Raw genomic sequence first — 55492 nt, forward strand, 5'->3', positions numbered from 1 at the left:
TATGATGGATGAAACTATGATGGATGAAACTATGATGGATGAAACTATGATGGATGAAACTATTAAACACGTCACTTCTGTTGTATATTCTGGAACCTTTGTTGGTGTAGGTGATGGAATTCATGATGCCCAAGGTATTGCATACACAATCCCACTTGATGATGGAAGCAATGTCCTGCGACTAGAAAACTTTCAATCAACTAATGGCCCTGATTTGTACGTGTATTTGGCAACTGATGATAATGCATCAGAGTTTCTTAATCTAGGTGAGCTCAAGGCAAACAGAGGTAATCAAAATTATGAGATACCTGATGATGCTGATCTGACCAAATTCAACAAGGTATTGATTTGGTGCAAGGCATTTAGTGTATTGTTTGGCAGCGCAGAATTATCCTGACTAGAAAAGAAAAATACTATATTTGCCCCTCCATTACAATCGAACCCCAAACTATTGCTAATTTGGCATATGCTCCATTAGAGATGGAATTTGTAGTACTTGGAATGAATCATGTTTTTGGCTAAATCCTGACATAAACTGATTCTACTTTCTTTCTAGTTTCTCAATAATTTCTGTAAATTTCCATGGACCGCATTGTGCATCCATGTCTTCACTAGAAACCAGACCTGATGTGTGCAAGTGATTTACAATGTGTGCAGAAAATGGCAGTGCCCCAGTAGCTCCTGGTGAATTATAATTTAGAATGTGAAATGATGATTCCTCATCAATTAAAATTACATCTGGTGAAAACTTGCCGTTCTCATCAATTACAGATGAACGAATACCTGCTGTGCCTTTTTCTGTAATTTTGTCTGCCTCAATTTTTGGCAAGAATCTTCTTACTCGCTCAACCATTGCAGATTTTGACATTGATGACTGTATTTCATTTATTGCAAGTTCCTGGAATTGTTTATCAAAGATTGCCTTTCTTGCACCAGAACCTAGCATCTCTAACATCTTTGGAATAAACTCCTTGATGTTTTCTGCCTTGTTATACCCATATGGACTAAAGACAGGAACCGCATTGGGTCCAATCTCACAACTCCCATCAACGCGAATTATCCAGTGAGGATCCAAAAATGGATAGTCTGGAAATTCTGGAACAGAATAGATGCTAGTCTTTGTCAGTGTGTTGTATTCAGATGGGGCCTTCCAGTATTCGCCTCTAAAATGAACATCAGTTAACTCCTTTGCAACCCCCACACCGTGTGCAATGTCTACTGCCTCCCCACCTGCAGCATTGATTAGAAATTTTGCAAAAATTTCATGTTCTTCATCTAGTGTAATCTTCCACTTTGAGTTTTCTTTTTTTACATCTGTTACTCTTGTGTCCAAAAGAAATGTCATTCCATTCTTTTCACTGTCTTTCATTAGTGATTTAGTGTATGCCGAATAGTCTGCTGAGCCATCCCTGTGAACATAAATTGCAGCTTCACATTTTATCTCTGGCTCTATTTTTGCCAGTTGTGATTTATCCATCAACTCTATGTCTTTTTCTTCTAGTCCGTTTTGTTTTCCCCATTTGAGATATTTCTCTAAGACCTTGATTCCTTTCTTGTCTAGGGCAACTTCGATTACTCCATCTTTTTTAAATGGCAAGTCATGCAATCTAGAATATCTCTCCCACATCTCAAATCCATGAAATGCAGCGTTTGCAAACAGCTTTTTCTTTTCAGGATTGTATAGATATGGAGCATGAACCTTTCCTGTATTTCTGCCACTGGTATGAAAAGCAACATTTTGAGCTTGCTCAATTACTGCTATTTTTTTTGATTTGTTTAGAAATGACAGAAAATATGAGATAGATGTCCCAAGTATGCCCCCACCAATAATTACTACATCAAAATCATGTGCCAACTGTTTTCACTTTAATTTCGTTTTAGTTGATAATAAATGGAATCTGTGGCAATCAAGGTTAATATCTGATAAAATTTCAAATTAAATTGTGTTACCTGACAAGTGTTCTGTTACTGAAGAAGGAAAACAATGTGCAAACCCCCCTGAGTTTATTGTATCCATAGTTGATAGAAAAGACGAATATATGGTAGGCGTAACATGTGGGAAACACAAACAAATTGTCTCAGGAAAGATAGGAATTTTACAAAAAGAGGGCAAAATTCATGATGGAACAATTAATTTTGCACCTGTAAAGGCTGTTGGAACTGATTGTATTCATGGCGATGAAGAAGATTTTGTCCAAATTGACATGAAAAATCCCAAAAGTCTAAATTAATTTCAATTCCTAGACTATCTAATGTTACTTGAATTACTCTCTGATATTGTAAAGATTCAAGATATCTTGTTTATTGTAAAAAGTAACAGTGCCACAAGTGAGGTCAGGAGTCCGCTTAGCATTAGACAGAAGGAAAAGTGGATTACTATGGGTGAAAATGACGGACCTGCACACATACATGTTGATTCAGAATTGATAAGTTCAGCAGAGTTTATCCAAGAAGAAAAGCCTGAGCGCACAAGTTTTAGTGTAAGATTCTTTGATAAAGATGGCCAAAGAGTTTTGGCAGCATTTTTTACAAAAATGTATGATGACTCTAAAACACTAATTCCTCAAAGAAAAAAAATCTATGATGATCTAATCCAAAAGTTTTCTTCTAAAATTAAATTTTAAAAAAAACCTTGTCTGAAAAAGACAAGGAGAAAAAATATTATTCTTGAGATTTCTTCTTCTTTTCTTTTTCAGATTGTAGTTTAGCTAATTCTAATTCTTCGTTTGTATGTTTGAATTTTTTCAATCTACTTTTTATCTACAGTTTAGATATAAAAACTCCACATTTTCGTTTAGAGTATCTGGGCGTCAATCTAGTATCCAACTGAGTAGATCGGTTTTTTTTCATTCATTCCTAGATTGAGATTTTTTACAGTAATTTCAGCCATTTTGGCTCTAGTCTCTTCAGTAGAACTTCCTATGTGTGGTGCCAAGACCACGTTTTCTAATTTTACAAGCGAATTGTTTTTACCAACTGGCTCTTCTTCAAACACATCTAATCCCGCCCCTGCAATGATCTTTTTCTTTAGTGCTGTGGCCAGTTCTTTTTGGTTAATCACTTTGCCCCTTGATGTGTTGATTAAAAACGCAGTTTTTTTCATCTTTCTAAAAATTTTCATACCAAACATCTTGTCTGTTTCCTTTGTGTGCGGAACATGGATTGATATCACATCGCTTTGGGAGATTAGCTTCTCTAGCGGCACGTATTTTGCCCCTAGTGACTTTTCTTTAGACTTTGATATGCGATTTCTGTTGTGATAGATTATCTTCATATCAAATGCCTTTGCTCTTTTTGCAAGTGTCCCTCCGATTCTACCAAGCCCCAAAATTCCTAGAGTCTTTCCCTGAAGATCTAGTCCTACATAATCATATGCTCCATAGATCTCTTTCCACTTTCCGTCTCGAATGATTCTATCTCCTTCTGAAACTCTTCTTAGAACATCAAGTAATAATGCAAAAGCCAAATCTGCTGTAGCATCAGTTAGTACTTCGGGAGTGTATCCTACTCTGATCTTTTTTTCTTTTGCATGCTTTGTATCAATGTGATCAAAACCTACACTATAGGTGCTGATAACTTTGAGATTTTCTGCCAAATCAATTGTCTCTTTGTTGATTTTGTCATATGGGAAGCAGATCAATCCATCAATGTCTTTAATTTTTGATCGTAACTTTTTTTGAGGAACTGGAATCTTTCCTAGATGAACTTCAATCTGATATTTTTTCCTCAACTCCTTTAAAGCAAAGTCATGAAGTGTCCTTGTTAGAAACACTTTCTTTCTCATAGACATGAGATTTATCTCAAACCATTTATACGATTTCCTTGTAAATTCTACATGTCTTCTGAAGCAAAAGAAGAAGAGGAATTTGCAATTTGTGTAGAATGTGGCAATTCTATTGAAAAATGTGTTTGTGTTTGCCCCTATTGTGGCGAACGTGATGAATGCAAATGTGCATTATTTGATGCAGCAACAGGAGGATAAGAATTTGGTAAAACTGATTATTACTATTCATTTTGTAGGTGATTTGCTGTGAGTTCTGTTGATTTTACTTGGCTAATTGGCGGTCCTCAAGGCAGCGGTGTAGAATCTGGTGCAAACATATTCTCAAGAGTATGCGCTGAGATGGGCTACCAAGTATTTGGGAAAAGAGAATTTTACTCTAACATCAAAGGTGAGCACAGCTACTTTGCAGTAAGAATATCTGCTGAAAAAATTCACTCAAACATCAATGATGTAACATTAATGGCATCCTTTGATGCTGAAACAATTTTCCGTCATTATGATGAAGTGGTTTCAGGTGGTGGGATAATTTATGATGCAGACCTTGATGATGTTACTACTGATAAGGTCCATACACTTGATGCGCCATTCAAGGAAAGACTACACAAAAAATTAGAATCAAAGAACAAACCATTCTCAATTGCAGGTGTTTTGGAGATTGCAAAAGAAAATGGAGTATTGCTGTATCCAGTTTCCTTCAAATCTATTCTTGAAACCCTAGCTGAAGAGACTGAAAATCCCCGTCTCAAAGGATTGATTAGAATGTTCAACGTTATTGGAGTCTCTTTGTCACTGGGGCTAGTAAATATGCCTCCTGACTCGCTACAAAAAACAGTTGGAATGATATTTTCAAAGAAAGAAGAGATTGCAAAAATAAATCAGCAAGCTGCAAACTATTCTTACAATTATGCCACTGCAAAGTTTGAGAATTTCAATCATACCTTAACTGGAATTCAAAAAGAACCTGGAACACTTTTGGTTCAAGGATTCCAAGGAACTGCATTAGGAAAGATGGCATGTGGTTGTAGAATGCAACCTTACTATCCAATTACTCCAGCTTCAGACGAATCTGTATTCTTAGAATCAAATGAAATTTTAGAAATCATTGATGCACGTCCTGGCTCTACTGCAGTAATTCAGACTGAAGATGAGATTTGTGCAATGGGAATGACTATTGGAAGTGCCCTGACTGGAACGCGTTCTGCAACATGTACTTCTGGCCCTGGATTTGCACTTATGGCAGAAATGCTAGGCTGGGCGGGGATAAATGAGGTGCCTGTTGTAATTACAAATTACCAGCGAAGTGGCCCATCTACTGGACTACCAACCCGACATGGACAAGATGACTTGCTTTTCTCAGTTTATGCAGGACATGGAGACTTTCCAAAAATTGTTTATGCATCAGGCGATGTAGAGGAGAGCTTCTATGATACTGGAAATGTCTTCAATTACGCTGATGTCTTTCAGGTTCCAGTCATTCACCTAATGGATAAATTCATTGCAAGTTCAGTTGTTACTTGCAAAAGATTTGATACATCTAAAATTTCAATTAACCGAGGAAAACTCTTAGACAAAGTAGAATCTGGATACCAGAGATTTGCATTTACTGATGACGGTGTATCTCCACGTTCTAGATTAGGAATGGATAACGGAATATTTTGGGATACTGGAGATGAGTCTGATGAGACAGGACACATTACAGAGGATCCAGTACTGCGTGCAAAGATGATGGATAAGAGAATGTCACGTCTTGACTTGATACTCAAAGAAATTCCTGATACAGAAAAGGTAGTCTCCTTTGGTGTTGAGGATTACACAATAATTTCATGGGGTTCTGCAAAGGGTCCAATTCTTGATGCAATAAAGATGCTCAAAAAAGAAGGAATCCCTATTGGATTTATACAACTAAAACTCTTGCATCCATTTCCAAGTGAGTATGTCTCATCTCTGCTAAAAGACGCAAAGACAATCATTGATGTTGAGGCAAATCACTCTGCACAACTATCAAAATTGTTCAAACAAAATGTAGAACGAGACGTTGATTATTTTATCTTAAAATACACTGGCAGAGCAATGACTAGTACTGAAGTTTATGATTCACTTAAGAGAATTGTTGAAAACAAGGCAGACAAAAGGGAGGTTCTAATGCATGGCGCTTAAGATGGCAGACTACAAGACAGATGTCCATAACGACTGGTGTCCTGGTTGTGGTGATTTTGGAATTGTAAATGCTATCCAGATGGCTCTAGCTGAAATGGGTGTTCAAAGAGACAAGACTACAATATTTTCTGGAATTGGATGCTCTGGAAAGACATCTCATTATATCAACACCTACGGAATTCATACTCTGCACGGCAGAGTTTTGACATTTGCACAGGGTGCCAAAATCGCAAATCCCGAAATGACTGTTGTGGCAGTTGGCGGTGACGGTGATGGCCTGGGAATTGGTGCAGGACATTTTGTTGCAGCAGGTAGACGTAATGTGGATATGACATACATTATCTTTGATAATGGCGTTTATGGATTAACAAAGGGACAGGCATCTCCAACACTAAAACTTGGAGAAAAGACAAAATCACTTCCTTCCCCTAACACAAATTATAACGTCAATCCAATTGGACTGGCTGTTGCAAGTGGATTTACATTTGTTGCACGTGGATACTCTTATGATGTAAGACATCTCAAGGACTTGATAGTTCAGGCAGTCAATCACAAAGGTCTTTCATTTTTAGATGTTTTACAACCATGTCCAACTTACAATGATCTTAACACAAGGGATTGGTATGCTGGAGTTGACCTAGTTGATGAAGCTCAAAAAAGACATTCAAGAATTTACAAGCTAGAAGAACACGGATATGAACCTGTAGTCCACTACAATGATGAGGCAGAAATTAATGAAAAGCTTTCACAATCACTAATCAAATCGCTAGAGTGGGGAAACAAGATTCCAATTGGAGTGTTTTACAAAAATGAAACAATCTCTCCATATGCTACAAGACTACGTGATAAAATTCCAAATTATATGGAAAATCCACCTGCAAAACAAAGCATCTCAAAGAATGGATTCTCCAATACTGATATCTCGCAAATCCTAGATTCACTTGAAGTGTAATTATAACTCTAAACCAAACAGGTTATAGGCAAGTTTTGTAGAAGTGTATCTTGCATTTGAATATTAATGAGGCAAACACCATCTTTCGAAAATCAATAATCAAAGGTTTTTTTGAACCGCAACTACTAAACTTGGATTTTCAAAAATCATCTGTAAGGCATCCAGCAATAAGTGATGATGGCCTTATGCAGTCTGACTTGCTTCACATATTTTTTGATGTGGATACTGGCGCTGACTATCCTGATGGCGATGAGTGGTTTATCGTAGATATGCTATTTCCACATGACGTCAAGTTACCTGATAACCTAAAGGGAACTGATTACTTTACAACACTCTCAGTTGATGATGGGAAAACGTTTTGGCATCATCGTGAACTGATTCGCTACAAGTATGGAAAATCAAAAAAATTAGATCATGCCTTGGAGTTTTTGGAATCAAAATACAAAGAACTACACGAATTATTGGAACCGTTGCAAAAAGATCTTATTTGATCTCTTTCCACGAGTCGCCCTTGAACATAAATTGTTTTTCAGGTGATGAGGCTGTGTTTAGTCGCCATCTGATTGATTTTGAATCAAACTTGTAATCTACTTTAGTTATTTCAGATGGAATCTTTTGAGGATCAAGATGGTATGGCAACAACTCCAAAACAGAGTCAATCTTTTCAATGGCATTATCAAACCACTGCTTCTCTTCAGTATCAACTGTAAATCCTATCTTTGGATTGCCAGAAAAGTTGATGACAATTTTTAGTGCATTGCCGCTGCCCCTTCTCCTCTTCATCTCTTTGAATACTGCCTTGACTTTCTCCCAGCGTTTGAAATCAAACCACTCAAAAAATGCGTCATTAAATGTCAGAGGAATATCCATATCTAAGAAACTAACAAAATTCTCATCATCTGCCTCTATCTCGTCTTGAATTATTGTAAAATGAGAATTCAAAAATCCATACAACACCTCGATCTCCCATGGAGAAATGCCATAGTATCGCAGTGTTGTCTTTAGACTTTCAGTCAATACCTTCTAGTCTCAAAAATTGTAATTAAAGCTTCAATATACTAGGATAAATTGACCTCAAAATTAAAATTAGATGGGGAGCATGTCACCATATAATGAAAAAAGAATATGTAGTACGAAGTATTGATGCTGCCCCTGATGGCGCACCATATGTAGTTGTATCATTATCTTCTGTAAAAGATCTAAAAGAAGGAAATCAAAACCCACAGACTCCTTTTGGCGGTCCCAAGGTCATGAATTTCTCAAACATGAATGATATGATGAAAGACCTCAACAAGATGCTTTCAGGTATGAGTGGAGGTATGGGAATGCAAGGTGGCGTTACTCAATTAAAACTAGAGATGCATGAATACAAGGACATGGGTCTCTCAGTTGGAGATAAGGTCTTTTTGGAACTAAGCAAAGCAGAATCTCTTGGTGTATAATCTAAAGTATTGTATTGAAATACTTCCAAGCATAAAATGCAGCAACAGTTCCAATGACAAATAGCATTGGCTTCCATGCAAATACAGGAATACTCGGAGTTGAAAGTTTTACCTTATAGTTATCTACAATTGCATGAACGTTTTTCTTAATTTTGTCATGCCATATGCTGTATTCTATTTGATATTTTTTTAGAATCTCTTCTACTTCATATACAACTGGGGTTCTCTGGGAAAACAAGTGCTGAAGATAATCTCTAGAGACTTCGACTTCTGCATGAATTCCAATAAGTCCTTTTTTGAGGTCTACCATCCTTACGTGCATCTCCCATGGCTTTTTTAGTTTAAGATTAAGACCACTTCCTATTTGGTCTGGCTGCTTGTGTTCGAATTTTACCTTGGTGAATCCCTCTTCAGTAAAGATCTTCATCAATTCATCAAAACTCTTCTTTACAACAACATGAAGTTGTTCAACTCCTTCCCTACTGTCAACATCAATCTTGTGTTTTAGTCCATCAAGAAATGAAACAGTCTTTGGATATGTTGTAAGGTATTCCAATATTTTGTTGCAGAAAATACCTCTATTTAAAGCAGAACAACAATTTTACTGGTTTTTTGGAGGATTTGAAAGACCCCTGACGTAAACACACTGATCAGGATCTATTGCCATCTCTGAGGAATCAATTTTCCTATCAGTTAGAGTTGCACCAGAATTTCTAATGATTGCAAATGGCTTTGATTCGGCACCCTCGCCCATCTTGTGATTTGCAATTGTTGCCAAATTATCTACTACTGCCTGAAATGTAACCTTGAGAGGATTGCCGTCAAGATCTTTTTTGGATCTCATATCTAATACTGGCTCAATTCCTGCACATGCAATTGCAACACCTGATGTCCCAATTCTTGCGGGCATCAACCTACTATCAACTAGAATCACCCCAATGTGGATTGCCATCTTTAGGAAAATCTTTCTTCGAAGTTGCTCTGCTACCAAGTATGGGTTCTCTGGATAAAGAATGACTTTGCCTTTTTTTGCATTAGACTTGTCAATTCCTGCATTTGGTGCCATGATATTATCTGATGATGTAATGACAAATCCCCCAATGCCGCCAAAAATTTTATCTGACTCTCTAATTACTACTTCTGCAATCTCTGGTCTTAGTTGATATTTTTTTGAGATGCCGTATCCTTTTTCTGAAATTTTAATTTTATCAAGATCCACAATTCTTCCTTGTGAGTTTGAGATGTATTTTGTTGAAATTACTAAAACATCGCCGTCTTGCAGTTTAATGTCGTTTTTTTCTAGTGTCTTCAAAAAAACTTCAAAAACATCAAATTTCTCACTCATTCTATCTGCCAAAAGTGGTAAAACTGTTAATTGCACAATGTTATGAGTGTCCTTTTTCTTTTTTATTGTTCTGAAAAGCTTTTAATCTGTAGAACAGGCCTTTGGGATTATGAATATAGTTGAAAAGATTCTTGCACGTGCATCAGGAAAATCCCAAGTAGCACCTGATGATGTAATCTTTGCCAATGTAGACAAGGTAATGGTTCATGATGTGTCTGGACCTGGAGTGCTTAAGGTATTTGATAAATTAAAGAAGCAAGGAATTGCAGTTGACAAGTTATGGGATCCAACCAAGGTCTGGGTTGCCGAAGATCACTTTGTTCCTTCTGCAGAAAAAGTATCTGCTGAAAATATTGTAAAACTAACTAATTTCACAAAAAATTATGGAATTGAAAAGCATTTCAAGTATGGAATGGGTCAGTATGGAATTTGCCATACATTATCTCATGAAGAGGCAATGGTAATGCCTGGTGATGTCTATGTCGGTGGTGATTCTCATACCAATACAACTGGAGCACTAGGTGCATTTGCATGTGGATTGGGCCACACTGATGTTGCATATGTTTTATTGAATGGAAGGATATGGTTCAAGGTTCCAGAGACTTACTACTTTAAGCTAAACGGAAAGTTACCAGACCACGTCATGGCAAAAGACCTAATCCTCAAAATTATTGGAGAGATTGGAACTGATGGTGGTGCATACAGAACTATGCAGTTTGGTGGAAGCGGCATTGATGAGATGTCTGTGGAAAGCAGATTGACTTTGTGTAACATGACTACAGAGGCAGGTGCAAAAAACGGAATTGTTGAACCAGATCAAAAAGTAGTTGATTATCTTTCAAGTAGAGGTGCAACAAACATCAATTTGATTAACGGTGATACTGATGCCGAATATGCAAAAACCTTTGAATATGAAGCATCAGAGATGGAACCAATTATTGCAAAACCATTTTCACCTGAAAACATTTGTGTAGTTGGCGAAGCTCCTTCTGTGGAATTAGACAAGTCTTACATTGGCTCTTGTACTGGTGCAAAATACGAGGATTTGGAGGCAGCTGCCAAAATTCTAAAGGGCAGAAAGGTAAAGATTAGAACTGAAATTTTACCTGCAGCAATATCGATTTATCAGCGTGCGATGGAAAACGGTTTGCTTAAAATTTTCTTAGATGCTGGTGTGACAGTTGGTCCACCTACATGTGGTGCATGTTGTGGCGCTCATATGGGCGTCTTGGCAAAAGATGAAATCTGTATCAGTACCACAAACAGAAACTTCCCAGGAAGAATGGGTCATGTAGAGTCACAAACTTATCTTGCATCTCCATTAGTTGCTGCAGCTTCTGCTGTAACTGGAAAAATAACTGATCCGAGGGACTTGAAATGAAGGGAAATATCATAAAATACGCACAAGACAACATCGATACTGACGTAATTATTCCTGGCCAGTATCTCAAGGTTCATGATTATGCAGAACTTGCAACACATGCAATGGAGGGACTTGATCCTGACTTTCATTCAAAAGTAAAGGAGGGTGATTTTATTTTGTCAGGAAAAAATTTTGGATGCGGTTCATCTCGTGAACATGCACCAATTGCATTATCTCATTCCGGAGTAAAAGCAGTACTTGCATTATCTTTTGCAAGAATATTTTACAGAAATGCAGTAGATGGTGCATTTTTGCTACCTATTGAAATTGATGAAGATGCATACAATGGAATCTCTGAAGGCGATGAGGTTGATATTGACATTTCTACTAATCAAATCACAAACATTACAAAAAACCAGACATACAAGATGAAACCATTTTCAGAAATTATTGGAAAGATAATTGCAGCAGGCGGTCTTTTCAAGTACAAACCAGATCAGGATTAAAATGGGAAAAACTCTTTTTGAAAAGATCTGGGATTCTCACATTGTTGTTGGAAAAGAAAGTGGACCTTCTTTAGTTTACATTGACAGACATTTAGTACATGAAGTAACATCTCCCCAAGCATTTGATGGATTAAGAATTAATAGCAGAAAGGTCAGACGTCCTGATCTTACCATTGCTACCATGGATCATAACGTCCCAACAAATGACAGGACACTGCCAATCTTAGATCAAACATCTGCAGTACAAATTCAGACCTTGGAAAAAAACTGCAAAGACTTTGGAATCAAGCTATTTGATATTAACAGCCCCAATCAGGGAATTGTCCATGTTATTGGCCCTCAGCTAGGAATCACTTTGCCTGGCTCTACAATTGTCTGCGGTGATAGCCATACTTCAACTCACGGGGCATTTGGTGCACTTGCATTTGGAATTGGAACAAGCGAGGTTGAGCATGTCTTGGCATCCCAAACTTTGTGGCTAGAAAAGCCAAAACCATTTGAGATTAGGGTTGAGGGAAAGCGAAAGAATCCTCACGCAGTAACTGCCAAAGACATCATATTATCTATCATTAAGCACATTGGAACAGGAGGTGGAACTGGAACCGTAATAGAGTATCGAGGCCAGGGAATCGAGGATCTCTCAATGGAGCAGAGAATGACTATCTGTAATATGTCAATTGAGGCAGGGGCCCGTGCAGGATTGATTGCCCCTGATGAGAAGACCTATGAGTATCTTAGAGGCAGGCAATACACTCCAAAAAACTATGAATCTCTTGTTGACTATTGGAGAGAAAATCTAAAGACAGACGATGATGCAAAATTTGAAAAACAGTTCACACTGCACATTGATGACATTGCACCTCAGGTAAGTTGGGGAACAAATCCTGGCATGACTTGCGATGTAACTGAATCCGTTCCAAGTCCTGATGAGTTTTCTAAAGGCGATTCTAATCAAAAGAAGGGGGCACAAAAAGCACTTGATTACATGGACTTGAAACCTGGAACGCCAATTGAAGAAATAAAAATTGATAGAGTCTTTATTGGCTCTTGTACTAATGCAAGACTAGAAGATCTTATTGAGGCATCTAAAATAGTCAAAGGACAAAAAGTTTCTCCAGATGTTCGTGCAATGGTAGTTCCTGGTTCACAAATGGTAAAAAAACAAGCTGAAGAGATGGGTCTTGATAAAATTTTCATTGATGCTAATTTTGAATGGAGAGAAGCTGGATGTAGCATGTGTCTTGGAATGAATCCTGACATTTTAGCTCCTGGTGAGAGATGTGCAAGTACTTCTAATAGAAATTTTGAAGGAAGACAAGGCAATGGCGGACGAACTCACTTGGTTAGTCCGGTCATGGCAGCAGCTGCTGCAATAAATGGACATTTTGTTGATGTAAGAAAGATGGACTTGAGTTAGAATGGAGCCATTTAAGAAAACAAAAAGCATTGTGACTCCACTTGATAAGGTAAATGTTGATACTGATCAAATTGTTCCAAAGCAATTCTTAAAACTAGTTCAAAAGTCCGGCTTTGGAAAGTTTCTATTCTTTAACTGGAGATATGATGAAAATGAGAATCCAAAGTCTGATTTTGTATTAAATGACTCTAAATATGAAAATTCCAAAATTCTAGTTGCAGGAGACAATTTTGGGTGTGGCTCAAGCAGGGAGCACGCAGTATGGGCGCTGCAAGACTATGGATTTGCAGTAATAATTGCACCTTCTTTTGCTGATATCTTTTTTAGCAATTGCTTCAAAAACGGAATTTTGCCAATCTCATTGGACCAAAAAATTGTGGAAAAACTACAACAAGAAACACAGCCAGTTGAAGTTGATTTAGAAAACCAAACAATCAAGACTTTTTCTGAAGAAATACCCTTTGAGATTGATCCTCACAAAAAGAAGATTCTCTTAGAGGGACTAGATGACATTGCACAGACCTACCAATACGAAGACAAAATTTCTGAGTTTGAAAAAAAGTCTACAGTCCCATCTGTTTTATGATCTTTTTTACAGTCTTTTCGTTTCTTTCCAAATAAGAAGGAGATTCTGCATCAATCCATTCATTATCTCCAATATCAAATGTACTAATCTTTCCTTCCTTTGATAATTGCTGCAAGATATCATATGATAGATTGATATTTTTTTGTTTTTTCTTTGCCTTTATTTTTTTGATTACGTCTTTTCCAAGCATGTAAATACCAAGACACTCTGATAATTGCAATTTCATTATTGGCTTTTCTTTGAACTCTTTGATTATTCCATCTTCTACTACTGCAAATCCTGTCTCTTCTTTTCTTTTTGTTCTAGTTGCAATACATGCAGAACTTTTCTTTGTAACAAATACGTCTATCATCTTTTTGAGATCTATTGCACACAAATTATCTACAAACCATAACACAAATTCAGATTCTCCTTTGAGTTTATTTTCAATGTGCAAAAGGTCTCCACCCGTTCCGCTTTGCGAGTCTTGGACAAAGGAGATGTCTTTTTGATTTCCATAATAGTTTTTGATTTGGCCCCCTAGTCCATTAAAATCAGAAATTATGATAATTTCTTTTATGAAACTAAATTTCTGAAGATATCTTATCACATAATCTATGACTGGCTTTCCATTAATTGGAGTCATTGCCTTTGGGAAAAATTCTGTATATGGCTTGCCACGTGTGCCTTTGCCACCGGCTAAAATTATTGCCTTCACAGTCTAACGGTATGATTTTTGCTTTCTTCTTCTTGCACCAGGTCCGCCAAACTTCTTTGGTTCTTTTCTTCTGGCATCCCCGCTGATTAGGTATTTGTCATAATCTGTGATTCTCTTTCTAAGGTCTTCTCTAGTTGATTTTGGGAATGGATGATCTTTTGGATCCTTCTTTGACTTTGTCCATCCAGTTAGTGCCCTTGAGATTGCAGTTGCAACAGCACTTGCTTGTCCCATAAAGCCTCCTCCTCTAACTCTAACTGAGATGTCGATTTTGTCTCTCAAATCACCTGTGATTTCAAGTGGTGCTAAAATTACTTCGCGAGCAGTCTCTTGTGGAATCATCTCAACTGGTACGTTATTAATTCTAACTTTACCTTGTCCTTTAGTGATGTAAACGTGTGCACTAGATGTTTTCCTAGTTGCAAAATAAATTTCAGTTTTTGGTGTTGTCATTCAGTCCACCCTATAACCCTACACAATTCTCCCATTGTGGTATAGTTTGATGCAGATTTTTTAATTTTTGCTTTCTCAAATTGAATCTTATCAAATGATTTTAGTTCTTTTGGAGAACCAATGTATGCTCTTAGTCTTTTGTGTGCTACAATTCCTGATGGCTTTTTCTCATATGGTAGCATTCCACGAATCATTTTTGTAATTATTGTGTCTGGCCTTCTATAATGGACTGGTCCATGTTTTGGATTAATGATACTGTTAATCTCTAAAAATGCTCTGTACTCTTTGATTAGGTTTGATCTTGTTCCGCTGTACATAATTTTCTCACAGTTTACAAGTGAAACTCTGTGACCTTGTTTTAGTAATTTTGCAACATTTGATGATAACCTGCCTGCAATATGATCAGTTGCATCTACTACAATTGGTCTGTCAGTTCTGACGACTGTCTCTTGGCTAGCCAAGTAATACGACTCCTTTTCCAGTAGGGTTTTGCTCGATTAGTTGGGAATAACTGATTAGTTTTCCGCCACTTTCAAGAATTTTGCTAGCTGCAGAATTTGAAATTGAAAATGAACATAGTGTGATTTTGTGAGGTACATTGCCTGTTCCAAGAACTTTACCTGGGAATACTACAGTATCGTTTTCTTTGGTTAGCTTGGCAATCTTGTTCAAGTTGATATCTCTTCTGGCAATAGATGGTTTTAGTGCATATTCAGCTAGTTTTGCCCATATTGGAGCATCGTTTTTAGCTGATGCTGACTTTAGATCTTTTGCCATGCGTATAACTACTTGATTAGTCATGTGAATAATGCGGTTTAAAACCCAAATATAACGTATATGCTTCCTATTCACTAATTTGACTGATTGTGTCTTTGAATTCGGTCAATCTGTTACCTACTTCTTCTACTCCTGATAAAATGATCTGTTCAGGATTAAGGGCGCCAGTTGATTCAACAGTGAGAATTCTTTCGTCATCTTTGTCTGTCTCAGTTAGCATTGAAATGTTTGCAGAGTTCCATTTTGCATGTTCTGTGCCACGTCCAAGTCTTGCATAACATTCAATTTTGATCTTTTGACCTGGTGCAAGTTCTACTATTGGAATTTTGTCAGAAATTGGAGCAATTGAATCATCTTCAGATGATAATTCATTTGACAGAACTGTTCTTGTGACATCTGTGTCCCCAGAATCTAAAACTAACATTACTTTACAATTTGAACATCCTGTCTCACTTTGGCAGTCACATTTTGATGGCTCATTGAATCTACTCAAGTCTGTCTTGAGTGGAATAAGGCCCAATCTGTGTGCCAGACCTTCATCTGGTAAAACAGAGGTGTTTTCAATAATGTCTACTGTATCAATTGCAAAGACTGGTACTCCATTAAGGCAAACACGTCTGAGGGCATTTGCATACTGTAATGGTACGCCCTTAAGCTTTAAAGCTATTTTTTGATTATCTTTGCTAATTACTTCTAAGGATGACAAATCTTGAAGAAAATCTTTAAAATCCACATAAAAATCTAGCTAGTTTTGAGTCTGAAACAAGTCTATTTTGAATTCTAGAAGATATGCTTAAGTCCATATTTTTTCTAGAAAATCTGTGGATTTTGAAAAACTCTATTCTGATACTATGAATTTGAATTCTTCCATTAGATATGCTGCGATTCAAAATAGTGCTGGTGTAAAAATTGCAGGTGGTTTTAGAGCTGGGATTAGTCCGATTCTCAGCGATGAAGAACTTGAGATGATGCATTACCATGCATCCCAAAGATGGCAAACTCGGAAAAATATTGAGCATAAGATTGGTCCTGCAAAGTATGCATTGGCAGAATATGACAAAATTAAACGAATAACATTTCCAGTTGATGAAACCCATCTCTTAATGATTACAACTGAGATTGATGCTGATCACACAAGTATCATTAAAAAAATACTTGATCTAATTCACAATTAGACAATTAATTTCTAAATATGATGTATAGTGCAACTATTCAAATCAATATGATGTAGTTTTGTGTGTAGAGATAAATACCAAATTATCATACATTACTTAGAAATGGCCGATGTAACAGTTGCAAGATTCTCTTTTGAAGGAGAGAAGTTTGAGATATTGGTAAAACCAGACCCTGCACTAGAGTACAAGCTTGGGAAGAAGAAAGATATTTCTGCAATTTTGGTTTCAGATGAAATCTACACTGATTCAGGAAAGGGAACAAAGCCTTCAACTGAAAAACTACTCAAAGCTTTCAAGACTGAAGATCAGGCAGAGATTGCTCAGATAATTATGCAGAAAGGTGATCTTAACCTTACAACTGATCAAAGACGAAAAATGATTGAAGACAAGAAAAAACAGATTGTATCATACATTGCAAAGACCTATGTCGATCCTAAAACTCACTTGCCTCATCCTCCTCTGAGAGTTGAGCAAGCAATGAAAGATGGACGAGTTTCAGTTGATCCACAAAAAAGCGTTGATGAACAAGTAAAAGATATTGTAGAAAAACTCCGTTCAATAATTGCACTAAAATCTGAAAATTTGCAATTAGAGATTATCATCCCAGCACAATATGCTTCGCAATCATATGCCGTTCTAAAATCAGTAGGTTCTCTGAAAAAAGAAGAATGGCAAAATAATGGTTCTCTAAAAGCAATACTTGAAATACCCGCTGCAGCAAGGCCAAACGTGATAGACAGATTAGGTTCTATAACCAAAGGCTCTGCTTCAGTTGAGGTAATGCAGTAATGGCAGATAGGAGAAAATACGTTATTCCAGGCGATGTTGTAACTACTGGTCCCTTTAGACCTGAACAAAATGTAATACTTGATGGCAACAAAATAATTTCTACTACTATTGGAATCTCTGAAATTTATGATGATTCAGTTCGTGTAATTCCATTAACAGGAAAATATATTCCAAAAATCAATGATCTAGTAATTGGCAAAGTAAACTCACATACATCATTGTCATGGGAGTTGGATATCAATTCATGCTATGTTGGATTTTTACCCGCACAAGATGTCTTTGGCCGTGACTTTTCAGCACATGCTGATGAACTTGCCACTAAACTAAAGACAGGAGATCTTGTAGCTGCAAGGATTGCAAACTTTGATAGAACTAGAGATCCACTGGTTTCCATCTCTGATAGAGACTTGGGAAAGATTGACTCTGGAGACTTGGTAGAAATCTCTCCAAGCAAAGTCCCCCGCCTAATTGGAAAGAAAGGAAGTATGATTCAGATGATAGAGGAGGCAACTGATGCTGCAATCACAATAGGCCAAAATGGCTGGGTTGTGGTTTCATGTGAATCCCCAGAGGGATTATTAAAGGCTAAAAAAGCAATTCAGATGGTAAATGAGCAAGCACACGTTGCAAATTTGACTGATCAAGTGAAAGAAATGTTAGATAAAAAAGGTGAATCATAATGGGTGGAAGAGAAGCAACAATGGTCCTTATGGACGAAAACGGAAAACGTTGTGATGGACGTACCGTAGATGAGCCAAGAAGAATTATGATTAAAGCAGGTGGACTAAAAAACGCAGACGGTTCTGCCTATATTGAATTTGGAGACAACAAAATTCTAGTTGGTGTCTTTGGTCCAAGAGATGTTCATCCAAAACACATGTCAAACACTGACACTGGTATTTTGAGAGTTAGATATCACATGGAGCCATTCTCTGTCGGTGAGCGAAAGAATCCTGCCCCTTCAAGAAGAGAGATTGAAATCTCCAAAGTAATCAAAGAGGCACTAGAGCCTGCAGTAATGTTGGACAAATTTCCAAGAACTGCAGTTGATGTATTTATCGAAGTATTGCAAGCAGATGGTGGAACCCGTTGTGCTGCACTTACTGCTGCATCTGTTGCATTAGCTGATGCAGGAATTCCAATGAGAGATATGGTTGCAGCAATTGCCGCAGGCAAAGTTGCAGATACTGTAATTCTTGATGTAAATAATGAAGAAGACCAAGCAGGTCAAGCAGACATGCCAATTGGTTACATGCCAAACCTTGAAAAAATTACTCTATTACAATTAGACGGCGTACTTACTCCTGAAGAATACAAAAAATGTGTTCAAGTTGGAGTAGACGGTTGTAAACTTGTTTATGAATTACAAAAGAAGGCACTCAACGACAAATACTTTGGAAATAGTGGGGACTAGGAAATGACATCACATACAGTTATCGATGAATTAAAGAAAAATCAAATTATTGAACTATTAGAACAAGGAAAAAGAGTAGATGGCAGAGCACTAGATGAGCCAAGAGAAGTCACCATTCAAATAAATGCAATTCCAAAAGCAAATGGTTCTGCAAGAGTTAGACTAGGTGATACCGAAGTTGTATGTGGTGTTAAAATTCAACCAGACAGACCATTTCCTGATACTGGTGACAAAGGTCTCTTCATTTGTACTGCTGAACTATTACCACTGTCTCATCCTACAGTTGAGACAGGACCTCCAGGACCTGAGGTAATTGAATTAGCAAGAGTTGTGGATAGAGGAATTAGAGAAAGTCACATGATTGATGTATCACAATTAGTTATCGAAAAAGACAAGTCAGTCATTGGTGTTTTTGCAGACAATGTTGTTGTTGATTATGACGGAAATCTCTTTGATGCATGCTCTTATGCTGCAACTGCTGCATTACTATCATCTAAAAGCCCAAAATGGAATTGGGTTGATGACGCCCCTGCACTAGTTGAAGGAGAAGACGTACCGGTCCCAATTACTACAATTCCTGTATCAGTAACTATGGCCAAAATTGGAAAGCACATCATAGTTGATCCTAATGGTGATGAATGGGAGAGCATGGATGCAAGAATTACAATTACAAGCGACTCTGATGGAAACATTTGTGCCTTACAAAAAGGAGGTGAAGATGGATTTACAGTAGATGAAATAGTTCAATGTGGAGAAATTTCAGTTAGAGTAGGTGCAAAAATAAGAGAAAAATTAAAAGCAGCTCAGCAGGCAGGTCAATAGAATGGCAAAAGGAAAGAAATCTCTCAAAGGTCTTGGCGCAAGATACGGAATTAAGATTAGAAAAGAATACACCAAAATTCATCTTAAATTAAAAGAAAAGAGAGCATGCCCTGAATGTGGTTCAACAACATTTGGAAGAGATGCAGTTGGAATCTGGTCTTGTAAAAAATGCAGCTTTAAAGTAGCTGGAACAGCATATGATGTTAAAATTTAGTGCAAAAATCACAGTTGATGCAAAAGACAAAACAAAGGCAATTTTTGATTCTGTAAATACTGATAATGAGTTTTATCCTGAAAATCCAGTCAAAACCAAAATTAAACTAGACAAAAAAATAATAATTTCTGTAGAGTCTGAACACCTTCCTCATTTGAGGGCAAATCTCAACTCTACTCTAAGACTGATTCAGGTAAGCAACGATTCTATTGAATCGGTAAAGATATAATGAAACAAAAATTGTGATAAATCATGTCAGCAGGACAAATGCCACCATGGCTTCAAGAACAATTGATGAAACTACAACAATCTCAACAAAACCTCCAGTCAATCATGACTCAAAAACAACACCTTGAAATGGAAAAGGCAGAGACTGAAAAAGCACTTGAGGAACTCAAGAAAGTTGGTGATGCTGATGCAGTATTCAAACAAGCAGGAACTGTCTTGCTAAAATCTACAAAAAAAGAACTAATTGATGAGTTGGAAGAAAAACAAGAGATGGCAAAAACACGTGCCACAGTACTAGAAAAACAAGAGACACGTGTCAAAGAAACCCTCAAAGAACAAGAAGCAAAGATCACTGAAATGATGAAGAGTGGTTCTGCAGAATCTCCAAAACCTGAAGATAATCCTAGAAAATAATCTCTGAGATATTTTTCATATAAGATATTAACAATTCTTTTCAACTATAATCTGTGAAACTAGAAAATCTTCGAATTATTGTAGATGAGAGAGAGAAAAAAAGTGGCATCCCTGAACTACTAAAATCAGTTGGCCTAAACCTTGAGATGAAGACTCTTCCAATAGGTGACTATATTGTAGCTCCTGAAACAGTTGTAGAGCGAAAAAGTATTCGTGATCTGATGGCATCAGTCTTTGATGGGAGGCTGTTTGATCAATGTACTAGACTCAAGGAGCATTTTGAAAACCCTGTTGTTCTAATGGAGGGAAATGTTGATGAGATTGAAGAGATTGCAGAAAACCCCTTGATATTTTATGGTGCAATCTCAACTGTGGTACTTGATTTTAAAATTCCAGTAATCCCTACACCTAGTGCAACACATACTGCAAAATTGTTGGTATCAATGTGTTCAAGAAAGGATGCTCCAAAAGGGCCGTATCTCAAAAAAATAAAAAAATCATCTGATCTGGAACGACAACAACTATCCGTTCTTTGTAGCTTGCCTGGTGTTGGTGAGAAATTTGCTGTAAGAATGCTTGAAAAGTTTGGAACGCCATTGAAGGTTTTTGCAGCAACTACTGCTGAACTTGCTAAAGTAGAGGGACTAGGAGAATCACGAGCAAAGAAAATCAAGAAAACCCTTGACTCTAAAAGCAAACATCTAAAAAAATCAAATCAAAAAACTCTAGACTCTTAAATTATTCCAACAATAATTGGACTAAAATTGAATCTAGAGAATCAGAAGAATATATAGAAAATCAAATTAATACATTATCTAATGTCTGAAACAATTGAATCTCTGATAAAAAGCGGTCAGACATTGATGAATCTAGGAAATCCAAAAGATGCATTGATAATTTATGATAAAATTCTTGCACAAGATCCAAAACATATTCAGGCTTTGCTAAAAAAAGGACATATTCTAGGACAATTGGCTAGATACGAGCAAGCAATCATTGCATATGATGCTGTTCTTTCTCAAGAAAAAAATCTCTTAGCATTACTTAACAAAGGATTGGCACACCACTATCTAGGACAAGTTGATATTGCTATAGGTTGCTATGATAAAGTCTTGAAAGAAAAACCTAACAACCCTACTACTCTTTACAACAAAGCATCATCTTTAATAAAATCTGGAAAAATTCAAGAAGGAATAAAGATCTTATCTAATGTTATCAAATTAGATTTTTCATTCAAAGAAAAAGCTAAATTTGATATTGAATTTGAAGGGATACGAAAACTTAATGAATTTAAAGAAATTACAGTTTAACACTTTAAGTTATTATTTTTACAATTTTCTGTGACTATTTTTAATGACAACACCTAATTCAATAGATAAAGACTACAAGAATAAAACTAGAGCCTTGTTCTAATTTAATATTCTTTGTTGGCTCACATCTTTCATAATTCTAATTTGTAAAGTGAATTCAAATGAAGGCAGACCTGTTTTTGAAAATGAGATAGGATACTAATATAGAACAGCTGTCTTATCACGAATTCACTAAGGCAATATTGTATCTATCCTAATTAACTACAGATTACAGTTGATTTCATTCAGATTAGAGTCATCTATCTCTTTCCTTAATAATCTCTGACCTCATACTATTACCATGAGTCACCTCATACAAATTGCAAAGAAAACAACAGACAGTTTGTCTGTGCTAAAAACTGGTGATACCAAAAACGCTCCAAGTTTTAGCCAGGAGATTTCTACTATTGACATGCTAGGTTTGTCGTGGATATTCAAAGATGAAGACGTGCTTGAGGATCTCAAGTAATCACACTTAATCAAATAGGAGGAGGTGCAAAAATATGAGTAAAATTGAAAATATAAGCAATCACAAAGATCTCTATTCTGTATGGAAAGACGGCATGGAAACATTCTATTCAAACATAGAAAAATCAGTTCCACAACTGCATCAAGCAACTACCAATCTGTTTCAGGAATATGTAAGATCATTGAGTAATGCAGCATCATCTACACTTGAAATTCAGAGAGAATTTGCAACTAAAGCAGGAATTAAATCAAATCTCCCAGAAGCATCAATTAGTTTTGTACATGATTCAGCAGAAAAGGTGAATCGTTCACTGGATGTTCAAAGCAAGATGTCTGTTGTATCAATTGATGCAATGAAGCAAAACATCAAGACATGGAATGAGAATTCAAGTACTTTTGTCAACATTCACAAAGGCATGGTTGATTCTTTAATTTCCCCATTTAATCACAAAGTATAGTGGAGTATTTTCTCCATTTTTTTTATTTTTAAATTAATTTGAAACTCTATTCTTTGAGTAGTTTTCTTTTTAGTGGGGTTGCACACATTGGACATTCTTTTCCTGTAGTGTGATTAGTTTTGCATCCAGGGCAGTAGTGTACCCACTTTCCAACATCTCTAATTCCCTGAGTCATGATAGGTGATATTTTCAACCCTAAATTTTTTGCAACATTAGATATGGCAAAGTCATCGCTGATTATCTCGCCATTCAAATCAATACATAATGCAATGACTGACAAGTCTTGTTTTGATAGTTGTGGATAATCTCCTGTATTTTTTGCAGCACTGGTAGCAGCTTTTGTAGATGCTTCGTCAGGCTCTCTTATTTTTAGTCTGTTTGTTTCAAGTAATGTCCCCAAGGCATCATGATTTTTCTTTATGTGTTTTATCTCATCATAAACTAGTGGTGTAGTATAACAATCACTAGATGATCTAAATGGAACACCTGCATAAAATGCACTAGCATCTAAAATTCTAAAATCCAAGCTTACTCATTTGTCTTAATCCACGTTTTTTCAATCTAACAAATACTGCGGGCTTTTTGTATTTCTTGATAGTTATTGTCTCTTCAAACCCTGCAGATTTGACTACTTGTGCATCCATTACAATGTTGCAATCATGAGAGCTAATGATCTCAATCTTTTCGTCTGGTACAACAATTGATTCCAATCTATACACTGGTGCCACTGGAGTAATTATCAAAACATCTAAACTCTCATGCAAAATTGGTCCTCCCAATGAAAAAGAGTGTCCAGTAGAACCGCTTGGAGTTGCAACAATTACTCCATCCATCTTTTGTTTTACAGTATCATTTTGGAATTTTATTTCAATTTCGGCAGTTTTTGTCAGATTTGTTCTACTGATGTATATTTCATTGAGTGCAGGTGGAAACTCTTTTCCTCCGCAAGATGCAGTAACTCTAGTTCTTTTATCTAAGAAAAATTTGTCTTTTTGAATTTGGTTTAGTGCATTATCTATCTCGTCTATTGTAATCTCAGCTAGAATCCCTCTGTTTCCCCCTACGTTGATTGTCAAAATTGGTGTCTCATTTTCCAGGTTTCTAAAAACACGTAATGTCGTTCCATCCCCCCCAAGTGTTATGACTAGATCAAGTTTGATCTTTTTTAATTCCTCAAGGGACTCGATTGTTTTTGCACCTTGAACTTGAATAGGTGAAATTGTGTATACTTTGGATTTTTTTGCCAATAATTTTCTTGTAACATTTATTGCAGCTTTCTCAGAATCCTTGTTTCCTACTTTACTTACCACTGCAACGTTTTGTAGTTTCAACCAGTTTTCTAAAAATTGCATTTACTTAAAAATGATATTTTTTCCATTACTAGGAAAAACAAATAAGTATGAAAAACATCTAGACTAACACATGAGTTACGCACATCCAGAAGTTTTAGTTGATACAGAATGGGTTTCACAAAATCCTCCAAATGAAAATAGAAAATTAGTTGAAGTCGATTATGATCCCGTAAATGGATATCAAAAAGGTCACATTAATGGAGCCAGTCTAATCTGGTGGAAACGCGACATTAATGATCCTGTTACAAGAGACATTATCTCCAAAAAGAAATTTGAAGAACTAATGGCAAAAAACGGAATTACTGAAAACACCGAAGTAATTCTTTATGGTGATTTTAACAATTGGTTTGCAGCATTTGTTTTTTGGGTTTTTAAAATCTATGGACATGAAAATCTAAAGATTATGAATGGTGGCAGAAAAAAGTGGGAGCTAGAAAATAGAGAATACACAACTGAAGAACCACAATTTGCATCTGTTGCATACAAGGCACAACCGCCAGATGAGGGACTACGTGCATATCTATTTGATGTAAGTCGTGCACTTGGAAAAGAAGATACAGTCATGGTTGATGTTAGATCTCCTGCAGAATTTTCAGGAGAGATTACTGCACCCCCAGAGTATCCAATGGAGCATGCGCAAAGAGGCGGCCACATTCCAAATGCAAATAATATTCCATGGGCAACTGCAGTCAATGATGCTGATGGAACTTTCAAGGCAGTTGAAGAACTAAGAAAAAACTATGAACCAAAGGGAGTTACACCTGACAAAGATGTAATTTGTTATTGTAGAATTGGAGAGCGTTCTTCACATAGCTGGTTTGTTCTAAAATACCTACTTGGTTATCCAAAGGTTCGAAACTATGATGGTTCTTGGACTGAATGGGGAAACATGATAGGAAATCCAGTGGAAAAATAAATTGCTGTTAGACCTTCCTGTTCTAAAGAAAGGATCTTTTTATTTTATCAAAGATTCTGAAACTGATCTTGTCATAGAAGACAAGACAAAGAGAGGACTATATGTAAAGGAGACATCTGTTGATGAAAAACTCAATGTCAAGGCTGACAAAGGAATGATTCATGATATGGATGGAATTGGTCATTGGGTTCCAATTAGGTGGTATTTCCCAAAGGATTCTTACGATCTTTCTGCTGTTTTGGTGCATGCTGAAGCAATGGAGAAAAAATACACTGAACTAAGAGAACTTACTTGCCCTGACGATGACGACTGATAACCTTTTTAAATAAAATCGATTCACAAGACTCAGATGTCATTACTCCTCAAAGATCGAGTTTGGTCTATGGAAGCACCTACTGCAAAACGTGGTGTATATCCTTTGCATGGATTCAAACTGGGACTATACAGATTACCCATTAATTTAGAGGATCCTAATGAGATTAAATCCGTTCATGATGGTCTCAAAAAAGCATTTGAGATGGACAAGTATGCCGATAGAGTTTTTGCAACATATCGTTGGACTGAAAAAAACATGGATGATCCTGATGCAAAAGGATACGAAGAAGTAGAGTTATCTGTAACAGTTGAAATTGTTACTGGCGAAGTAGTTGATATTATTTATCAGATTTTCCCAATTGAAAAATTTGGAGATCCTAACTGGGTCAAAGATTACAGAAAGAAGGCAGACCATTTTGCAAAAATGGTAATTGATACTATTCTAAGAAACACAATCTTGGCAGACAAGATGATTTCTTATTTTGTAAAGACAGAAAAAATATCTGAAGTTGCAGCAATTCAAAAACTCGAAGACCTTACTCCACTAGCAAAGATTGTCCTTGGTGCAAAACCAAAACCAGTTGAAGCTACTGAAGAAGAAGTAGAAGAAGATGATGGTGATATAGAAATTCCAGATGGTGCAAAACCTGGACCAATTGATGTTGAATTCAAACAAAAGATGAAAACATCTGCTCCTTATGAGGCACCTGAACATACTATCAAGACTTGGGGCAGAAAGGGCTCAAGCAATGCAATCTTGGGCGTTTGGGGAGAGTTTGTGTCAGTTGACTATGATATCTGTGTTGCAGATGGTGGATGTATCGAAGCATGCCCAGTAGGTGTGTATGAGTGGTTTGACACTCCAGGAAATCCTGCATCTGAAAAGAAACCACTAATGTCAAAAGAACCTGATTGTATCTTTTGTCTTGCATGTGAGGGAGTTTGTCCACCCCAGGCAATCAAGATCTTCGAACAGAAATAATCAAAGTTTTTTGCAAGTATAAATAATGAATAGTGATTCTGAGAGCTAGGGAATATGGCATTCAACCCTTTCACGCAATTGGTTTTTGATCTATTTATCATATCTGCTATTATTATTACTGCATACACTTGCAATTTTTACTATCTGGCGTTTCTCTCAAGAAAGAGAAAGGATTTACTGCAGACTGCCGAGTTGGGTACCCCTTCAATTACAATACAATTGCCAATATACAATGAAAAATATGTTGCAAAAAGACTAGTTGACTCTGTATGTAATCTGGATTATCCTCAAGACAAAATGAGGATAATGGTATTAGATGATTCAGATGATGATACTGTGGAACTTTTAGCAGACACTGTTGATGACTACAAAAAGAAAGGATTTCAAATTGAACACGTAAGACGTGGAACCCGAGACGGATACAAGGCAGGTGCACTAAAGCATGCAATGAAGTCAACTGACACTGAACTTGTAGCAATCTTTGATGCTGACTTTATTCCACCAACATGGTTTCTAAAACGTGCCATTCCTCACTTTTCAAACTCAAAAATTGGGCTAGTCCAATGTAGATGGGGTCATGTCAATGAAAATTATTCTGCAATAACTCAAGCACAAGCCCTGAGTCTTGACTTTCATTTTCTAATTGAACAAAAGGCAAAAAGCAACTCTCATCTTTTCATGAACTTTAATGGTACTGCTGGAATCTGGAAACGTGATTGTATAGAAGATGCTGGAGGATGGCATACTGCTACATTGGTTGAAGACCTTGATCTTAGTTATCGTGCCCAAATGAAGGGATGGAAATGTGTCTTTCTGCCAGACATTGTAGTTGATGCAGAGTTGCCAGTTCAAATGAATGCTGCAAAAAGGCAGCAATTCCGTTGGGCAAAGGGCTCAATACAGTGTGCAATAAAATTACTTACTGACATTGCAATAAAACGTAAAGTTGCAATTGAAGCCAAGATTCAGGCATTCATCCAACTTACTCGTCATGTTGTTTATCCACTAATGTTGATTCAGTTTTTGGCACTGCCTATTTTGTTAGCAGGACAAGTTAATCTCTATGTGATTAGCTTTCTTCCTGCAATAACAATTGCAACATATCTTGCAATGGGTCCTGGTGCATACATTATGATTATACAAAGCATGTATCACAAGTCGTGGAAATCAAAGGCAAAGATACTTCCTACATTGCTAGTCTATAATGCTGGAATGTCTGTGAACAATACTGTTGCAGTATTTGATGCAGTACTTGGCAAAAAGAACGAATTTCTTAGAACTCCAAAATATGGCGTCCTTAAAACAAAAGATGATTGGAAAAGCAACGCATACAACTTGCCTTTCTCACAAGTGACTCTTCTTGAGATCTTCTTTGGAATTTATGGTATGTTGGGCATCTTTGTTTCAATATTTTCAAACAACCCTATCTTTGTTCCAATTATTGCCCTGCAAACAATTGGATTCTTCTATATTGCTTACCTGAGCCTGTCACACACTCGATTTAAAAGAAATAAATCAAGTGTTTCCCGTGTAATGACCAAGAAAGAGAAGATGGCAAATAGAGTTTACAAACTTTCCATGGTTGGAATTGTTGGAATAATTGTTTTTGGTGGATTCATGGCAATCTACGGATATAGTGTTGACATTTACCCACTTGATAGAATAAGGGGCAACCTTGATGGAATTATTGGTTCATCTGATCCTGCTGCAATTCGCACTCATTTGGTGGCAATTCAGGCAGACATGGATACTATTATGGCAAATGATCTAATCCCTGAAAAAACTAATGCTGATGGTGAACTAATATCTAAAAACCCTGTTTGGCTATTTTCAACTGAATCTACAAACTTTGTTAGAATTCAAGATAATCTTGACACAATGCTTGCAAGCGTTGATAAAATATCTACAGTTCCAAAGGATAGTTCTGCATATCATACTGGAATGATGGATGTAAGTGATAGAGCTCTTCTTATCAAAACTAACATCATGGATGCAACCCCATACATGTATGTCAGTGTTGCAAATATGGTATTTGCAACAGTCTGGATTGCTGCACTGTTAGGAATCTTTGCAGCACTAAAAAGAAAGAAAGAGCAACTCAAACAAGTAGACGAATCTGGAATCTAAGAAATATTTAGATCCTTTCTAATCTCATCAACTGCTCTGATTCCGTAAATATCTCTAATCTGTTGAACTCTAACTGCTTCTTTTAACAAGTCACGTCCAATGGCATTTGTCAAAATTGAATAAACGTCACTGAATCGAATCTCCCACTTGTCTGCACAATCTAGGATTTTACTTACTGCCCATTGTCTGACTTCATGTGGTAGGGGAATCTTTTCACCTGACTCTATTGAAATTCTGTCAAACAGATTTACAATGTCTGCAGTTTGGGCTGCCATCTTTTCAAGATCCTTTACATCCCCATACTTTGATTCTGCATTCATTCTGATATTTGATTGATACTCTGATAGCTTCAACAATGCCATCATCTCCTTTGAGGAATCATCTGAGGCCTTACTTGTAACATTTCTAACTGATTGCATCTCTTCAAACAATTTTTCAGTCTTTTTGTGAAATTCTATAGTAGATGCATCTTGTCTTTTTAGCATCTCTGATGCAGATGAGATTTTTTGCTCAATGCTGTTTGTCTTATCAAAGACGTTTTGCTTGAAATCTGAGAGATCCTCTTGTACTGATTTGAGGCCTTCACCTACAAATGCAGTAGAGTCTGCTCTATGGGACAGTGTTCCAATCTCTGTCTCAATCTTGTCAATCTTGCCTGTTAACTCTTTAATTGATTCTAGACTTACATTGTCTGCTGAGCTGGCCTTGGCAGAAACTGTTTCAAATTGTTGCTTTAGACCTTCGATAACTCCGCCTAGAGAGTCAATCTTTGATGCCTTTGCTGAAATTGCATCAATTGTTACTTTGATTGCATCTAGTTCTGAATTTAGGTTTGAATTATCTGATACTCCTTCAGTAATTTTTGAGAGCTCTTGTTTTAGACTTTCAATAATTTGAGCGCCTGTTTCAAGCTTTTGTGTTTTTCCTGAAATCTCTTCAATGCTGTTTTTTAGTTTATCAATTTCTGCACCAACTTCTAAGAATGAATCAGTCTTTCCTGATACTTTTCTAAGATCATCTCTTACCTCGTCGATTCTTTGTGCAATCTTGATTATCATTTGAGAGTTATTTCTAATGGAGTTCATACTCTCTTCTACTTGCTGAGTAATTTCTTGAGTTTTTGTTGATTTTTGTAATTCTGTAATTCTGTTAATCTCTTCTTGCAATTTTGCAGTTTGATTGTTAATTTTGTTTACCAGATTAGATTGTGTCCTAACTTGATTCAATCCTGCATATAGCTTTTGTGTGTCATCTTCAATAATGTTGATCTGCTTTGATTGTTTCTGGATATGTTCTAGTGCTGTCGTTAGAGAATCAATCATTCCTTTCATGGACACTAGAACTTTTTGGTTTTCACCAAAAATTTTTGACATTGCTTTGATCTCTTTTTGTAATGCTTTGTTGGTGTCTGAGACTGTTGCTACTTTTTTTAGTAAAACAGATGGACTTGGTTCTCTTTTTACAGTTTTTTTTGTTTTGCTTGGGGTCTTTTTCTTTGTAGTTTTTGCAGCCATATCACTTGAATTGAAAATTTAACGATAAAAAAGTTAGGTCTAAAATAAAAAATGTAAAGAGTTACTTGTTTACAACTTCTGGTTCGTGTAGTAACTCATGAAAGGTCTTTTCGGCCAGTCCGTTTGCTGTCTCGATAAAACCTCTTGTACAATATTCACATTGAATCATATAGTACGGTATGGTACCGTACTATTAATATCAAGGTAATGACAACGTAACCAATTATGCAGTCAGATACCCCAGGTCATATCTCTACATTTGATTCAGTTGACCTAATCATCACTCTGCATTTTGACAATGACTATTGGAAATAAAGAGGTTAAACATTATGAAATTTTTTTTGAGCCTGTATTCAATCATGAGATGTTTTTCTAATTTTATTTTCAACTTTTTAATCCGTAATCATTTTTAAACAAATTTGTTAAGTGAAAACATGCAAGATATTCCACTACAGCTAAATCCTAGTGGAATTCAAAGCTCACTTAACAATACTGTTACTACTCTAATTGAACAGATTACCCCTGAGCTACCCCACACTTCATTTGTTACAGACTTGGCATTTATCATGATTATTGGGGCAGTTGTAACTCTTGCATTTTTTAAAATCAAACAGCCACTAATTATTGGATATCTTTTTGCAGGAATGCTGATTGGACCCCTGTCTCCATTTTGGTCTTGGGTGTTGCCAGAAGGTGGACCATCTTCAGATGTTTTAGAAGGCGTAGGAATACTGTCTGATATTTCTGCGTTGAATCTCTTTGCTGAGATTGGCGTGATTTTGCTTCTATTTGTAATTGGAATTGAATTCCCATATGCAAAAATTAGAAGCATAGGGCGTGTTGCAGTTGGAGTTGGTACAATTGGATTGTTCTCAACTTTAGGTGCTTTGTTTTACACAGCTACTGCTCTTGGTATGGAATTTATGGATGCATTGTTCATCGCAGCTGCCTTATCAATATCCAGTACTGCGATTATTGTAAAAATTTTAGAAGATATGGGGAAGATCAAAAGAGAATCTTCTATACTTGTTTTAGGAATATTGATTGTAGAAGACGTCATTGCAGTTATCTTGATTTCATCACTGCAGTCAATTGCACTAGTTGGTAGTGTGTCCATTGAATCCATAATTGTAGTTGTTCTAGTTGCAACTGGATTAATTGTTGGAACATTTACTGTTGGAACTCGCGTAATTCCTCCACTAATTGATAGAGTTGCAGCAGCAGAGCATCGTGAAATTCTGCTGCTTAGTGTTCTTGGTGTCTGCTTTGGTTATGCCCTATTTGCAAATATTGTGGGTCTCTCAGTTGCAATTGGTGCCTTTTTGGCAGGTGTATTGGTAGCTGAATCAAAATCTGCTGAAGTTGCAAAACTTCTTTCTAGTCCAATTAAAGACATGTTTGTTGCAATCTTCTTTATCTCAGTTGGTGCATTGATGGATGTCTCTCAAATTGAAAATTACATTTGGGTAGCTATTGCTTTGATTGCAGTTGCAACAGGTATGAAGTTTGGAGGAAATATGATTGGAAACATTCTGTTTAGGCAACGACGTGGAAAATCACTACGTTCTGCATTTACTTTGGCTGCCCCTAGAGGAGAATTTTCAATTGTAATCGTAAAGGCTGGCGTAGATATTGGTGCAGTTAGTGCTTTCTTGTTCCCTCTTGTTGGTATTATCTCAATTATCACTGCATTTCTTTCACCCTTCTTGGTAAAAGCCGGAGATAAAATAGTCCCCAAATTAGAAAAAGACAATGTCTGATGAACTAAAACGAATGCTAGAACAAGTACATGATGGCATTACCACTTTTGATTTTGAAGGAAAGGAGACGCCCTGTATTGTTATTGATGCAAAAAAATATGGTGATATTAGAGCCAAAACTGAGGGACAACCATTTTCTGTAAACACTGATCTTAACATTCTGCAAGACGGATTGGGAAATGTTTTTGTTGAAATTGTTTTGACTTTTTCAATTGGAAATATATCTGAAAGATTTCTCATCAATGCAAAAACTGACTTGAAGTTTTTTGAAGCACTAGCAAATACCTCGATGCTTGTATTGAATTCTCCTGAATCTCAATACGGAAAGGATAATGTAATTGCGATTCAACTTCCACGTCCAGAAAAAGCTCATGATGCATTGGAAATCATAAAAACTGCTTTAATTCCTAAAAACCAATAAGTGGTGCAGTTACCGGGATTTGAACCCGGGTCACGTACTTGGCAAGCACGAGTACTAACCAGACTGTACTATAACTGCAACAAACCTAGAGGCTGAATTTGGATATTAAACTGTTTTTAACTATTTTAATGAAGAATCATTATGGATGAAATTCTTCTAAAAAAGATTAATGAAAAAATTCAAGAATCAATCTCCAACAAAGATGAAATCAAACAATTGATTTCAATGTTGTCTGAAATTGATAATTCTAAATCCTTTGCTTTGGGTATTGTTGTTGGCAGAATCTATAATGCATTTTATTATCAATCAAAACGAATCTTGAATCGAGAACCTACCAAAGTTGAATTTGAAGAATTTTTAGAGTTTATTAAAAACAGAAAATCTGATTTGGAAAATCTATGGTGATGGTTTATTCCAATCTAAAACTTTGATTGTTGGTGTTCCTGGTAGTTTCACACATGCGCTTTTGAGTGCCTTTTTTGCTGCTGTCAGATGCGCATCGCCATTGACATAAAGCTCCATGATACATTGACCTTCTTTTACTCTTGCACCTAAGCTGGTGGCTTTTCCCCATGCTCTTCTCATTCCTTCTGAAATTCTATCTGCACCTGCAGTTGCAATCTGTTTATTCTCTCTTAGCATGTTATGTGGGTAAATTCTGAGTCTGGAATAGTATCCTGATTCTCCAGTTGTTTTTTCTAGTGTCTTGTTTGCTGCTAGTCTTGTTGACTCTATTGCCATGTGTCTTAACTGCATCTTCTCATTGATGCATAATTGTACACAGTATTGGTATGTGCCTCTTTTTCCACCTTGAAATTTTGCAATTTTGATTTGTGGTTTACCTTTGATGTACTTTTTTCTGGTAAAGACCTGACCATTTCCTTCTCTATAATTGGCACCATGCATGATATGGTAAAGCCATGAATGCCCATATTTTAACGGTTAGAAGAGATTTGTTCGTGTTTTCCAATGCTTATATGGAAATCATTTGGTTTTATTTTCGTCATGGAAGATACTCCTTTAGTCAAAGGCATTTTGGTTTCAGATCAAGCCTGCATCTCTGATGGAGATATGGTTCATGAACTTGAACTAAAAGGGTATGGAGAAATTGAAAAAGAGAAATTATTTCTAAAACAATTTGAGACACTATACCTGTTATACACAAGCAAACTGATTCTAAAGAAAGGAAAAAAACAAATCGATTTTGATTCTTTTATGAATATCTGTCAAAAGACTGACTCTGAAATTCTTACAAAGTTTTTGATTTATCGGGATCTCCGGAACAGAGGTTATGTTGTAAAGGATGGGTTTGGATTTGGCTCTGATTTTAGAGTCTATGAGAGAGGACACTTTGGTGAAAAGGGGGCAAAATTTTTGATATTTGGATTAAATGAAGGACAACAAGAGAAGATGGGACATCTCCAAAAAAAGATTCAAGAAATAACACAAATGGGAAAAGAGCCAATAATTGCAGTAATTGAGAGACGTGGCGAAGTAATCTATTACAAAATCAATAAAATGAATTTCCATGAAAACAAGGCAAGACTAGAAGAATCATTTAATCTCTGAAGAGCCACTCTGATGAATACTTTAAGAGATTTCTCTCTTGGGCATACATGAAATCATAAACCTCCAAGTACTTTGTCTTGTTTTCCCACAACTCTTCAAAGTCCTTTTGTTTTCTTTCCACTCTAGACTTGTCATTCCATGATGTAAATACATCAACTGATTCAAAGTCTCTTGTTTGAGTGGAAAATGACTCTCTTGAAGTTCCAGTAAATGCAACTGCATCATCGTTCTCGTCTCTAAAAATACCAATTCTTTCTGAAAAAGATTCAGCAACTTGTTCTGAATTTGGAATTGCAATCTTTAATTCAATTTGACCCTTGTTGACTATGTCTTGCAATTTTTGGATTTTGGTATCTTTGATTAGGATTCCTTCAAATGATTTTGTATACTTTTCAGAAAATAATTTCGTAAATAGATTAAGATCCTCTGTTCTAAATCTATGACCTGTTACCATTCTCATCTTGGCTTTGCCCTCTGAAAAATTCTCAAATGCCATAGCAATTGTAGCCAGCGTCTGAATTGAGAGAAAATCTACGCATCTGTCATATTCTATACATTGAGCAAGACATGGAAAGAAAAATTCTGCTACGATATCATCCAAGTCCGAACGATATTCCTCTTTTAGCTCAATTTCTCGTAATCCCAATATTTGTCATCATTGAATTTGTTATTTAAAGAAACAATTTTGAAAAATCTTTTACTTTGTAATCTACCCGTTATTTGGATAAAGATATGCTAAAAAAACAAAACCTTGAAACGAAAAATAATGACTTTATCTTCCTTTCATAATGTTTTTTATTAAAACAGGGTTTTGTACTCAAAAAAAAAACTAAACTTTCGATCAAGTTTATTATTCATAAAAAATTACCAATACTTAATGACAAAAACAACAATTATGGCATTTTTCACAGTTGCCGTATTACTTACAGGAGTTATTGCAGGTCCAGCAGGATTTGTACAATTTGCCGAAGCAGTGAAATCAAAAGGAACTTCACTCACAGAGATTGGCTCCAAAAAAGTATGTGGTGACAGACTGTGTTCTGAAATTCCTAAAGAAGAGAAACCTGTTGAGAAAAAGAAGAAAGAGGCAGTAAAATCTGAAAAGAAAGCAGAGTCAGCAGAAAAAGCCAAAGACGTACCAAAGAAGGATATGAAAGCAGAAACTATGGAAAAAGCAAAAGAAGCTCATTCCATGAAAGTACCAAAGACTATGTCTGGAGTATTAACTTCTGTACAAGATCCTGGCCAAGGTCATGAGAATCATCAACTTGCAATAATTTTGCCACCTAGTGACAAAGTTTATCGCGGTCATTTAACATATGCCGCATCTGAAAATGTTCAGCTTGTTGCATTACATGGACCATTGAAGAAAGGAATGGATAAAGGACAAGCAATTTGGTCACCTGATGGTAAAACAAAATTCGGTCTAACATTTGTAGATAAAGAAACTTCTGCAGGTGTTTGGCAATTCTCAGGAAATGCAATTGCAGTTCATACCAAGAATCCTGAATCATTTACCGTTACATACTCAGTAACATACACTGAACGTGTAGTTGATGGTGAAAAGGTATTCAGAGGAACAACAACTTCTTCACAAGATCCAGGTATTGGTCATGAGTCACATCAACTAGCAGTACTGTTGGCTCCAAGAGACAAAGCATACTCTGGTCATTTAACATATGATGCATCAGAGCCAGTTCAAATTGTTACCCTGTTAGGCCCAATGTCTAAAGGTGAACTAGCTGGAATGCCTTCATGGACTCCAGATGGCGAAACTCATTATGCACTGATATTGGTTCCATCAAAGGCAGCAGGTTCTGTTCAGTTCACTGGAAATGCATTAGCACTCCATACGATGAATTCTAATCCCTTCACTGTAAGCTACTCTATGGTACTTGCAAAATAACCCTTTTTTCTTATTTTTAGAACTATCAAAAAATTTTTCATTAAAAAATTGTAATGCTGGGGTATGGACAAGGGATAGCCATTTGACCTTATGAGAAATATATGTCACTTATTTGGAAAAAGAATTATCAGTAATTAAGATCTTTTAGATTTATGAATAAAGTAGTACACTGAAATTTCATATGTGATCCTACTACGGGGCTTCCAATAGTTGAAAATAAAGAAAAAAGTTGGCATTACGCCAAGCTTACATTTATTGGAGTAGCATTTGTTATGGTATTTGCTACTGGGGAGTGTTTTTTTGCAATCTCCATGAGTTTATGTAATGTCTCGGGAGATGCATCTGAATCAATCTTGAACTTGATATCAATGCTCTTGTAACCTGCTTTGATGTTCTCATCAATGTTTAGCAGGCCTCTCAAGTCAATATCTCCTTCCAAAGTAGACTCTACTTTGTTGATTTTGACATTCATCGCGGATGCATAATATACCAATGTGGTAGTGACACACCCTGCAAGCGCAGTTAATGCATATTCTACCGGATTTGCACCTTGGTCATGTCCAAGCAAAACGGTTGGCTCGTCTTTTGTAAAGACAAAAGGTTTGCTTCTAACATGTTTTACACTGCCACCGTAAAACTCGTTTACAGTTGTTTGGTTTTCACCTCCATTGACCCAGTTATTCTTTGCACAAAAATGGAATTGAGCCAAGTTAGGGTTTTGAGTTAATTCATCAATGATTTGTGTCAATTTTGGAACATCAACACCATTGACTAACTCTTTTTGAATTTGTTTGGTTTTCATACTAATGGTATCATGATATCCTCATATTAGTATTACTTTTAATGCTATCATGATATCATAATTTATATAGTTATAGTCAGAAATGATATCATTGGGAAAAGATATTCTAATTAGAGGGTTTGATGATTCGGTTCATTCAGAACTAGGAAAAAAAGCAGAAACCATGGGTGTTTCAATTAACAGCATAGTCAAAGATGCAGTAGAACAATGGCTAGATAAAAAATCACCAACACCACATGTTCATGATTTGCTGATTTATTCAGATGAGAAATCAATGAATAATTTTCTAAAATCCTTGGATAGAATGACTAGCAGCACAGAATGGTTCAAATCATTTGCAGTGCCACCAAAACACCATACAGAAAAAGTCCTATCAAAACTTGATTGGTTTAATGGAACTGTAAAACCATACAAACCTCATGGAGTTGATGGTTCAAAATACTGTGGCAAAGTAATTCAAAATATTGCAAAATCATCAGAGAAAAAACCATTGTGTTGTGTAGATTTCATAATTACAGATATTGCAAACAATTCATTTTCTCATGCAATGGAGCTTGAAAGAACATATGATGACGCACGACTGCCAGGATTGATGTTTTGTCCATATAAAGCAGAAGATTTTATGAAATCAGATCTTACAGATATGATAGAGTTGTTTTTGATGCATGATAGAATCTTTGTTTTGAAAAATGATGAAATCTACAAACTTCACATTACAAAAGAAAGTATTCATAAAATTTTCTTAAATTAATTCAAAGATTCTTGAATAATTTTAGTATCTGTAAATTGTCTAAATTGAATTATTTTGCCATCTTGAACTAGATAGACATGTGAAAACTGCACATCAAATTGCTTATCAGATTTTGAGATACCTTGATATCTGCCTATTACCATCACATGATCTTTGAAATCAAGAAATTGTTCAGGAATTGCATGAAATTCTTTAAAATTTGAAAGCATCTTTGGAAAATATTCCTCAAAAATTTCTTTGATTCCATGAAATGTGCCGCCATTGGGCATTTTATCCATGGTTATCCATTCTATTTCATCATGACAAAAATCAAGATATTTTTTGTCTTTATTTTTGAATAACTCGTAGAATTCTTGAATTAGTGGTACATTTGACATTTACAGATAATCTTTTTTTGCGTTGAATAATTCTTGCTTTGAGAAAATTTTCACCATAATTTTAGAAAAGATCAAATGAGAGGGCTTGCCTATGCCCCAAAATTGTAATACTCCCACCGGGTTTTGTCAAATCGGTTAAACACTCCCTACTTTTGTTTATAAGGAAAATACTTTTTTGAAGAAATTAATTATGTCTTCTGATGTATGTTGCACTTTACATGATTAGAAAAGTTGCACCAGACATTCAACATTATTCAACTCCGATGGCGATACATGGAATTTAGCACAAAAACTGAGTGACACGCTGAAAATGTTTGAAATTGAAGAAAGACCTACCCACAGATCTGCACTGCGATTTGATCTTGTGCTGTTTGTGCTCTCAGCAGTCTTGCTGGTGTTTGTCTTCCCAGTTGATCTTGATGAAATATTCCAAGAATATCCGATACCTGTCCTAATCATGTTTGTTCCAGTATTTGCAATTAGCTTCTTTTATGGTGTCAGAATTGCAGAGCAGGTAATCAATCCGTCAACTCCCAGAAAACCATTCAGGCAAAAAATTGTAACCTTTTTTCTAGGCGTTTTTTTAGTTGCATCTCTTTTCAGTGCAATTAATTTTGCTATCAATTCAGGCATAAACATTCCAGATGATGTCAGTTTGGATGATGGATTGTTTGTTTTGGCAAATAATTTTATCCAGAACAATGGGGGGATGACTTTTTTGATAATCTCTAGCATCTCTGTCTTGGCAGTTTTTACAAAAAAAATGATAAAGATTGAGGGGAGTTTTGCAACATTTTTCTCTTTTATTGGAACGTTCTTGTTTTTCTTTATGAGTCTCTTGACTGTAACCAATCTAGAACCTACGTCGTTTCAGATTTACCTTTATGCATGTTACCAGATAGGAATTATTAGCGGGATATTCTATGTTGCACAAAAATATACCGCATATCCAAAAACAGAAAAAAATTTACAAAATCCATTTAAACCCTCAACAATCCACTGACCAAACCTATTTGGATTTGAACAAAATATTAGAAGACCTTATGAATAACCCGATTATTTTTTAATCATGAAAGACAACGAATCTGCAAACTTGTCTGAAAAACCTCGCAGTCATCTTGGAAAGATAGGTGTGATGATAATGACAATTGGATTGATTGTTTTGTATTATGATGGAATAAGTCTATCCCAAACAGTTCCGTTTGGATATCAGTACTATGAACATCCACAAATCCATATACCAATAATATTCATGATTGTTACATTTGTAGGTGTAGGGATATTTGTATATAATTTTAGCAAAGGAAGACAGGTTCTTTGATGCCGTATGGTGGAATTACTGTTATTGTGTTTGCAATTTGGAGAAAATGAAAACTAGAAAGAAACTTCTATTGATCTGTGCCATTGTAATTTTTGGATTTTATGTGTCTGTGACTTTGTTAGGACCTGGCAGTGTATTTGCATTGTTTAGCCCTTCAAGCATACTATACTTTCCCTCGATACTGATACAGCTCATTGCCAATGAAGGTAATGGAATAATCTGTGTTGATGCATGTGGTCCGTGTTCTGCTTGGGGGTATGAATACATCTTGATTGATGGACAGTGTGTATTGCCTAGTGAAGAATCCTGCAAATTGCTAGAACCTCAAAGAGAATGGGCATTTGATGAATGGACTTGCAAACCAATTTGCACCAGTACGCGAGAAACGTATAATGATCCTCCTACATGTGTAAATGAATATTGGCCCGAATATCCAAACTACGTTGGAGAATTAGAATATGAAAACTAGACTCTGAGGCGGCATTGAACTGTTGGTGTGATGACCCATGTTCAAATTCTCACTATGGGATTTTCTGATTGGTTAAATTCTCTAAAATGTTGGGGTGTTAGATTAATTCCATAAATCTCACTCAAGGATTAATTTGGTCAATATTTGCAAAACAGACTTTGGTCTGTGAACCAAGAGTCTTGAACTAAAACCCTGAGTCTCTTTAACGGAAATCAATGGTTCAAATTTGGCAAAAAATATGTGTAGAAAATAAAATCTTTTCTTAATCTAAACCAAAAAATGTTCGTCCTGCTTGACCTATAGTTCTACCACCAACATCTGCTGCAATGTTGAGAGCTTTCTTTAAGAAACTTTGTCCTTCATCAAGATTAGAAATAATTTCTTGTTTTTTTCCTTCCTCTAGATCAACATTACATTCAATTTCTTTTTTGAGTTTTTCAATATTGTTTGTTATATTGTTTATTGTCATTTCTTTTGATATGTGTACCGCACCTGTGGGATTATGGACATGCACAATTTGTCCTGAATCTTCTTTTTCAGTTTTTGTTCTATTTTTATCTTCAGAAATTAATTCAAATTTTTTAATGAATTTTTGTACTTGTCTAGTTAATTCTTCTAATTTCATAGATACCCAATCTTTTTGTGCATTGACTTTTGCTAAGCAATCATCATTATCATACTCAGGCATTTTGGGTAACCGTTCTTTTATAGACAATTCATTTTCATAATCATCGTCTCCAAGTTTTAAGATGTCATGTAATTTTTCTTCAACATCAAAAAGAGGATGCCAAACGGCATTTACTTTTTTTATATCTTTTTTAATTTTTTTTAGATCGTAAAAAACTTCTTTTAATTTTAATAATGTAGTTTGTGGACTTAATTTAGCCATGATTAATCATATTTCTATAATTATTTAGATGTTCATAACTACATATTCTCATAGATATGGTTTTACATTAAACATTCACCAAGTCTATTCATTTATTGAAAACTATGAAAATAATTTTTACTTTAGACTGCAAGAGTAAATGACTATTCTAATGCATAGCCAATACTCGGTAAACAGTATTTGGCGTGCAAACCAATTAACATTCTCGTGGGGAATTGTTTGTTTGATTAAAGTCTCTATCATTTACTAGGAAACCTAAAAAATTCACTTCTTTTGGTTTAGTATATCATCTTAAATTTGACAATAATGCCATTCATACATGAAAAACCAGCCTTTTGATTTCCATGGTTCGCAATTTACAATCAAAGTTCTTACATCTGAATCAAATGATCGTTATACGGTTTTAGATGTGAAACATGCACCAAATATGGGGCCTGCAGAACATAAACATCCGAAAGGCCCTGAGACATTTTGCATCATAGAAGGAGAGTATGAATTCTTCCTAAATGGTGAATCAATTATAGCAAAATCAGGAGATGTGATATGCGTTCCAACTAATGCGCCACATAGATTTGAAACAGGGCCTAATGGTGGACATGTAATAGTTACTAGTCCTCCAAATCTTGAATTTTATTTTTGGGAAGTAAGTAACATGCTTTCAAAAGGCAACGTTTCTTTTGAACAAGAGTCGGAAATTGGAAAAAAATATGGTCAGATGTTCTTAGATGGCTCCAAACATTGGAATTAATTAATTGCATCAATTATTCTCTCAGGAGTACATGAATTTAATTTAATTTTGGAGATGATATGTTGAAAACCTGTTTTACAGTTCTTGCCTTGCCATCTTTGAAAACTTGTTTAGGATAATGTTTCATTGAAAATGCAGCCATTTGTAATAATATTCCCTGTAAATCTTTACCTTTGTTTGTAAGGTGATATTCAACTCTAATTGGGGTCTCATCATATACTTCTCTTGAAATTAATCCTGCCTTTTCCATCTCCTTTAATCTTGCAGATAGTGTTTTAGGATTAATCTCTTCAATATGATCCAAAAATTGATTGAATCTTGTATGTTCTTTCATAGCCATATTTCTAATAATGTGCATGGTGAATTTTTTTCCAATAATTTTAAAAGTATTGTCAATTGGGCAACACTTGAATGAATTTAAACTCATATTTGATTTTAACAAATTTTCTATATAATACTTACTTTTCTATAGTTACTAATAAAGAGTAACTAACCTGATGTATATCTAGTATCTAGTCTTTCACTAGCTGCTATAAATAAAGAATTGTAATTAACTTACTTTAGGTAAGTAACAATGAGAATCACAAACCATACTAACAATAGTCGCTCCCCTACAATTCTATGTGATTCTTGTTGTCTTACTTTTGATGTAACAGGAGGTGAAGTAAATGGAATGTAATGGACCACAATGCTCTGTTTCTCAAGTAGAATCCCACAACTCCTGTGATTGCCCATCTTGTACAGGACAAAATCCAGTTGATTTTATTGAATTGACTTGGCACAAAGCAGCAATGAATGCCATCTTGGAGGCTAAAAAAGACAGAATCAAATCAAGAATTGAAAAACAGATGGGTGATGCACTAGATCAAGGTGCTGATGCTGTAGTTGAACATATTCACAAGAAAATATCTGCAGCAATAACTACGGCAGGTAGTGAACAAGAGCTCAAAAACAAACTATTCTCAATCTTAAAGGAGGCTTGCTAGCCCTTCTTTTCTTTTTATTTTAGACTCATTAACAGATAGTATCAAATGTTAATGATTCATTCATCTGGTCGATAAATGCATATGCTGGATCTGAGTTTTATAAATGGTGAATTTGCCATCTTGAAGCATTGAGCCAGGTTTAGGTTATTGTTAAAAGATCCAGTGTTAGGCTCCATCAGGTTATTAGATGTACTAGAATGTTTTTTGATTCCCTTTGGTTCTGTATCATTATTGTTTATGCCATCATTGGCAACTCCTAACATATGTACCAGCTCATGTGCTGCAAGATTTGCAAGCGTATCATTAGTTAAACCCGCAACTGAAACAAATGCCCCTAAACCGACACCTGGACCTCCTCCTGTTGTTGCCTGTCCTTGTAAACCTCCTCCAAGATTATTTACAAAAACTAGAGTTATGCATGAACCTGATGGATATCTAGTCAGTACAGTTTGGGTAGCGCTAAGTGGAAATGCTGATGGAATTGCTGCTGCACCAGTTGGAAAAGTTGGTACACCAGGGGCCATATGGACACAGCATTGACCATCGCGGCATGCTAAAATTTTATTTACCATTTTGATTATTCGCATAACTTTAGTTAGACTCATAATCTTTCTTCCTGGTTGTCCAGGTGTAGTGCTTGGCCATCGTGCTACTTTGATGTCAAGGCATACTTCTTTACAGAACAGATGAGGAGTTAAAAATATCGAGCCAGATATCCACACAAAAATCTGCGATATCTTTTTCAAAGGGAGAAATTCGAAAAAAAATCCAAAACCAAACAGAGTGAATTTGTTGTTTGATGTCATTCCGTATGCAAATGTAACAGTAACAAGAATTGGAATTATAGATGAAACAACATCGGATGAGCCTGTTCTGAGGTATTTTTTGTACTTGCCAAGCTCTGGATATTGTAAAGCCAATTCAAGTTCTAGTAGATTCAAATTCTTATCTGGACCTACAGTGTGGAATGTTTTATCTGGGCTATTCAATGAAAGGTGAATGTTTTTGGGCATGTTTTTTGGAATCCGAGATTCTACAAGATGTCCTGTAATGTTTAAAATTCCTACTTTGAACGATTTTTGTTTTGATTTGGAAAATTCTAATTCTATGAATCCCTCTAGATTGTAATGAAATAGTTTTCCTTGTTTAGATTTTAGAACTAATTGATGCCCATCTTTTTTGGAATCTAAGACCAAAGTTGCAAATTTTGGTTTTGATCTTTTTTTCTTTTTACTTGAACTCCTTTTTTTAGCTGCCAAATCTTGGCATATGATATGCTAATCTGTTATTTAACAAGATCAAACGTTAATTCATTTATGGCGAATCTAAAATTCTTTGTCCTTCTTCTGCACATTTAACTAAAAACAAGTTAGAATCTTTTTTCATTTTGTCAATAAGTTCTTGAGATTTAGTATGTCGTAATGTTGCAATGGCAATCAAAGCATTAGCCCGTATGTTGATTTCCTGTTTTTTATCAAGCAGTAGTAAAACAAACGTGTCAAAAAGCCCAATTGCTCCAAGCCTACCTAACGCTGCAATGGCATCAGATGCAAGATATACATGTGAACTGTATATTGCTGGAGTTAACACAGCAATGCAATTTTTGTCTCCCACCCAACCTGAAGCATAAATTATCCTATCTGTTACTTCTGACGGATCTTCAAAATTCTGTTCTTTTAATATACCAACTATGATTTCCGTAATTTTCGGTAATTGCTTTCCTCTCTTGAACCAATCATAGTAATCATAGTTTGGATTTTTTTGTATTTCCTCTACAGTATCAAATGGGGGTTCCATAAGCCAATCAAGTACTCGTTGTTTTTCAAGACTCAACTTTCATTACCTCCATCAATTGCATCATTATTTTAGAAAATACCAAAACAAACTAGGATCTATTTTTCCGTTAATTATTCCTAAAACTTGTAGAGCATATTTTTTAATTCTTTTATGAGCACAGTTTCCGTTAGGACAGGAATTTACAGCTAGCTTGAATCGAAGGTGTCTTATTGCAGTTCTACCTGGGAGCATTGCGAGTCCAGGTTTATCGTTGATTGGAATTTTTGCCCATCCACCTGCAGGACATTTTCTATTCAATACCCAATCCCGTATATTTTCCCAACTCTTTTTGACATCCGTACATCCTTCCTCTGCTAAATTTGTCCATCTGAATGGTTTCATTCTTAATGACATAAATTTTACAGGTATGTTGGTGTATTCCCACCATTCAAGTCTGCAATTACATCGAGCTAGATTTCCCGGATTAAATTGAAACCACATCATAAAATCAAACTCATGTCCAAAATGTGTTGTGTCTTTGTGTATTTTTTTTCTGTATTTTCTAATGTTAAGTATTTCCGTTGCAGCTATACAACATTCACATTTAGCTTGATTCGGTGGCGGAACAGGAGCTGGAGTATCCCAATCATATCCACCACCGCCTTCTGGAGGAGGCGGTAGTTCATCTGGAGGCAAATCTGTTGGGTTAGGAGGAAACACAGGTCCTTCCCAATCACTTCCATCCTCTGGAGGTCCTTCTGGTGCAGGAGGTATTTCATGATAATTGTGTTCTGAGTCAGGAGAAAATTCAGGTATATCCTCATCAGTATTATTATGATCACCGTTTGGCAATACCTGTAATAGGTGGTAAATTATTTAATTATGATCTCATTACTGTTTTCCAATTGACATTTCATAACAAGTGTTAATGAATTCATAAAGACACAGACCATTATTGGCTCTAGTTTGGTTCCATCAAAGGGTTTACAGTTTTAGTTTAACACTGACAGTTTTTTCAAAAACGGTCTGAGCCCACAGTGGGACCTAGTCCCTGAGGATTTGAACCCACAGTGGGTGCGGACCAATGGACCGGATGGGATTTGAACCCACAGTGGGTGCGGATACCTTTTTGATTGTTCTACAAAATTAAATAACGACAGAAAGCGATTGGAACGCTTACAATATTCCTATCTTTATTTTTTTAATGCCGGGGGCGAGTTTTGTGAAATTAGTTTGATGCCACCCCATTTTGTTTATAAAGAAAAATTATTTTTTCAAAAATGTTTTAGATTAAAATCTAATTCAATACTGAAGTAATTTTTTCTTTAAAATTCATTATAGATTTTCTTTGTATTTTAGCAGATGATCTTGGTAAATTTTCCACCATGTCTTCGGCTTCCTTTAAAATCTTTAAAGATCTAGATTTGGATCCTGATTTATTATGCACATACGAAATGTTTTGTAATATTTTAATCGCATTTGGGTAATCTTTTATTTTTTTTCTAATATCTAGTGATTTAGAAAAATATCTCATAGATTTGTTCAATTCTCCTTTTTTGGTTAAGACTACCCCTATATTGTTCAAACTATTTGCAATCCCTACTTTGTCCTGAAATTTTTCTCTTATGACTAAAGACTGAGAATGCCATGACAAAGATTCATCAATTTTACCAATTTTTTTATAGGCTAGACCTAAGTTGGTGTAAGTTTTAGCTAAAGCTGGCTCATCATTTACTTTTTTACGAATACATAATGCGATATGATGATAAGTTAATGATTTCTTAAATTGTTTTTGTTTACGCATTAATATACCTAAATTATCGAATGTATCAGCGACTTGTGGAATCTTTTTTAAATTTTTAAAAATATTTAATGATTGATTAAATAGAAATAATGCTTTTTCAAATTTGCCTTTCTTCATATTTACTAAACCAAGTATGTTTAGAGAACTAGCAAATTCAAATTCTAAATTAATTGTTTTGCATATGGTTTTTGCCTTGTTAGCTCTTTTTTTTGCTTCATCAAAATCTCCTCTATACATCTCTACTAATGCAAGATCAATCAAAATTTTTACTATTTTTTCTGATTGATGATTTTTTTGGATTTGGAGTGCTTTGTGCAAAAAATGTTGAGCGTTGTCATTGCCTTGTTCCATCAAAATCCTACCTACATCGTGAAAAAATTTTACTTTAGATTCCTCTGTAACGTTGTTTATGGAAAAAAATTGTTCTTTTAACATTGCATAAGCTACGTCTAACTCTTTTAAGGCAAAAGAAATACAGATTATTTCTCGCATTATTTGTGAACGAATAAATGATGAATTCAGTGTTTTTGAATTTTCATCTAATGCTTTTAAATAATATTTTTTTGCGTGCTTAAAATTTTTCTTCTTAATATATGATTCTGCTATAAGTATTAAATTCTTAATTTGGTTAATATCATTTCCCATGAGTATGATAACTTCCTACAAGTTTTAATATTATTTGTTCATACACCAATCATGGGCGTAGATGCAATATTTTTTCTTTCACGTATAGAGTTATTAGATAAATTTTTTGGAAATAGTTCGTTTCATCAATTGATTGTGAGTGATATAGAAATGGGTGCATTAGAACCTTTAATCAAAAAAGGATATTTGGATAAAAAGAAAATCACCCGTTTTGTAAAACGTGGCATAATTGTTTCATTATCTGGAAAGTCAAAATTATCCCCATCCTCAAAAAATATCACGCCTGAACAAATTATCCAGAAAATTTCAACCACTTTTCATAAAAATAATAATGATTTTGTTATGGTAGAAGATGATGTTATTCGAAATGGATTGAAGAAAAAACGTATTAAAGTTTTAACAGTTCCAGATGTTATTTTCTTTCTAGTTGAAAGAAAAGATATTACCAAAACTGAAGCTGTAGAGGCGCTAGAGTGGTGTAAACTATTTCAATGGTATGACAACAAAGTAATTAATTTTATTATTAAAGAGGTAAGTAGACTTGGTTAATTTTTTAAAAAATAAACAATTTGAAAAACCAGCAATGAAATTTCGCCTTAAGAAAATTACGTTGGCTCAAGCTGCAAGAGAATCTAATGTAACCATGATTGAAATGATGGAATATCTTATTAATACAGGATATAGGTCATCTTATTCAATTGTAGATTTCAAAAAATCTAGAAAAAACTTGAAACCTTTTTTGAAGGAATCTCACAAAAAACCAAAAAAATATACTCGTTAAACCAAAATCTAATTTGTTTATAAAAATACAATCTTTATTAATAATGAAATAAATTACAAACTATGTCTGATGACAAAGTAATCATAACGGAATTGAACACTGAAAAAGATCTTTGGACAAATATCGGAAATATTGATACAGATTTAAGAAAATATCGAGCTACTACATGTCCCATCAAAGGTGATGATGATGAAGACATTGACGATGATTTAGATACAATTTAGTTCAAACGATATCTTGTTCAACATTTTTTATGCTTTTTTCTAATAAATAATAGAAGTATTCTTTAGTTTGTTTATCCAGAGTTGTGTCGCCCACAAGTTCTAAAACTTTGTTCTTATGATGATGAAGATCCATCAGTGTCATTGGTAACCCATACTTTCTTAATAGCATGGTCAATTCACCAATATTATTTTTTTCCAATAATAAACTCATTATTTTTTGTCGAACAATCTTTGTAGAATTGTCAATTGAATAACAAACATAAAGTGGTTTTTTACCCATCTTTATGTCTCGTTTTGAATAAGTTTTAGGTAATTTTCTTGAAAAACCATCCAATAGATCATCACGAATGTCAAAAAAATACCCCAAATGATTCGATAATTTTTTTAACGTCTTTTCGTCACTTCCATTAGTATTTCCAAGAACTGCCCCAATTCGTACACATGCAGAAATGTGACGAGATGCACGTTGGCTTGCCATATTATACCACGCTTTGGGATTAGGAAATTGGGTTTCAAACTGAAGATCGGCTAACTGACCTTCGTTAATTTGTCTATATTCTTCACTTAAAATATGCATAATCTTTGATTTTTTTTCATCCGAAATTTTTGTATTGGATATTATTTCAAAGGCAAGAAGAGATAATAAATTTCCTGCCAAAATCGCAACAGATTTTCCAACTCGTTGAGAATTAGGTGTGTTTGTAGTTTGATCTTTTACTATAATATGAAAAGATTTTCCATTCCAACGTTCTTGATCATTATCGATAATGTCGTCATGCAGTAATATGCTGTAAGTAAAGAATTCTAATGCCACACCAATTTTTATTATATCTTGGGAAATTTCTTTAGAAAAATCATGATAAATCATTAATGACAGTATGGGTCCTAAAGAAATTGATCTAGAAATGAACCTAGATATGTTTTCATAAGTATTCTTTACAAGTATGTTATAACCAGATGAATGTTTAATCTCAATTTCAAGTATTTTTGTTATTTCAGAGAAAATAAGATTTTTCAATTTTTTGGATAGTTTTATTGAATTAATCATAAATGATGATAATGTTGATATAATATTAATGAAAACCTATGAAAGTATAATTATAATAACTAGATATGTTATATGTTGTTGTGAAACTTACAGTTGTCCAACCCCCTGTTTGGGGAAATCTTCGCACTCCTTGGGAAATTGCTTACATCAAATCATTCGTTGAAAGTAATGGACATCATAAAGTAAATACTGTTGATTCTTCAATTTCTGCATTACCATTAATTACTAAATTTGCATTGGAAATAAGAAGGAAAGTATCTGATTCGTTTGTTATTGAGACGTATCTTACATCTCTTGGTTTTCTTACTTCTATTGCAGAATGTTATTTGATAAGAATATTTTACAAAGAACATGTCTATGATTATCGTAACGCAACTAGAGCTCTTCTTTCTACAAAAATTCATTTAGATGATGAATCTCTAGAAAAACTTACAGATATTTTTTGTACGTCTAATTTTTTCATCAAATTTGATTCATTATTAAAAGAGCAATGTAATGAAATACTACTTAAAGAACCGGATTACGTTGGATGTACTACACATATAACATCGTTTCCAATTGCTTTGTTTCTTTTAAAATATGTTAAAGAATTATCTCCTAACACGGTTACTATTCTAAGTGGTTATCAAGCATCAATGAATGCAAGAGATGTTTGTGATAGATGTTCTTGGGTGGATTTTGTTATAAGAGGAGAAAGTGAATATGGTTATCTAGAAATTTTAGAAAATAAAACAAAAGTAAGAGGAGTTTACAATGTGAAAAATGTTATTCTGAACATGGATGACATGCCTCCTCCAGATTATAGTGATCTGAACATGAAAGATTATAAAATGATCAGTATAATGGCATCAAGAAACTGCCCTCATGGTATATGTACATTCTGTCAAGAAGATGCTTTTTGGTCAGAATTCCGATTTAAAAACCCTAAGTTGTTGGTAGATGAAATGGAGGTTCAGTATGAACGACATGGAATTAATAGATTTGATTTTGTAGATTTAGATATACGGGATTTTGTTTTACCATTTTGTGAAAACCTAAAACAAAAAAAACATGATTTTAAATGGTCAGGAGCTATGAGAGCTGATAAAAAAACTCCCCCTCTTTTAAAAAAAATGGGTAACGCAAACTGTAAAAGTATGTTTTTTGGTTTTGAATCTGGCTCTGCTAGAATTCTTAAATTAATGCAAAAAAACATAACATTGGATTCACTTTCAGAAACTGTAAAAGAAGCTTACAATAATGGAATAAGATCTAAGCTTACGTGTATAACTGGACTTCCAACTGAAACATGGGATGATTTTCAAAGAACTCTCAATTTTATTGAAAGAAATAGTAAATACATCCCAATAGTTCTGGTACAATCTTTCAAAGCCTTAACCCGTTCTCCAATTGGAGTGGCTCTCCAAAAACCTGAAAATGAGTACGGTCTAAAACTAAGAAACAAACCTGAACTTGCTTTAATTCAAGATTTATTATATTCATATAATTATGAGGGTACTCCTGAACCTAATGAGGTTTTAGATAGGCATGTTAAAGCACGAAGATTTTTTAGAGATTTAGGTGTGGGTGAACGAGCAGTACTAGTATCTAGCAACCCAAAACATAAAAAAAATCTTCTGGGAATTAGATAATGTATCTGACTAAATATCTAATAAAATCTGAATTAGATGAGGACCACTTTCTGATGATCAATACACTAAGTGGTGCAATAGATAGATTTCACAAACATGCATTAAGTGATCTTGAATTGATTAAACAGGGTAGGAACCCAACCAACAAGAATTTTTTAAATAAATTAACAGAACGAGGATATGTTTTTGAATCTAAAAATGAAGAAGACGAAAAATTCAACAAGTTAAGAAAGACAATATTAGATCTGGAAGACAAGGAAAGACCAAATATTACAATTTGTCCCACTTTTTCTTGTAACATGGGATGTGGCTATTGTTACGAAGGAGAAATAACAAGCATATTTAAAAAATCCTTAATCAACCCCTCATTAATTATACGGTCAATTAAAAAAATTGAAGAATATCTTAAAGATCAAGGAAAATACTGTGAAAAACCGGATCTTACATTGATAGGTGGAGAACCACTTTTACCTATTGTTAAAAATGATGTTTTGGAAATATTCAAGAAATGTGCATCTATGGGATACAAATTTTCCATTATTACTAATGGATATTTTTTGGATTTGTTTATTCCAGACTTTGTTAAGAACAAAAAATCTCTTAAATATATTCAGATCACTATTGATGGCCCAAAACAAATACATGATAAAAGAAGACCTCTAAAAAACCTAAACAGCACGTTTGATAAAATATCTGAAAATACTGAACTGGCTCTTAAGGCCGGATTGCCAATTAAATTGCGAACAAATGTTGATTTAACAAATATTGCCTTTTTATCAGAACTTGGAAAATATATCAAATCAAAAAATTGGAATAAATATTCCAATTTTAAAGCATATTTATCACCTTTAGAAGATTGTACTGTTTTAGGAATAGATAATGTAGTAAGAGAAGATAAGTTAATTGAAACGTGGTTAAATGAAAAAACTGACATGAATAATGAAAATCTTTCTGTATTTGATGATTCACAGCTTTTTTCTACTACTGATATGTTAGAATCTACACTTTTAGAAAAAAAACAAAAAGTGTTACCTAGATTTCGATACTGTGGTGCAGTTAAAGGAAAGATGTTTGTTTTAGGAGCAGATGGATTATTGTATCTATGTGTTAGGGGAATTGGAATGCCTGAAGTTTCTGTTGGTAGATTTTATCCTGATTTCCAAATATTTAATGATAAAATACATCAATGGACCCAGAGGGATATTGGAAACATCAACTGTGATTCTTGCTCAACAGTATCTACTATGCAAGGAGGGGGATGTGCTTTAGAAGCCATAAAAAACACAGGGGATTTGAATTCGTGTAGTTGTGACAATACGGAAGAAACAATTATGAACTATGTTAACTTACGTAAAAAATTGTTTATAGATAAATTTGAAGAGTCTTCATCATCTAAGATTTGAGACAGTTTTGTCCCAAGTAAAAACTCCACTTCCCTGAAGGGGAATTGTCTGATTGGGTAAAATCTCTTTGAAACCAATACTCGTAAAGTAAAGATTGGTCTGTGAACCAACTTAAACTCTGATTCTAATTTAACAGTAAGCGTTTAATTCAGCTCAAAAATCTGACCCATCATCATGGAAACATTCTACATGCTAACTACTTGAAAAGCATCACTACTTGATCGCAGTTGTCTTGCTCAAGTTTCTTAGTCGATATAATATCATAATTTAGGAATATAAGAAAAGATTAAAACGGAGTATTAGGTCATCATATTCATACATGATTAAAAAACGTGGCAAATCACGTGTTTCCAAAAAAAAGACAAAACCATCTAAAGGCGACATTGTTTATGGTGAACTCTTTAATGAAAAAACTGTAAAATCATTACTTCAAACAGCAAGACCTATGCTAAAAGAACTCAGTGAATTAAAACCACTATCTCCTCAAAACATCTACACAGGCCTAAATGACAAAGAAGTAGACAAAATAATCAATACCGCTCTGAAAAGATTACCTATTCATCTTAAAAAAGCAAAAAGACGACTTCCAACAAAAATAGAATACGAAGATCTTAGACGTGTTGGAACAGAATTTATTAAAACAGAATTTACGACACCTTCATTTAATGCACAATTAATCCAACACAGTACCGAATTATCTGGATTAAAATTTCAAAGATTTAACAATGATTTCTTCATTCTCTATAACGGTAAAGTAGACACTGTTTTGTATAATGTGTCAGATGATGAAGAAAAAAGCATCATTGCAAAACTTGCCTTTGCGGTAGATTTAACAATTGAAGTCTTTGGATTTATACTTGGAATAATTGGAATTGTGGCTCCAAAGGTTGAACCTTCACTAATAGAAGATAGTCTGAGACCATTGATGGGCCAGCCTTGGTTTAAGAGGGCTTGGAGAAAATTAATTGATGGTCTAAGACAAAAAGATCCTGGAGCCGTGTTGGAATTTTTAGATGCACTGGAAGGCGCAGGAAATCTTGGAGAGATTCTAGGCCACTTCTTAGCAGGATTGGCATGGTATGATTACGCAATAACTATTCTCAAGATAATTGCATGGATTGTTGCGGCTGTCGCATCAGGAGGTGCTGCATTGGCTGCAAAAATGATCACATTGGGTTTGGATCTTGTTGGAATGTACCTAAAGCTTAAAGATGTCGAACACTTTCAATAGTTTCTTCATTTTTAAAAAACCCTATACTTGAAACAATCTTAATTTCTAAAAAAGAATTCGATCTCCAAAAAAGCTATTTTCTTATTAATAGCTAGAATAAATTTGTGTAATTAAATCACATCACCATCAAATTTGAATATGTACAAATGTTATAATCAAATCACTTTCATATGGTACTAAAATAGTTAGCAAAATAGTTTTAATCCTGCCGGACTAGAAACCACCATTGCAATATTGAAGTTTTAGTTTGATACCTGTTCCCTCATTCTTCATATTATTCATTCAAAGCATAATTATGAAATCTTTTTATCTGTATTTCATATGATCTGCAATAAAAAAATCCTATTTTCATACAATATTATAATAAGTTATTTCATATTATGTATTATATTTACACAATTTCCATACTTTCATATATAATTGAAACTATAGATCTTCATATAATATGTTAATCATAATATATATCAATAATTAAAGTATTAATATCATAATTTCTTAGAAATGGGGTGAGTGAAAATAAACAAACAATTGCTTTTACTACTCCTAATCCAAGTGCAACAGCAAATTACTCTTTACCCCTTTACAAAGGATGTGATTACAATTCCCAATACAATTGTTGGTCTATCAACTATGTGAATGGATTTTTTAAATTCAATCTTAATTTGCCAAAAAAACAGGGTGTTAATCTGATTTTTCAACTGTGTAGTGCGCTAGTACATGGAACATCCAATTGCCCGATAAATATTACTGTGAATGGAAAACTTTTAGTCAGTGGTTTTGATCCACACATTTCTTCTTTTTATGATATGGTCTGGTCTGTTCCATCTGACATGTTGCAAGCAGGAGACAATGAGATAATTCTTTCACTATCTGGAGGACACACACAAGTCTTCATGAGATATGCTATAGTGGATATTTATGATGTACCTACAAGTAACAAAAATTGGTTAGCAGCAATTTCTGATTCAACTTTGATTAGTGAAATTAATCTTCCGGGTACCCATGATTCTGCTGCTATTAACACTACCATAAGTACCCCATACGCTTGTCATAACCAGTCTATCACAAATCAACTCAATGGAGGCATTCGCGTTTTAGATATAAGATTAAAGGTAGCAAAGAATGGTAATCAATATTCATTCATTACTTGTCATGGGGATATCGGTGGCTCTACAACAGTAAATGAGTATCAGAGTTTTCCTTCTTTGTTAGATGAGTGTAAAAATTTTCTCACTGCCAATAATTCAGAGGCAGTTATTATGAGTTTAAAAATTGATGATTGGGCAGGCTATAAAGGAGATAGCACTAATGTTTTGAACGCCCTTAACACTCTTTTATCAACTTATTCTACAAAAGCATCAAAAGATATTCTTACATTAGGAAACATAAGAGGTAAAATCTTTTTGTATAATCGCATTAATGATGATTTGAGATTTGGTGCACCTATTGGTTGGTCTGATAATACTACTGGAAGCTATGCAAATCATTCTTCAAATAGAACGTACAATGTTTATGTTCAAGATCAATACAAAGGACTGCCCACGTTTGGGGCTAATGGAGTAAAATACAATCTTGTGTTAAATGCTTTTAACAAAAAGAAAACAGGAGAAGTTGTTTTAAATTTTGCAAGTGCAACATGGTTTGGTGTTATAGGCATTTACATTATGGGTAATTTGCTTTCTTACTATGGAAAGAATAATGCTTCTGACAGACTGAGTAAATTTGGTTGGATTATGTTTGATTACTCATTTGAAGAATATATGACTGACATCTATGGTGATGTTAACATTGTAAGCTTGGTCATTTCTTCCAACTTTAATTATTCTGGATTTGAAAATAAATTCAAAGTTACTGGGCATGATGAACTATAATCTGAAAAATAGAAATACTGTACTTTATGGTTCGGGTTTATTTGATGATCCTTCAAATCCTACTGCAGAAGACATTGCAGAGTCTGGTTTTACAACAGTAATTTTATGGACTTTACATATTCATTCTGATGGGACATTTTACTATAATAATACAAAAGCAGTTGACGATCAAGGAAAAGTAACAGATTCAATATTAAAAATGAAAAATGATGTGGATCAGATTAGAGAAGGCCAAGTTAGTAATGTGTTGTTTTGTATTGGCAGTGCAGATGTAGGTGATTTTAAAAACATTAGTGCTTTATTGGGCACTACTGAAGGAACAGAAAAATTACGCAGTAACTTCACTGCATTGTCTGATGCATTAGAAATAGATGGATTTGATTTTGATTTGGAAGAATTCCCATTAGATAATTTCAAAGACACTATTGCTACATTGACATTGATGTTAAGTAATATTGGCAAAAAATCCATTATTACTTATTGTCCATATACGGATCAAACTTTTTGGAACAATTGTCTTACAGACGCATACCATAACAATAATCAACTTGTCAGTTGGCTCAATGTACAATGCTATTCAGGAGGATCTGGAAATTCTCCATCTCAATGGGCAGAACAGATTCCAAAAAATATTGGAATTGATAATCCTGCTGCCTTTGTTGTGCCAGGTTATAACGCAAATGATGGTTCCAAATACATTCAAAGCATCTTTGAAAGACTCTCTAAATCAGATGCAGGAATTGATGGCGGATTCATCTGGAATTCTTCTGAGATTTCTACTTCTGGAGAGAAACCTGCTGCCTTAGCTCAAGCAATAATCAAAGGTTTAGATAATGTAAATTAACTAAATTTTGAACTATTAAGAAAACAATAAAAACTGCACAAAAAGATCACTGAATTTTATTTATTTGTACTCAAGAATATCTATTATGTTATTAATACACTATGTATGATTATTGAATATCTTTGAAGTTAAATCTATTTGCGGTGTTTAACAAAAAATCTGATACTCTCATTCTCTCATGGATATTTTCTGATTGGTTAAATTCTCTAAAATGTTGAA

General features: G+C 34.9%; 71 protein-coding genes and 1 tRNA gene. 47 read left to right on the forward strand and 25 right to left on the reverse strand.

The features are described 5' to 3' along the window. The coding region (locus C6989_RS05710) for a DM13 domain-containing protein (protein ID WP_220462862.1) at positions 1-397 on the forward strand (397 nt) is incomplete at its 5' end. Positions 398-541: 144 nt separating this feature from the next. Here C6989_RS05710 and C6989_RS05715 read toward each other — a convergent pair. Further along, the gene (locus C6989_RS05715) at positions 542-1855 is read right to left on the reverse strand and encodes an NAD(P)/FAD-dependent oxidoreductase (RefSeq protein WP_182126626.1); all 1314 of its coding nucleotides are present in this window, start codon (positions 1853-1855) and stop codon (positions 542-544) included. Positions 1856-1943: 88 nt separating this feature from the next. Here C6989_RS05715 and C6989_RS05720 point away from each other — a divergent pair, with 88 nt between their 5' ends. Together C6989_RS05720 and C6989_RS05725 are read left to right on the forward strand one after the other, a co-directional pair. Next, positions 1944-2231: a hypothetical protein gene (locus C6989_RS05720; protein ID WP_148703873.1), complete on the forward strand. Its 288-nt coding sequence runs from the start codon at positions 1944-1946 to the stop codon at positions 2229-2231. 21 nt (positions 2232-2252) lie between these two features. Then, the gene (locus tag C6989_RS05725) at positions 2253-2624 is read left to right on the forward strand and encodes a ChuX/HutX family heme-like substrate-binding protein (RefSeq protein WP_148703872.1); all 372 of its coding nucleotides are present in this window, start codon (positions 2253-2255) and stop codon (positions 2622-2624) included. A gap of 191 nt (positions 2625-2815) precedes the next feature. Here the strand turns inward: C6989_RS05725 and C6989_RS05730 are convergent, their stop codons facing one another. Next, positions 2816-3784 (reverse strand): 2-hydroxyacid dehydrogenase, encoded by a 969-nt coding sequence (locus C6989_RS05730; protein ID WP_182126627.1) that lies wholly within the window; start codon positions 3782-3784, stop codon positions 2816-2818. 51 nt (positions 3785-3835) lie between these two features. Between C6989_RS05730 and C6989_RS05735 the strand changes: the two genes are divergently transcribed. The 4 genes from C6989_RS05735 to C6989_RS05750 are packed head-to-tail and all read left to right on the forward strand — an operon-like array spanning position 3836 to position 7384. Further along, positions 3836-3982 carry a hypothetical protein gene (locus tag C6989_RS05735; RefSeq protein WP_182126628.1) on the forward strand — a complete coding sequence of 49 codons (147 nt, stop codon included), beginning with the start codon at positions 3836-3838 and terminating at the stop codon, positions 3980-3982. 48 nt (positions 3983-4030) lie between these two features. Next, positions 4031-5941: a 2-oxoacid:ferredoxin oxidoreductase subunit alpha gene (locus C6989_RS05740; RefSeq protein WP_182126629.1), complete on the forward strand. Its 1911-nt coding sequence runs from the start codon at positions 4031-4033 to the stop codon at positions 5939-5941. Next, positions 5931-6893, forward strand: a complete 963-nt coding sequence (locus tag C6989_RS05745; RefSeq protein WP_148703869.1) for a 2-oxoacid:ferredoxin oxidoreductase subunit beta — start codon at positions 5931-5933, stop codon at positions 6891-6893. Before C6989_RS05740 ends, C6989_RS05745 begins: the two co-directional genes overlap by 11 nt. A gap of 50 nt (positions 6894-6943) precedes the next feature. Continuing rightward, positions 6944-7384: a hypothetical protein gene (locus tag C6989_RS05750; protein ID WP_148703868.1), complete on the forward strand. Its 441-nt coding sequence runs from the start codon at positions 6944-6946 to the stop codon at positions 7382-7384. On the opposite strand, the gene C6989_RS05755 is transcribed toward C6989_RS05750, so the two are convergent. Then, positions 7377-7910: a hypothetical protein gene (locus C6989_RS05755; protein ID WP_148703867.1), complete on the reverse strand. Its 534-nt coding sequence runs from the start codon at positions 7908-7910 to the stop codon at positions 7377-7379. The genes C6989_RS05750 and C6989_RS05755 overlap by 8 nt on opposite strands. A 95-nt stretch (positions 7911-8005) precedes the next feature. Here C6989_RS05755 and C6989_RS05760 point away from each other — a divergent pair, with 95 nt between their 5' ends. Then, the gene (locus C6989_RS05760) at positions 8006-8335 is read left to right on the forward strand and encodes a hypothetical protein (RefSeq protein WP_182126630.1); all 330 of its coding nucleotides are present in this window, start codon (positions 8006-8008) and stop codon (positions 8333-8335) included. Between the two features lies 1 nt (position 8336). Here C6989_RS05760 and C6989_RS05765 read toward each other — a convergent pair whose 3' ends face one another. Together C6989_RS05765 and C6989_RS05770 are read right to left on the reverse strand one after the other, a co-directional pair. Next, positions 8337-8891, reverse strand: coding sequence for a hypothetical protein (locus C6989_RS05765; protein ID WP_148703865.1), 555 nt, complete (start codon positions 8889-8891; stop codon positions 8337-8339). 45 nt (positions 8892-8936) lie between these two features. After that, entirely contained in the window at positions 8937-9716 is a 780-nt protein-coding gene (locus C6989_RS05770) for a coenzyme F420-0:L-glutamate ligase (RefSeq protein WP_148703864.1), read from the reverse strand. A gap of 73 nt (positions 9717-9789) precedes the next feature. On the opposite strand from C6989_RS05770, the gene C6989_RS05775 reads away from it, so the two are divergent. The 4 genes from C6989_RS05775 to leuD (C6989_RS05790) are packed head-to-tail and all read left to right on the forward strand — an operon-like array spanning position 9790 to position 13552. Beyond that, positions 9790-11061, forward strand: coding sequence for a 3-isopropylmalate dehydratase large subunit (locus C6989_RS05775; protein WP_148703863.1), 1272 nt, complete (start codon positions 9790-9792; stop codon positions 11059-11061). Then, complete coding sequence (leuD, locus tag C6989_RS05780; protein WP_182126631.1) at positions 11058-11549, forward strand: LeuD/DmdB family oxidoreductase small subunit; 492 nt, start codon at positions 11058-11060, stop codon at positions 11547-11549. Before C6989_RS05775 ends, leuD (C6989_RS05780) begins: the two co-directional genes overlap by 4 nt. A gap of 1 nt (position 11550) precedes the next feature. Further along, the gene (gene leuC, locus C6989_RS05785) at positions 11551-12966 is read left to right on the forward strand and encodes a 3-isopropylmalate dehydratase large subunit (protein ID WP_148703861.1); all 1416 of its coding nucleotides are present in this window, start codon (positions 11551-11553) and stop codon (positions 12964-12966) included. Between the two features lies 1 nt (position 12967). After that, positions 12968-13552, forward strand: a complete 585-nt coding sequence (leuD, locus tag C6989_RS05790) for a 3-isopropylmalate dehydratase small subunit (RefSeq protein WP_182126632.1) — start codon at positions 12968-12970, stop codon at positions 13550-13552. Here the strand turns inward: leuD (C6989_RS05790) and C6989_RS05795 are convergent. From C6989_RS05795 to C6989_RS05815, 5 genes are read right to left on the reverse strand one after another with little or no spacing between them, the layout of a single operon-like run. Beyond that, entirely contained in the window at positions 13530-14249 is a 720-nt protein-coding gene (locus tag C6989_RS05795; RefSeq protein WP_182126633.1) for a nucleotidyltransferase family protein, read from the reverse strand. The two genes, leuD (C6989_RS05790) and C6989_RS05795, sit on opposite strands and share 23 nt — an antisense overlap. 3 nt (positions 14250-14252) lie before the next feature. Beyond that, positions 14253-14702 (reverse strand): 30S ribosomal protein S9, encoded by a 450-nt coding sequence (gene rpsI / locus C6989_RS05800; RefSeq protein WP_012214808.1) that lies wholly within the window; start codon positions 14700-14702, stop codon positions 14253-14255. Next, on the reverse strand, positions 14699-15163 hold the full coding sequence (rplM, locus tag C6989_RS05805; RefSeq protein WP_148703858.1) for a 50S ribosomal protein L13: 465 nt from the start codon (positions 15161-15163) through the stop codon (positions 14699-14701). The genes rpsI and rplM overlap by 4 nt, the downstream gene beginning before the upstream one ends. Further along, positions 15156-15503 (reverse strand): 50S ribosomal protein L18e, encoded by a 348-nt coding sequence (locus C6989_RS05810; RefSeq protein ID WP_148703857.1) that lies wholly within the window; start codon positions 15501-15503, stop codon positions 15156-15158. Before C6989_RS05810 ends, rplM begins: the two co-directional genes overlap by 8 nt. Before the next feature lie 43 nt (positions 15504-15546). Further along, on the reverse strand, positions 15547-16212 hold the full coding sequence (locus tag C6989_RS05815) for a DNA-directed RNA polymerase subunit D (protein WP_148703856.1): 666 nt from the start codon (positions 16210-16212) through the stop codon (positions 15547-15549). An 88-nt stretch (positions 16213-16300) separates the two neighbouring features. On the opposite strand from C6989_RS05815, the gene C6989_RS05820 reads away from it, so the two are divergent. From C6989_RS05820 to C6989_RS05875, 12 genes are all read left to right on the forward strand, one after another. Then, positions 16301-16654: a DUF6659 family protein gene (locus C6989_RS05820; RefSeq protein WP_182126634.1), complete on the forward strand. Its 354-nt coding sequence runs from the start codon at positions 16301-16303 to the stop codon at positions 16652-16654. Positions 16655-16756: 102 nt separating this feature from the next. Next, positions 16757-17443 (forward strand): ribosome assembly factor SBDS, encoded by a 687-nt coding sequence (locus C6989_RS05825; protein WP_182126635.1) that lies wholly within the window; start codon positions 16757-16759, stop codon positions 17441-17443. Beyond that, positions 17443-18123: an exosome complex RNA-binding protein Rrp4 gene (gene rrp4, locus C6989_RS05830; RefSeq protein WP_148703853.1), complete on the forward strand. Its 681-nt coding sequence runs from the start codon at positions 17443-17445 to the stop codon at positions 18121-18123. Before C6989_RS05825 ends, rrp4 begins: the two co-directional genes overlap by 1 nt. Beyond that, positions 18123-18857 (forward strand): exosome complex exonuclease Rrp41, encoded by a 735-nt coding sequence (gene rrp41, locus C6989_RS05835; protein ID WP_148703852.1) that lies wholly within the window; start codon positions 18123-18125, stop codon positions 18855-18857. Before rrp4 ends, rrp41 begins: the two co-directional genes overlap by 1 nt. Positions 18858-18860: 3 nt before the next feature. Next, complete coding sequence (rrp42, locus tag C6989_RS05840) at positions 18861-19679, forward strand: exosome complex protein Rrp42 (protein ID WP_148703851.1); 819 nt, start codon at positions 18861-18863, stop codon at positions 19677-19679. Between the two features lies 1 nt (position 19680). Next, on the forward strand, positions 19681-19893 hold the full coding sequence (locus tag C6989_RS05845) for an eL43 family ribosomal protein (protein ID WP_148703850.1): 213 nt from the start codon (positions 19681-19683) through the stop codon (positions 19891-19893). Continuing rightward, a complete protein-coding gene (locus C6989_RS05850) occupies positions 19877-20122 on the forward strand; it encodes a KEOPS complex subunit Pcc1 (protein WP_148703849.1) in 246 nt (81 codons plus the stop codon). Before C6989_RS05845 ends, C6989_RS05850 begins: the two co-directional genes overlap by 17 nt. A 23-nt stretch (positions 20123-20145) precedes the next feature. Then, positions 20146-20535 (forward strand): prefoldin subunit beta, encoded by a 390-nt coding sequence (locus C6989_RS05855; protein WP_182126636.1) that lies wholly within the window; start codon positions 20146-20148, stop codon positions 20533-20535. Positions 20536-20588: 53 nt separating this feature from the next. Further along, on the forward strand, positions 20589-21272 hold the full coding sequence (locus tag C6989_RS05860) for an ERCC4 domain-containing protein (RefSeq protein WP_182126637.1): 684 nt from the start codon (positions 20589-20591) through the stop codon (positions 21270-21272). Between the two features lie 81 nt (positions 21273-21353). Continuing rightward, positions 21354-21845, forward strand: a complete 492-nt coding sequence (locus tag C6989_RS05865) for a tetratricopeptide repeat protein (RefSeq protein ID WP_182126638.1) — start codon at positions 21354-21356, stop codon at positions 21843-21845. 340 nt (positions 21846-22185) lie between these two features. Then, positions 22186-22353, forward strand: coding sequence for a hypothetical protein (locus C6989_RS05870; RefSeq protein ID WP_182126639.1), 168 nt, complete (start codon positions 22186-22188; stop codon positions 22351-22353). Between the two features lie 34 nt (positions 22354-22387). Beyond that, positions 22388-22810 (forward strand): hypothetical protein, encoded by a 423-nt coding sequence (locus tag C6989_RS05875; protein ID WP_182126640.1) that lies wholly within the window; start codon positions 22388-22390, stop codon positions 22808-22810. A 46-nt stretch (positions 22811-22856) separates the two neighbouring features. Here the strand turns inward: C6989_RS05875 and C6989_RS05880 are convergent, their stop codons facing one another. After that, positions 22857-23336, reverse strand: coding sequence for an NOB1 family endonuclease (locus C6989_RS05880; RefSeq protein ID WP_148703844.1), 480 nt, complete (start codon positions 23334-23336; stop codon positions 22857-22859). Continuing rightward, entirely contained in the window at positions 23326-24141 is an 816-nt protein-coding gene (locus C6989_RS05885) for an NAD(+)/NADH kinase (RefSeq protein ID WP_182126641.1), read from the reverse strand. Before C6989_RS05885 ends, C6989_RS05880 begins: the two co-directional genes overlap by 11 nt. A 91-nt stretch (positions 24142-24232) precedes the next feature. Between C6989_RS05885 and C6989_RS05890 the strand changes: the two genes are divergently transcribed. The 4 genes from C6989_RS05890 to C6989_RS05905 are packed head-to-tail and all read left to right on the forward strand — an operon-like array spanning position 24233 to position 28502. Beyond that, on the forward strand, positions 24233-25078 hold the full coding sequence (locus C6989_RS05890; RefSeq protein WP_148703842.1) for a sulfurtransferase: 846 nt from the start codon (positions 24233-24235) through the stop codon (positions 25076-25078). A 1-nt stretch (position 25079) separates the two neighbouring features. Next, on the forward strand, positions 25080-25391 hold the full coding sequence (locus tag C6989_RS05895; RefSeq protein WP_182126642.1) for a hypothetical protein: 312 nt from the start codon (positions 25080-25082) through the stop codon (positions 25389-25391). A gap of 36 nt (positions 25392-25427) precedes the next feature. After that, entirely contained in the window at positions 25428-26375 is a 948-nt protein-coding gene (locus C6989_RS05900) for a 4Fe-4S dicluster domain-containing protein (protein WP_182126643.1), read from the forward strand. 54 nt (positions 26376-26429) lie between these two features. After that, positions 26430-28502 carry a cellulose synthase family protein gene (locus C6989_RS05905; RefSeq protein WP_148703839.1) on the forward strand — a complete coding sequence of 691 codons (2073 nt, stop codon included), beginning with the start codon at positions 26430-26432 and terminating at the stop codon, positions 28500-28502. On the opposite strand, the gene C6989_RS05910 is transcribed toward C6989_RS05905, so the two are convergent. After that, positions 28499-30016 carry a chemotaxis protein gene (locus C6989_RS05910; protein WP_182126644.1) on the reverse strand — a complete coding sequence of 506 codons (1518 nt, stop codon included), beginning with the start codon at positions 30014-30016 and terminating at the stop codon, positions 28499-28501. The two genes, C6989_RS05905 and C6989_RS05910, sit on opposite strands and share 4 nt — an antisense overlap. 434 nt (positions 30017-30450) lie before the next feature. Between C6989_RS05910 and C6989_RS05915 the strand changes: the two genes are divergently transcribed. Both C6989_RS05915 and C6989_RS05920 read left to right on the forward strand, forming a co-directional pair. After that, positions 30451-31776, forward strand: a complete 1326-nt coding sequence (locus C6989_RS05915) for a cation:proton antiporter (RefSeq protein WP_182126723.1) — start codon at positions 30451-30453, stop codon at positions 31774-31776. Continuing rightward, positions 31769-32197, forward strand: coding sequence for a hypothetical protein (locus tag C6989_RS05920; protein ID WP_182126645.1), 429 nt, complete (start codon positions 31769-31771; stop codon positions 32195-32197). The genes C6989_RS05915 and C6989_RS05920 overlap by 8 nt, the downstream gene beginning before the upstream one ends. A 1-nt stretch (position 32198) precedes the next feature. On the opposite strand, the gene C6989_RS05925 is transcribed toward C6989_RS05920, so the two are convergent. Continuing rightward, positions 32199-32275, reverse strand: a tRNA-Gly gene (locus tag C6989_RS05925). 63 nt (positions 32276-32338) lie between these two features. On the opposite strand from C6989_RS05925, the gene C6989_RS05930 reads away from it, so the two are divergent. After that, a complete protein-coding gene (locus C6989_RS05930) occupies positions 32339-32602 on the forward strand; it encodes a hypothetical protein (protein ID WP_148703836.1) in 264 nt (87 codons plus the stop codon). On the opposite strand, the gene C6989_RS05935 is transcribed toward C6989_RS05930, so the two are convergent. Continuing rightward, on the reverse strand, positions 32594-33103 hold the full coding sequence (locus tag C6989_RS05935) for a 50S ribosomal protein L16 (protein WP_148703835.1): 510 nt from the start codon (positions 33101-33103) through the stop codon (positions 32594-32596). The genes C6989_RS05930 and C6989_RS05935 overlap by 9 nt on opposite strands. 99 nt (positions 33104-33202) lie before the next feature. Here C6989_RS05935 and endA point away from each other — a divergent pair, with 99 nt between their 5' ends. Beyond that, positions 33203-33766, forward strand: a complete 564-nt coding sequence (endA, locus tag C6989_RS05940) for a tRNA-intron lyase (protein WP_148703834.1) — start codon at positions 33203-33205, stop codon at positions 33764-33766. Here the strand turns inward: endA and C6989_RS05945 are convergent. After that, on the reverse strand, positions 33756-34412 hold the full coding sequence (locus tag C6989_RS05945) for a phospholipase D-like domain-containing protein (protein ID WP_148703833.1): 657 nt from the start codon (positions 34410-34412) through the stop codon (positions 33756-33758). The genes endA and C6989_RS05945 overlap by 11 nt on opposite strands. A gap of 231 nt (positions 34413-34643) precedes the next feature. On the opposite strand from C6989_RS05945, the gene C6989_RS05950 reads away from it, so the two are divergent. Further along, positions 34644-35672, forward strand: a complete 1029-nt coding sequence (locus tag C6989_RS05950) for a hypothetical protein (RefSeq protein ID WP_182126646.1) — start codon at positions 34644-34646, stop codon at positions 35670-35672. Between the two features lie 235 nt (positions 35673-35907). On the opposite strand, the gene C6989_RS05955 is transcribed toward C6989_RS05950, so the two are convergent. Then, positions 35908-36474 (reverse strand): OsmC family protein, encoded by a 567-nt coding sequence (locus C6989_RS05955; RefSeq protein WP_182126647.1) that lies wholly within the window; start codon positions 36472-36474, stop codon positions 35908-35910. Between the two features lie 91 nt (positions 36475-36565). Here C6989_RS05955 and C6989_RS05960 point away from each other — a divergent pair, with 91 nt between their 5' ends. Then, the gene (locus C6989_RS05960; protein ID WP_182126648.1) at positions 36566-37225 is read left to right on the forward strand and encodes a hypothetical protein; all 660 of its coding nucleotides are present in this window, start codon (positions 36566-36568) and stop codon (positions 37223-37225) included. Here C6989_RS05960 and C6989_RS05965 read toward each other — a convergent pair. Continuing rightward, positions 37222-37602 carry a nuclear transport factor 2 family protein gene (locus tag C6989_RS05965; RefSeq protein ID WP_182126649.1) on the reverse strand — a complete coding sequence of 127 codons (381 nt, stop codon included), beginning with the start codon at positions 37600-37602 and terminating at the stop codon, positions 37222-37224. The two genes, C6989_RS05960 and C6989_RS05965, sit on opposite strands and share 4 nt — an antisense overlap. Positions 37603-37912: 310 nt before the next feature. On the opposite strand from C6989_RS05965, the gene C6989_RS05970 reads away from it, so the two are divergent. The 3 genes from C6989_RS05970 (at position 37913) to C6989_RS05980 (ending at position 39392) form a co-directional block, all read left to right on the forward strand. Next, a complete protein-coding gene (locus C6989_RS05970; RefSeq protein WP_182126650.1) occupies positions 37913-38605 on the forward strand; it encodes a hypothetical protein in 693 nt (230 codons plus the stop codon). Positions 38606-38671: 66 nt separating this feature from the next. After that, entirely contained in the window at positions 38672-38923 is a 252-nt protein-coding gene (locus C6989_RS05975) for a hypothetical protein (protein ID WP_182126651.1), read from the forward strand. Between the two features lie 46 nt (positions 38924-38969). Next, positions 38970-39392 (forward strand): hypothetical protein, encoded by a 423-nt coding sequence (locus tag C6989_RS05980; protein ID WP_182126652.1) that lies wholly within the window; start codon positions 38970-38972, stop codon positions 39390-39392. A gap of 262 nt (positions 39393-39654) precedes the next feature. Here the strand turns inward: C6989_RS05980 and C6989_RS05985 are convergent, their stop codons facing one another. Then, entirely contained in the window at positions 39655-40281 is a 627-nt protein-coding gene (locus C6989_RS05985; protein WP_182126653.1) for a BAR domain-containing protein, read from the reverse strand. 319 nt (positions 40282-40600) lie between these two features. On the opposite strand from C6989_RS05985, the gene C6989_RS05990 reads away from it, so the two are divergent. Next, positions 40601-41029, forward strand: a complete 429-nt coding sequence (locus tag C6989_RS05990; RefSeq protein ID WP_182126654.1) for a cupin domain-containing protein — start codon at positions 40601-40603, stop codon at positions 41027-41029. A gap of 37 nt (positions 41030-41066) precedes the next feature. On the opposite strand, the gene C6989_RS05995 is transcribed toward C6989_RS05990, so the two are convergent. Beyond that, positions 41067-41456: a winged helix-turn-helix transcriptional regulator gene (locus C6989_RS05995; RefSeq protein WP_148703803.1), complete on the reverse strand. Its 390-nt coding sequence runs from the start codon at positions 41454-41456 to the stop codon at positions 41067-41069. A 241-nt stretch (positions 41457-41697) separates the two neighbouring features. Between C6989_RS05995 and C6989_RS06000 the strand changes: the two genes are divergently transcribed. After that, positions 41698-42015, forward strand: a complete 318-nt coding sequence (locus C6989_RS06000) for a hypothetical protein (RefSeq protein WP_148703802.1) — start codon at positions 41698-41700, stop codon at positions 42013-42015. 56 nt (positions 42016-42071) lie between these two features. On the opposite strand, the gene C6989_RS06005 is transcribed toward C6989_RS06000, so the two are convergent. The 4 genes from C6989_RS06005 to C6989_RS06020 form a co-directional block, all read right to left on the reverse strand. Then, complete coding sequence (locus C6989_RS06005; protein WP_182126655.1) at positions 42072-43274, reverse strand: hypothetical protein; 1203 nt, start codon at positions 43272-43274, stop codon at positions 42072-42074. A gap of 55 nt (positions 43275-43329) precedes the next feature. Next, positions 43330-43848 carry a HEAT repeat domain-containing protein gene (locus C6989_RS06010; protein ID WP_182126656.1) on the reverse strand — a complete coding sequence of 173 codons (519 nt, stop codon included), beginning with the start codon at positions 43846-43848 and terminating at the stop codon, positions 43330-43332. A 27-nt stretch (positions 43849-43875) separates the two neighbouring features. Continuing rightward, the gene (locus C6989_RS06015) at positions 43876-44643 is read right to left on the reverse strand and encodes a hypothetical protein (RefSeq protein WP_182126657.1); all 768 of its coding nucleotides are present in this window, start codon (positions 44641-44643) and stop codon (positions 43876-43878) included. Between the two features lie 445 nt (positions 44644-45088). Next, a complete protein-coding gene (locus tag C6989_RS06020) occupies positions 45089-46240 on the reverse strand; it encodes a tetratricopeptide repeat protein (RefSeq protein WP_182126658.1) in 1152 nt (383 codons plus the stop codon). A 51-nt stretch (positions 46241-46291) separates the two neighbouring features. Between C6989_RS06020 and C6989_RS06025 the strand changes: the two genes are divergently transcribed. From C6989_RS06025 to C6989_RS06035, 3 genes are all read left to right on the forward strand, one after another. After that, complete coding sequence (locus C6989_RS06025; RefSeq protein ID WP_182126659.1) at positions 46292-46789, forward strand: hypothetical protein; 498 nt, start codon at positions 46292-46294, stop codon at positions 46787-46789. A gap of 34 nt (positions 46790-46823) precedes the next feature. Then, a complete protein-coding gene (locus C6989_RS06030; protein WP_182126660.1) occupies positions 46824-47021 on the forward strand; it encodes a hypothetical protein in 198 nt (65 codons plus the stop codon). Between the two features lie 62 nt (positions 47022-47083). Continuing rightward, a complete protein-coding gene (locus C6989_RS06035) occupies positions 47084-47245 on the forward strand; it encodes a hypothetical protein (RefSeq protein ID WP_182126661.1) in 162 nt (53 codons plus the stop codon). A 1-nt stretch (position 47246) separates the two neighbouring features. Here the strand turns inward: C6989_RS06035 and C6989_RS06040 are convergent, their stop codons facing one another. Further along, on the reverse strand, positions 47247-48293 hold the full coding sequence (locus C6989_RS06040; RefSeq protein ID WP_182126662.1) for a polyprenyl synthetase family protein: 1047 nt from the start codon (positions 48291-48293) through the stop codon (positions 47247-47249). 80 nt (positions 48294-48373) lie between these two features. Between C6989_RS06040 and C6989_RS06045 the strand changes: the two genes are divergently transcribed. The 5 genes from C6989_RS06045 (at position 48374) to C6989_RS06065 (ending at position 55273) form a co-directional block, all read left to right on the forward strand. After that, the gene (locus C6989_RS06045) at positions 48374-49924 is read left to right on the forward strand and encodes a B12-binding domain-containing radical SAM protein (RefSeq protein WP_182126663.1); all 1551 of its coding nucleotides are present in this window, start codon (positions 48374-48376) and stop codon (positions 49922-49924) included. Then, the gene (locus tag C6989_RS06050; protein ID WP_182126664.1) at positions 49924-51327 is read left to right on the forward strand and encodes a radical SAM protein; all 1404 of its coding nucleotides are present in this window, start codon (positions 49924-49926) and stop codon (positions 51325-51327) included. Before C6989_RS06045 ends, C6989_RS06050 begins: the two co-directional genes overlap by 1 nt. 319 nt (positions 51328-51646) lie before the next feature. Beyond that, positions 51647-52558 carry a hypothetical protein gene (locus C6989_RS06055; protein WP_182126665.1) on the forward strand — a complete coding sequence of 304 codons (912 nt, stop codon included), beginning with the start codon at positions 51647-51649 and terminating at the stop codon, positions 52556-52558. Positions 52559-53064: 506 nt separating this feature from the next. After that, the gene (locus C6989_RS06060; RefSeq protein WP_182126666.1) at positions 53065-54429 is read left to right on the forward strand and encodes a phosphatidylinositol-specific phospholipase C domain-containing protein; all 1365 of its coding nucleotides are present in this window, start codon (positions 53065-53067) and stop codon (positions 54427-54429) included. Beyond that, positions 54416-55273: a glycosyl hydrolase family 18 protein gene (locus C6989_RS06065; RefSeq protein ID WP_182126667.1), complete on the forward strand. Its 858-nt coding sequence runs from the start codon at positions 54416-54418 to the stop codon at positions 55271-55273. Before C6989_RS06060 ends, C6989_RS06065 begins: the two co-directional genes overlap by 14 nt. Positions 55274-55492 lie beyond the last annotated feature (219 nt).

The sequence above is a fragment of the Nitrosopumilus sp. b2 genome, from assembly GCF_014078535.1.
GTDB lineage: Archaea > Thermoproteota > Nitrososphaeria > Nitrososphaerales > Nitrosopumilaceae > Nitrosopumilus > Nitrosopumilus piranensis.

What these genes read in the sequence shown, in the direction of transcription:
- C6989_RS05725 (WP_148703872.1), top strand. Translation starts at nt 2,253, where the DNA reads ATGTTACTTGAATTACTCTCTGATATTGTAAAGATTCAAGATATCTTG.
- C6989_RS05730 (WP_182126627.1), bottom strand. Translation starts at nt 3,784, where the DNA reads ATGAGAAAGAAAGTGTTTCTAACAAGGACACTTCATGACTTTGCTTTA.
- C6989_RS05735 (WP_182126628.1), top strand. Translation starts at nt 3,836, where the DNA reads ATGTCTTCTGAAGCAAAAGAAGAAGAGGAATTTGCAATTTGTGTAGAA.
- C6989_RS05745 (WP_148703869.1), top strand. Translation starts at nt 5,931, where the DNA reads ATGGCGCTTAAGATGGCAGACTACAAGACAGATGTCCATAACGACTGG.
- C6989_RS05760 (WP_182126630.1), top strand. Translation starts at nt 8,006, where the DNA reads ATGAAAAAAGAATATGTAGTACGAAGTATTGATGCTGCCCCTGATGGC.
- C6989_RS05775 (WP_148703863.1), top strand. Translation starts at nt 9,790, where the DNA reads ATGAATATAGTTGAAAAGATTCTTGCACGTGCATCAGGAAAATCCCAA.
- leuD (WP_182126631.1), top strand. Translation starts at nt 11,058, where the DNA reads ATGAAGGGAAATATCATAAAATACGCACAAGACAACATCGATACTGAC.
- leuC (WP_148703861.1), top strand. Translation starts at nt 11,551, where the DNA reads ATGGGAAAAACTCTTTTTGAAAAGATCTGGGATTCTCACATTGTTGTT.
- leuD (WP_182126632.1), top strand. Translation starts at nt 12,968, where the DNA reads ATGGAGCCATTTAAGAAAACAAAAAGCATTGTGACTCCACTTGATAAG.
- rpsI (WP_012214808.1), bottom strand. Translation starts at nt 14,702, where the DNA reads ATGACAACACCAAAAACTGAAATTTATTTTGCAACTAGGAAAACATCT.
- C6989_RS05810 (WP_148703857.1), bottom strand. Translation starts at nt 15,503, where the DNA reads ATGACTAATCAAGTAGTTATACGCATGGCAAAAGATCTAAAGTCAGCA.
- C6989_RS05825 (WP_182126635.1), top strand. Translation starts at nt 16,757, where the DNA reads ATGGCCGATGTAACAGTTGCAAGATTCTCTTTTGAAGGAGAGAAGTTT.
- rrp4 (WP_148703853.1), top strand. Translation starts at nt 17,443, where the DNA reads ATGGCAGATAGGAGAAAATACGTTATTCCAGGCGATGTTGTAACTACT.
- rrp41 (WP_148703852.1), top strand. Translation starts at nt 18,123, where the DNA reads ATGGGTGGAAGAGAAGCAACAATGGTCCTTATGGACGAAAACGGAAAA.
- rrp42 (WP_148703851.1), top strand. Translation starts at nt 18,861, where the DNA reads ATGACATCACATACAGTTATCGATGAATTAAAGAAAAATCAAATTATT.
- C6989_RS05845 (WP_148703850.1), top strand. Translation starts at nt 19,681, where the DNA reads ATGGCAAAAGGAAAGAAATCTCTCAAAGGTCTTGGCGCAAGATACGGA.
- C6989_RS05850 (WP_148703849.1), top strand. Translation starts at nt 19,877, where the DNA reads ATGATGTTAAAATTTAGTGCAAAAATCACAGTTGATGCAAAAGACAAA.
- C6989_RS05855 (WP_182126636.1), top strand. Translation starts at nt 20,146, where the DNA reads ATGTCAGCAGGACAAATGCCACCATGGCTTCAAGAACAATTGATGAAA.
- C6989_RS05865 (WP_182126638.1), top strand. Translation starts at nt 21,354, where the DNA reads ATGTCTGAAACAATTGAATCTCTGATAAAAAGCGGTCAGACATTGATG.
- C6989_RS05870 (WP_182126639.1), top strand. Translation starts at nt 22,186, where the DNA reads ATGAGTCACCTCATACAAATTGCAAAGAAAACAACAGACAGTTTGTCT.
- C6989_RS05875 (WP_182126640.1), top strand. Translation starts at nt 22,388, where the DNA reads ATGAGTAAAATTGAAAATATAAGCAATCACAAAGATCTCTATTCTGTA.
- C6989_RS05890 (WP_148703842.1), top strand. Translation starts at nt 24,233, where the DNA reads ATGAGTTACGCACATCCAGAAGTTTTAGTTGATACAGAATGGGTTTCA.
- C6989_RS05900 (WP_182126643.1), top strand. Translation starts at nt 25,428, where the DNA reads ATGTCATTACTCCTCAAAGATCGAGTTTGGTCTATGGAAGCACCTACT.
- C6989_RS05905 (WP_148703839.1), top strand. Translation starts at nt 26,430, where the DNA reads ATGGCATTCAACCCTTTCACGCAATTGGTTTTTGATCTATTTATCATA.
- C6989_RS05910 (WP_182126644.1), bottom strand. Translation starts at nt 30,016, where the DNA reads ATGGCTGCAAAAACTACAAAGAAAAAGACCCCAAGCAAAACAAAAAAA.
- C6989_RS05915 (WP_182126723.1), top strand. Translation starts at nt 30,451, where the DNA reads ATGCAAGATATTCCACTACAGCTAAATCCTAGTGGAATTCAAAGCTCA.
- C6989_RS05920 (WP_182126645.1), top strand. Translation starts at nt 31,769, where the DNA reads ATGTCTGATGAACTAAAACGAATGCTAGAACAAGTACATGATGGCATT.
- C6989_RS05930 (WP_148703836.1), top strand. Translation starts at nt 32,339, where the DNA reads ATGGATGAAATTCTTCTAAAAAAGATTAATGAAAAAATTCAAGAATCA.
- C6989_RS05935 (WP_148703835.1), bottom strand. Translation starts at nt 33,103, where the DNA reads ATGCATGGTGCCAATTATAGAGAAGGAAATGGTCAGGTCTTTACCAGA.
- endA (WP_148703834.1), top strand. Translation starts at nt 33,203, where the DNA reads ATGGAAGATACTCCTTTAGTCAAAGGCATTTTGGTTTCAGATCAAGCC.
- C6989_RS05950 (WP_182126646.1), top strand. Translation starts at nt 34,644, where the DNA reads ATGACAAAAACAACAATTATGGCATTTTTCACAGTTGCCGTATTACTT.
- C6989_RS05955 (WP_182126647.1), bottom strand. Translation starts at nt 36,474, where the DNA reads ATGAAAACCAAACAAATTCAAAAAGAGTTAGTCAATGGTGTTGATGTT.
- C6989_RS05965 (WP_182126649.1), bottom strand. Translation starts at nt 37,602, where the DNA reads ATGTCAAATGTACCACTAATTCAAGAATTCTACGAGTTATTCAAAAAT.
- C6989_RS05970 (WP_182126650.1), top strand. Translation starts at nt 37,913, where the DNA reads ATGTTTGAAATTGAAGAAAGACCTACCCACAGATCTGCACTGCGATTT.
- C6989_RS05975 (WP_182126651.1), top strand. Translation starts at nt 38,672, where the DNA reads ATGAAAGACAACGAATCTGCAAACTTGTCTGAAAAACCTCGCAGTCAT.
- C6989_RS05980 (WP_182126652.1), top strand. Translation starts at nt 38,970, where the DNA reads ATGAAAACTAGAAAGAAACTTCTATTGATCTGTGCCATTGTAATTTTT.
- C6989_RS05985 (WP_182126653.1), bottom strand. Translation starts at nt 40,281, where the DNA reads ATGGCTAAATTAAGTCCACAAACTACATTATTAAAATTAAAAGAAGTT.
- C6989_RS05990 (WP_182126654.1), top strand. Translation starts at nt 40,601, where the DNA reads ATGAAAAACCAGCCTTTTGATTTCCATGGTTCGCAATTTACAATCAAA.
- C6989_RS05995 (WP_148703803.1), bottom strand. Translation starts at nt 41,456, where the DNA reads ATGAGTTTAAATTCATTCAAGTGTTGCCCAATTGACAATACTTTTAAA.
- C6989_RS06000 (WP_148703802.1), top strand. Translation starts at nt 41,698, where the DNA reads ATGGAATGTAATGGACCACAATGCTCTGTTTCTCAAGTAGAATCCCAC.
- C6989_RS06020 (WP_182126658.1), bottom strand. Translation starts at nt 46,240, where the DNA reads ATGGGAAATGATATTAACCAAATTAAGAATTTAATACTTATAGCAGAA.
- C6989_RS06025 (WP_182126659.1), top strand. Translation starts at nt 46,292, where the DNA reads ATGGGCGTAGATGCAATATTTTTTCTTTCACGTATAGAGTTATTAGAT.
- C6989_RS06030 (WP_182126660.1), top strand. Translation starts at nt 46,824, where the DNA reads ATGAAATTTCGCCTTAAGAAAATTACGTTGGCTCAAGCTGCAAGAGAA.
- C6989_RS06035 (WP_182126661.1), top strand. Translation starts at nt 47,084, where the DNA reads ATGTCTGATGACAAAGTAATCATAACGGAATTGAACACTGAAAAAGAT.
- C6989_RS06040 (WP_182126662.1), bottom strand. Translation starts at nt 48,293, where the DNA reads ATGATTAATTCAATAAAACTATCCAAAAAATTGAAAAATCTTATTTTC.
- C6989_RS06050 (WP_182126664.1), top strand. Translation starts at nt 49,924, where the DNA reads ATGTATCTGACTAAATATCTAATAAAATCTGAATTAGATGAGGACCAC.
- C6989_RS06055 (WP_182126665.1), top strand. Translation starts at nt 51,647, where the DNA reads ATGATTAAAAAACGTGGCAAATCACGTGTTTCCAAAAAAAAGACAAAA.
- C6989_RS06065 (WP_182126667.1), top strand. Translation starts at nt 54,416, where the DNA reads ATGATGAACTATAATCTGAAAAATAGAAATACTGTACTTTATGGTTCG.